The 55279-nt window shown below is 63.2% G+C and carries 57 protein-coding genes and 5 pseudogenes (2 of these 62 only partly in view); 39 read left to right on the forward strand and 23 right to left on the reverse strand.

Features of this window, described 5'->3' with window-relative positions; all coding sequences use genetic code 11:
• The 13 genes and pseudogenes from rpoZ to EN807_RS19975 all read left to right on the forward strand — a co-directional run.
• Positions 1 to 228, forward strand: the 3' portion of a protein-coding gene (gene rpoZ, locus EN807_RS19915) for a DNA-directed RNA polymerase subunit omega (protein WP_135936349.1). It extends 174 nt beyond the left edge of the window; 228 of the gene's 402 nt are visible here — the last part of the coding sequence; the start codon falls outside the window, past its left edge; its stop codon occupies positions 226 to 228.
• Between the two features lie 111 nt (positions 229 to 339).
• Positions 340 to 2568, forward strand: a complete 2229-nt coding sequence (locus tag EN807_RS19920) for a bifunctional (p)ppGpp synthetase/guanosine-3',5'-bis(diphosphate) 3'-pyrophosphohydrolase (protein ID WP_135936350.1) — start codon at positions 340 to 342, stop codon at positions 2566 to 2568.
• Between the two features lie 31 nt (positions 2569 to 2599).
• A complete protein-coding gene (gene pyrE / locus EN807_RS19925; RefSeq protein ID WP_135936351.1) occupies positions 2600 to 3178 on the forward strand; it encodes an orotate phosphoribosyltransferase in 579 nt (192 codons plus the stop codon).
• A gap of 74 nt (positions 3179 to 3252) precedes the next feature.
• Positions 3253 to 3633 carry a VOC family protein gene (locus EN807_RS19930; RefSeq protein WP_135936352.1) on the forward strand — a complete coding sequence of 127 codons (381 nt, stop codon included), beginning with the start codon at positions 3253 to 3255 and terminating at the stop codon, positions 3631 to 3633.
• Between the two features lie 246 nt (positions 3634 to 3879).
• Positions 3880 to 3969, forward strand: a pseudogene (locus EN807_RS36670) (DUF2062 domain-containing protein); the annotation flags it as partial.
• A 44-nt stretch (positions 3970 to 4013) separates the two neighbouring features.
• The gene (gene acpS / locus EN807_RS19940) at positions 4014 to 4427 is read left to right on the forward strand and encodes a holo-ACP synthase (protein ID WP_127313546.1); all 414 of its coding nucleotides are present in this window, start codon (positions 4014 to 4016) and stop codon (positions 4425 to 4427) included.
• Between the two features lie 77 nt (positions 4428 to 4504).
• Positions 4505 to 5254, forward strand: a complete 750-nt coding sequence (lepB, locus tag EN807_RS19945) for a signal peptidase I (protein WP_127313545.1) — start codon at positions 4505 to 4507, stop codon at positions 5252 to 5254.
• A gap of 4 nt (positions 5255 to 5258) precedes the next feature.
• Positions 5259 to 5984, forward strand: a complete 726-nt coding sequence (rnc, locus tag EN807_RS19950; protein ID WP_127313544.1) for a ribonuclease III — start codon at positions 5259 to 5261, stop codon at positions 5982 to 5984.
• Positions 5981 to 6913, forward strand: coding sequence for a GTPase Era (gene era, locus EN807_RS19955; RefSeq protein WP_135936353.1), 933 nt, complete (start codon positions 5981 to 5983; stop codon positions 6911 to 6913). The genes rnc and era overlap by 4 nt, the downstream gene beginning before the upstream one ends.
• Positions 6909 to 7064 (forward strand): annotated as a pseudogene (locus tag EN807_RS36675) (aminoglycoside phosphotransferase); the annotation flags it as partial. The gene era and the pseudogene EN807_RS36675, both read left to right, overlap by 5 nt.
• Before the next feature lie 71 nt (positions 7065 to 7135).
• Positions 7136 to 7912 (forward strand): DNA repair protein RecO, encoded by a 777-nt coding sequence (recO, locus tag EN807_RS19965; protein WP_135936354.1) that lies wholly within the window; start codon positions 7136 to 7138, stop codon positions 7910 to 7912.
• Positions 7909 to 8428 (forward strand): annotated as a pseudogene (locus tag EN807_RS37675) (PaaI family thioesterase). The gene recO and the pseudogene EN807_RS37675 overlap by 4 nt, the downstream one beginning before the upstream one ends.
• A 39-nt stretch (positions 8429 to 8467) precedes the next feature.
• A complete protein-coding gene (locus EN807_RS19975; RefSeq protein WP_135936355.1) occupies positions 8468 to 11209 on the forward strand; it encodes a DUF2339 domain-containing protein in 2742 nt (913 codons plus the stop codon).
• Positions 11210 to 11212: 3 nt separating this feature from the next.
• On the opposite strand, the gene EN807_RS19980 is transcribed toward EN807_RS19975, so the two are convergent.
• Entirely contained in the window at positions 11213 to 11641 is a 429-nt protein-coding gene (locus EN807_RS19980) for a type II toxin-antitoxin system VapC family toxin (RefSeq protein WP_135936356.1), read from the reverse strand.
• On the reverse strand, positions 11631 to 11885 hold the full coding sequence (locus EN807_RS19985) for a type II toxin-antitoxin system VapB family antitoxin (protein WP_065010179.1): 255 nt from the start codon (positions 11883 to 11885) through the stop codon (positions 11631 to 11633). The genes EN807_RS19980 and EN807_RS19985 overlap by 11 nt, the downstream gene beginning before the upstream one ends.
• A 262-nt stretch (positions 11886 to 12147) precedes the next feature.
• Here EN807_RS19985 and EN807_RS19990 point away from each other — a divergent pair, with 262 nt between their 5' ends.
• From EN807_RS19990 to EN807_RS20015, 6 genes are all read left to right on the forward strand, one after another.
• On the forward strand, positions 12148 to 12666 hold the full coding sequence (locus tag EN807_RS19990; protein ID WP_135936357.1) for a sigma-70 family RNA polymerase sigma factor: 519 nt from the start codon (positions 12148 to 12150) through the stop codon (positions 12664 to 12666).
• A complete protein-coding gene (locus EN807_RS19995) occupies positions 12663 to 13454 on the forward strand; it encodes an anti-sigma factor (protein ID WP_135936358.1) in 792 nt (263 codons plus the stop codon). Before EN807_RS19990 ends, EN807_RS19995 begins: the two co-directional genes overlap by 4 nt.
• A 198-nt stretch (positions 13455 to 13652) precedes the next feature.
• A complete protein-coding gene (locus EN807_RS20000) occupies positions 13653 to 14759 on the forward strand; it encodes a peptidase C39 family protein (RefSeq protein ID WP_135936359.1) in 1107 nt (368 codons plus the stop codon).
• Positions 14756 to 16219, forward strand: coding sequence for a RimK family protein (locus tag EN807_RS20005; protein WP_127313536.1), 1464 nt, complete (start codon positions 14756 to 14758; stop codon positions 16217 to 16219). Before EN807_RS20000 ends, EN807_RS20005 begins: the two co-directional genes overlap by 4 nt.
• A gap of 120 nt (positions 16220 to 16339) precedes the next feature.
• A complete protein-coding gene (locus EN807_RS36690; RefSeq protein WP_246684227.1) occupies positions 16340 to 16498 on the forward strand; it encodes a DUF3303 family protein in 159 nt (52 codons plus the stop codon).
• Between the two features lie 128 nt (positions 16499 to 16626).
• Complete coding sequence (locus EN807_RS20015; protein WP_135936360.1) at positions 16627 to 16983, forward strand: hypothetical protein; 357 nt, start codon at positions 16627 to 16629, stop codon at positions 16981 to 16983.
• Between the two features lie 22 nt (positions 16984 to 17005).
• On the opposite strand, the gene EN807_RS20020 is transcribed toward EN807_RS20015, so the two are convergent.
• On the reverse strand, positions 17006 to 17935 hold the full coding sequence (locus EN807_RS20020) for a LysR substrate-binding domain-containing protein (RefSeq protein WP_135936361.1): 930 nt from the start codon (positions 17933 to 17935) through the stop codon (positions 17006 to 17008).
• 111 nt (positions 17936 to 18046) lie between these two features.
• On the opposite strand from EN807_RS20020, the gene EN807_RS20025 reads away from it, so the two are divergent.
• Positions 18047 to 18937: a fatty acid desaturase family protein gene (locus EN807_RS20025; RefSeq protein ID WP_135936362.1), complete on the forward strand. Its 891-nt coding sequence runs from the start codon at positions 18047 to 18049 to the stop codon at positions 18935 to 18937.
• A gap of 129 nt (positions 18938 to 19066) precedes the next feature.
• Here the strand turns inward: EN807_RS20025 and EN807_RS20030 are convergent, their stop codons facing one another.
• Positions 19067 to 19705, reverse strand: a complete 639-nt coding sequence (locus EN807_RS20030) for an HD family hydrolase (protein WP_135936363.1) — start codon at positions 19703 to 19705, stop codon at positions 19067 to 19069.
• Positions 19705 to 20583, reverse strand: coding sequence for a folate-binding protein YgfZ (locus EN807_RS20035; RefSeq protein WP_135936364.1), 879 nt, complete (start codon positions 20581 to 20583; stop codon positions 19705 to 19707). The genes EN807_RS20030 and EN807_RS20035 overlap by 1 nt, the downstream gene beginning before the upstream one ends.
• 83 nt (positions 20584 to 20666) lie before the next feature.
• Between EN807_RS20035 and EN807_RS20040 the strand changes: the two genes are divergently transcribed.
• Positions 20667 to 21998: a dihydroorotase gene (locus EN807_RS20040; protein ID WP_135936365.1), complete on the forward strand. Its 1332-nt coding sequence runs from the start codon at positions 20667 to 20669 to the stop codon at positions 21996 to 21998.
• Positions 21999 to 22122: 124 nt separating this feature from the next.
• Here EN807_RS20040 and EN807_RS20045 read toward each other — a convergent pair whose 3' ends face one another.
• From EN807_RS20045 to EN807_RS20060, 4 genes are all read right to left on the reverse strand, one after another.
• A complete protein-coding gene (locus EN807_RS20045) occupies positions 22123 to 22926 on the reverse strand; it encodes a hypothetical protein (protein ID WP_189522513.1) in 804 nt (267 codons plus the stop codon).
• A 102-nt stretch (positions 22927 to 23028) separates the two neighbouring features.
• Complete coding sequence (locus EN807_RS20050; protein ID WP_077381793.1) at positions 23029 to 23286, reverse strand: hypothetical protein; 258 nt, start codon at positions 23284 to 23286, stop codon at positions 23029 to 23031.
• 314 nt (positions 23287 to 23600) lie between these two features.
• Positions 23601 to 23978, reverse strand: a complete 378-nt coding sequence (locus tag EN807_RS20055; protein ID WP_127313528.1) for a TIGR02301 family protein — start codon at positions 23976 to 23978, stop codon at positions 23601 to 23603.
• A gap of 48 nt (positions 23979 to 24026) precedes the next feature.
• Positions 24027 to 24446: an NUDIX hydrolase gene (locus tag EN807_RS20060; protein WP_127313527.1), complete on the reverse strand. Its 420-nt coding sequence runs from the start codon at positions 24444 to 24446 to the stop codon at positions 24027 to 24029.
• A 122-nt stretch (positions 24447 to 24568) separates the two neighbouring features.
• Here EN807_RS20060 and EN807_RS20065 point away from each other — a divergent pair.
• Positions 24569 to 25328, forward strand: a pseudogene (locus EN807_RS20065) (SOS response-associated peptidase).
• A 62-nt stretch (positions 25329 to 25390) separates the two neighbouring features.
• On the opposite strand, the gene EN807_RS20070 reads toward EN807_RS20065, so the two are convergent.
• Positions 25391 to 25546, reverse strand: coding sequence for a hypothetical protein (locus EN807_RS20070; RefSeq protein ID WP_135936367.1), 156 nt, complete (start codon positions 25544 to 25546; stop codon positions 25391 to 25393).
• 389 nt (positions 25547 to 25935) lie between these two features.
• Between EN807_RS20070 and cysS the strand changes: the two genes are divergently transcribed.
• From cysS to rarD, 8 genes are all read left to right on the forward strand, one after another.
• Positions 25936 to 27402 carry a cysteine--tRNA ligase gene (cysS, locus tag EN807_RS20075; protein ID WP_135936368.1) on the forward strand — a complete coding sequence of 489 codons (1467 nt, stop codon included), beginning with the start codon at positions 25936 to 25938 and terminating at the stop codon, positions 27400 to 27402.
• Complete coding sequence (locus tag EN807_RS20080) at positions 27399 to 27785, forward strand: VOC family protein (protein WP_128342453.1); 387 nt, start codon at positions 27399 to 27401, stop codon at positions 27783 to 27785. Before cysS ends, EN807_RS20080 begins: the two co-directional genes overlap by 4 nt.
• A gap of 4 nt (positions 27786 to 27789) precedes the next feature.
• On the forward strand, positions 27790 to 28281 hold the full coding sequence (locus tag EN807_RS20085) for a GFA family protein (protein ID WP_135936369.1): 492 nt from the start codon (positions 27790 to 27792) through the stop codon (positions 28279 to 28281).
• Complete coding sequence (locus EN807_RS20090) at positions 28278 to 28754, forward strand: GFA family protein (protein ID WP_135936370.1); 477 nt, start codon at positions 28278 to 28280, stop codon at positions 28752 to 28754. The genes EN807_RS20085 and EN807_RS20090 overlap by 4 nt, the downstream gene beginning before the upstream one ends.
• On the forward strand, positions 28751 to 29707 hold the full coding sequence (pip, locus tag EN807_RS20095; RefSeq protein ID WP_135936371.1) for a prolyl aminopeptidase: 957 nt from the start codon (positions 28751 to 28753) through the stop codon (positions 29705 to 29707). Before EN807_RS20090 ends, pip begins: the two co-directional genes overlap by 4 nt.
• Entirely contained in the window at positions 29704 to 31326 is a 1623-nt protein-coding gene (gene cimA, locus EN807_RS20100) for a citramalate synthase (protein WP_246684228.1), read from the forward strand. The genes pip and cimA overlap by 4 nt, the downstream gene beginning before the upstream one ends.
• A gap of 252 nt (positions 31327 to 31578) precedes the next feature.
• Positions 31579 to 31866, forward strand: a complete 288-nt coding sequence (locus EN807_RS20105; protein WP_135936373.1) for a hypothetical protein — start codon at positions 31579 to 31581, stop codon at positions 31864 to 31866.
• A 132-nt stretch (positions 31867 to 31998) separates the two neighbouring features.
• Positions 31999 to 32934 carry an EamA family transporter RarD gene (gene rarD / locus EN807_RS20110; protein ID WP_135936374.1) on the forward strand — a complete coding sequence of 312 codons (936 nt, stop codon included), beginning with the start codon at positions 31999 to 32001 and terminating at the stop codon, positions 32932 to 32934.
• Here the strand turns inward: rarD and EN807_RS37455 are convergent.
• A pseudogene (locus tag EN807_RS37455) lies at positions 32909 to 33912 on the reverse strand (transporter). The gene rarD and the pseudogene EN807_RS37455 sit on opposite strands and share 26 nt — an antisense overlap.
• Before the next feature lie 209 nt (positions 33913 to 34121).
• Here EN807_RS37455 and EN807_RS20120 point away from each other — a divergent pair.
• Positions 34122 to 35474 (forward strand): sorbosone dehydrogenase family protein, encoded by a 1353-nt coding sequence (locus EN807_RS20120; protein WP_135936375.1) that lies wholly within the window; start codon positions 34122 to 34124, stop codon positions 35472 to 35474.
• A gap of 60 nt (positions 35475 to 35534) precedes the next feature.
• Here EN807_RS20120 and EN807_RS20125 read toward each other — a convergent pair whose 3' ends face one another.
• Positions 35535 to 36146 carry a TIGR00730 family Rossman fold protein gene (locus EN807_RS20125; RefSeq protein ID WP_029354434.1) on the reverse strand — a complete coding sequence of 204 codons (612 nt, stop codon included), beginning with the start codon at positions 36144 to 36146 and terminating at the stop codon, positions 35535 to 35537.
• Positions 36147 to 36293: 147 nt separating this feature from the next.
• Between EN807_RS20125 and EN807_RS20130 the strand changes: the two genes are divergently transcribed.
• The 3 genes from EN807_RS20130 to EN807_RS20140 all read left to right on the forward strand — a co-directional run bounded on the left by EN807_RS20130 (position 36294) and on the right by EN807_RS20140 (position 40072).
• Positions 36294 to 37703: a LysM peptidoglycan-binding domain-containing protein gene (locus EN807_RS20130; protein WP_135936376.1), complete on the forward strand. Its 1410-nt coding sequence runs from the start codon at positions 36294 to 36296 to the stop codon at positions 37701 to 37703.
• A gap of 61 nt (positions 37704 to 37764) precedes the next feature.
• On the forward strand, positions 37765 to 38091 hold the full coding sequence (locus EN807_RS20135; RefSeq protein WP_135936377.1) for a metalloregulator ArsR/SmtB family transcription factor: 327 nt from the start codon (positions 37765 to 37767) through the stop codon (positions 38089 to 38091).
• A gap of 94 nt (positions 38092 to 38185) precedes the next feature.
• Positions 38186 to 40072, forward strand: a complete 1887-nt coding sequence (locus EN807_RS20140; RefSeq protein WP_135936378.1) for an ABC transporter ATP-binding protein/permease — start codon at positions 38186 to 38188, stop codon at positions 40070 to 40072.
• A gap of 2 nt (positions 40073 to 40074) precedes the next feature.
• On the opposite strand, the gene EN807_RS20145 is transcribed toward EN807_RS20140, so the two are convergent.
• Positions 40075 to 40947: an SMP-30/gluconolactonase/LRE family protein gene (locus EN807_RS20145; protein WP_135936379.1), complete on the reverse strand. Its 873-nt coding sequence runs from the start codon at positions 40945 to 40947 to the stop codon at positions 40075 to 40077.
• Positions 40948 to 41193: 246 nt separating this feature from the next.
• Here EN807_RS20145 and EN807_RS20150 point away from each other — a divergent pair, with 246 nt between their 5' ends.
• The 3 genes from EN807_RS20150 to EN807_RS20160 all read left to right on the forward strand — a co-directional run bounded on the left by EN807_RS20150 (position 41194) and on the right by EN807_RS20160 (position 43138).
• Positions 41194 to 41892, forward strand: a complete 699-nt coding sequence (locus tag EN807_RS20150; protein WP_135936380.1) for a phosphatidylserine decarboxylase — start codon at positions 41194 to 41196, stop codon at positions 41890 to 41892.
• A gap of 3 nt (positions 41893 to 41895) precedes the next feature.
• The gene (gene pssA / locus EN807_RS20155; protein ID WP_127313512.1) at positions 41896 to 42711 is read left to right on the forward strand and encodes a CDP-diacylglycerol--serine O-phosphatidyltransferase; all 816 of its coding nucleotides are present in this window, start codon (positions 41896 to 41898) and stop codon (positions 42709 to 42711) included.
• 163 nt (positions 42712 to 42874) lie between these two features.
• Complete coding sequence (locus EN807_RS20160) at positions 42875 to 43138, forward strand: hypothetical protein (RefSeq protein WP_135936381.1); 264 nt, start codon at positions 42875 to 42877, stop codon at positions 43136 to 43138.
• 104 nt (positions 43139 to 43242) lie between these two features.
• Here EN807_RS20160 and EN807_RS20165 read toward each other — a convergent pair whose 3' ends face one another.
• Together EN807_RS20165 and EN807_RS20170 are read right to left on the reverse strand one after the other, a co-directional pair.
• Positions 43243 to 45465: an AMP-binding protein gene (locus EN807_RS20165; protein ID WP_135936382.1), complete on the reverse strand. Its 2223-nt coding sequence runs from the start codon at positions 45463 to 45465 to the stop codon at positions 43243 to 43245.
• 180 nt (positions 45466 to 45645) lie between these two features.
• Positions 45646 to 46053, reverse strand: coding sequence for a 4-oxalocrotonate tautomerase family protein (locus EN807_RS20170; RefSeq protein WP_135936383.1), 408 nt, complete (start codon positions 46051 to 46053; stop codon positions 45646 to 45648).
• Positions 46054 to 46166: 113 nt separating this feature from the next.
• Between EN807_RS20170 and EN807_RS20175 the strand changes: the two genes are divergently transcribed.
• Positions 46167 to 47099 (forward strand): LysR substrate-binding domain-containing protein, encoded by a 933-nt coding sequence (locus tag EN807_RS20175; protein ID WP_135936384.1) that lies wholly within the window; start codon positions 46167 to 46169, stop codon positions 47097 to 47099.
• A gap of 75 nt (positions 47100 to 47174) precedes the next feature.
• Here the strand turns inward: EN807_RS20175 and EN807_RS20180 are convergent, their stop codons facing one another.
• Positions 47175 to 48056 (reverse strand): DMT family transporter, encoded by an 882-nt coding sequence (locus tag EN807_RS20180; RefSeq protein WP_135936385.1) that lies wholly within the window; start codon positions 48054 to 48056, stop codon positions 47175 to 47177.
• Between the two features lie 746 nt (positions 48057 to 48802).
• Between EN807_RS20180 and EN807_RS20190 the strand changes: the two genes are divergently transcribed.
• Positions 48803 to 49309 carry an OsmC family protein gene (locus tag EN807_RS20190; RefSeq protein WP_135936386.1) on the forward strand — a complete coding sequence of 169 codons (507 nt, stop codon included), beginning with the start codon at positions 48803 to 48805 and terminating at the stop codon, positions 49307 to 49309.
• Between the two features lie 14 nt (positions 49310 to 49323).
• Here the strand turns inward: EN807_RS20190 and EN807_RS20195 are convergent, their stop codons facing one another.
• The 7 genes from EN807_RS20195 to EN807_RS20225 form a co-directional block, all read right to left on the reverse strand.
• Complete coding sequence (locus EN807_RS20195) at positions 49324 to 49530, reverse strand: hypothetical protein (protein ID WP_065009862.1); 207 nt, start codon at positions 49528 to 49530, stop codon at positions 49324 to 49326.
• Positions 49531 to 49659: 129 nt separating this feature from the next.
• A complete protein-coding gene (locus EN807_RS20200) occupies positions 49660 to 50289 on the reverse strand; it encodes a hypothetical protein (protein ID WP_135936387.1) in 630 nt (209 codons plus the stop codon).
• An 81-nt stretch (positions 50290 to 50370) separates the two neighbouring features.
• Positions 50371 to 51117, reverse strand: a complete 747-nt coding sequence (locus tag EN807_RS20205; RefSeq protein ID WP_135936388.1) for an SDR family NAD(P)-dependent oxidoreductase — start codon at positions 51115 to 51117, stop codon at positions 50371 to 50373.
• Positions 51118 to 51228: 111 nt separating this feature from the next.
• Positions 51229 to 52698: an amidophosphoribosyltransferase gene (purF, locus tag EN807_RS20210; RefSeq protein WP_029354408.1), complete on the reverse strand. Its 1470-nt coding sequence runs from the start codon at positions 52696 to 52698 to the stop codon at positions 51229 to 51231.
• A 78-nt stretch (positions 52699 to 52776) separates the two neighbouring features.
• A complete protein-coding gene (locus EN807_RS20215; RefSeq protein ID WP_029354407.1) occupies positions 52777 to 53445 on the reverse strand; it encodes a CvpA family protein in 669 nt (222 codons plus the stop codon).
• Positions 53446 to 53472: 27 nt separating this feature from the next.
• Positions 53473 to 54876, reverse strand: coding sequence for a DNA repair protein RadA (gene radA, locus EN807_RS20220; protein WP_135936389.1), 1404 nt, complete (start codon positions 54874 to 54876; stop codon positions 53473 to 53475).
• Positions 54876 to 55279, reverse strand: the 3' portion of a protein-coding gene (locus EN807_RS20225) for a hypothetical protein (protein ID WP_135936390.1). Its footprint extends 202 nt past the window's final position; only the last 404 of its 606 coding nucleotides appear in the window; its start codon lies off the right edge, out of view; the stop codon is at positions 54876 to 54878. Before EN807_RS20225 ends, radA begins: the two co-directional genes overlap by 1 nt.

Here is a 55279-nt window from a genome sequence, read left to right on the forward strand (position 1 = left end):
TCGCCCGACGACCTCAAGGAAGACCTGATCCACTCGCTGCAGAAGCATGTCGAGGTCGACGAGCCGGAAGCCGATGGCGAGGCGATCGCCGACCAGACCGGTACCGCCGCTGCGGCAACCGATGCCGACGACACCGAGGAAAACATCACCTTCGACCGCATGACCGAAGAAGATCTCCTGGCCGGCATCGAAGGTCTGGTGCCGCCGGAAAAAAGCGACGACTATTGATCTTCGCAACGGCTGCCGACACTTTCGCGTCGGCGGTTTCGTGGTTATCTATGACATGCGCCGTACGCCAGTGCGGCGCATGATTCGTTTCAGCACTGCGAGATCCCGCCTATGATGCGTCAGTATGAGCTTGTCGAGCGCGTCCAGCGCTACAAGCCTGACGTCAACGAGGCGCTGCTCAACAAGGCCTATGTCTACGCCATGCAGAAGCATGGTCACCAGAAGCGCGCCTCCGGCGATCCCTATTTCTCGCATCCGCTCGAAGTCGCCGCCATCCTCACCGAAATGCACATGGATGAGGCGACCATCGCGGTTGCCCTGCTGCACGACACGATCGAGGATACCACGGCGACCAGGGCCGAGATCGACGAGCTGTTCGGTCCGGAAATGGGCAAGCTGGTCGAAGGCCTGACCAAGCTGAAGAAACTCGACCTCGTCTCAAAAAAGGCCGAGCAGGCTGAAAACCTGCGCAAGCTCTTGCTGGCGATCTCGGAAGACGTTCGCGTGCTGCTGGTCAAGCTTGCCGACCGCTTGCACAACATGCGCACGCTCGACCATGTGCCCGAAGCCAAGCGCCTGCGCATCGCCGAGGAGACGATGGATATCTATGCGCCGCTGGCCGGGCGCATGGGCATGCAAGGCATGCGCGAGGAGCTCGAGGAGATCGCCTTCCGCTTCATCAATCCGGAAGCCTACCGCGCCGTCACCGCGCGGCTCGCCGAAATCTTCGAACGCAACAAGGATGTGCTGTCCGAGATCGAGAGGGCGCTGTCCACGCTGTTCGAGAAATATGCCATCAAGGCCGAGGTCAAGAGCCGCCAGAAGAAGCCGTGGTCTGTGTTCCGCAAGATGGAGGCCAAGGCGCTGTCCTTCGAGCAGCTATCCGACATTTTCGGCTTTCGCGTCGTCGTCGATACCGTCGAGGACTGCTACCGGGCGCTCGGCGCCATCCACACGACATGGTCGATGGTGCCAGGCCGCTTCAAAGACTACATCTCGACGCCGAAGCAGAACGACTACCGTTCCATCCACACCACCATCGTCGGACCGTCGCGCCAGCGCGTCGAGTTGCAGATACGCACCTATCAGATGAACAAGATCGCCGAATATGGCGTTGCCGCGCATTCGATCTACAAGGACAGCGGCGGCAAGATGAACGGCACTGCCCACGCGATCTCGAAGGAGACCAACGCCTATGCCTGGCTGCGGCGCACCATCGAGCAGCTTGCCGAAGGCGACAATCCCGAGGACTTCCTCGAAAACACCAAGCTGGAACTGTTCCAGGACCAGGTGTTCTGCTTCACGCCCAAAGGCATGCTGATCGCGCTGCCGCGCGGCGCCACGCCGATCGACTTCGCCTACGCCGTGCACACCGATGTCGGCGACACCTGCGTCGGCGCCAAGGTCAACGGTCGCATCATGCCGCTGATGACCGAGCTGAAGAATGGCGATGAAGTTGAGATCATCCGCTCCAAGGCGCAGGTGCCCCCGGCGGCGTGGGAGTCGGTCGTCGTCACCGGCAAGGCGCGCTCGGCGATCCGGCGCGCCACCAAGAATGCCATCCGCAAGCAGTATTCGGGTCTCGGTATCCGCATACTGGAACGCGCCTTCGAACGGTCCGGAAAGATCTTTACCAAGGAGAGCCTGAAGTCGGTGCTGCATCGGCTGGCGCGCAAGGACATCGAGGATGTGCTGGCCTCTGTCGGCCGCGGCGAACTTGCCTCCACCGATGTCATGAAGGCGGTGTTTCCCGACTACAAGGACGAGCGCGTTATGCTGGCCGCGCCCAAGCAGCGCGAGGAGGGCTGGTCGAAGATCCGCAACGCCGCCGGCATGCTGTTCCAGATTCCGGGCCGCGCGGCACGCAAGGACAAGGACCAGCCAAAGGACGGCGCCGTGCCGATCCGCGGCGTCCGCGGCGACCTGCCGGTGCGCTTCGCGCCGGAAGGTGCTGTGCCCGGCGACCGCATTGTCGGGATCGTGCAGCCGGGAACCGGCATCACCATCTATCCGATCCAGTCGCCGGCGCTGCAGGCCTTCGACGACCAGCCCGAACGCTGGATCGACGTGCGCTGGGACATAGACGAACGCACGAAGGAACGGTTTCCGGCGCGAGTCTCGGTTACCGCCATCAACGCGCCGGGTTCACTGGCCGACATCGCGCAGGTCGTTGCATCCAACGACGCCAACATCCATACATTGTCGATGGTGCGCACCGCGCCCGATTTCACCGAAATGCTGATCGATCTCGAAGTCTGGGACCTGAAGCACCTGAACCGGCTGCTGTCGCAGCTCAAGGACAATTCGAGCGTCAGCGATGCGCGGCGCGTGAACGGCTAGAACTCACCAGCGTGCTGGAGACAAGGCAGAGATGAACACCGACGAAGTGCTGGGCATTTTCCGTGAAGCCGGTGCCGTTCTCGAAGGGCATTTCATCCTGACGTCGGGCTTGCGAAGCCCGGTCTTCCTGCAGAAGGCGCGGGTCTTCATGCATGCCGACAAGACCGAGCGCCTGTGCAAGGCGCTGGCCGAGAAGATCCGCGCTGCTGTGTCCGGCAGGATCGATTATGTCGTCGGTCCGGCGATCGGCGGGCTGATCCCGGCCTACGAGACCTCGCGCCATCTTGGCGCACCGGCGATCTGGGTCGAGCGGGAAGGGGGCGAGTTCAGGCTCCGCCGCTTCGAGATCGCCAAGGGTTCGCGCGTCGTCATCGTCGAGGACATAGTCACCACCGGCCTGTCGGTCCGCGAGACCGTTGACTGCCTGCGCGCGCTTGACGCCGAGGTCGTTGCCGCTGCCTGCATCATCGACCGCTCGGCCGGCAAGGCCGATGTCGGCGTGCCGCTGATCGCGCTCGCCGAATACGAGGTTCCGGCCTACCCAGCCGACAGGCTGCCGCCCGAGCTCGCCGCCATACCGGCCATCAAACCGGGCAGCCGCAATATCTGATGCATATCGCCCAAAAGTGCGCAGCGGTTTTGGGACAACGACATGCATAAAACAACGTTAACTGAGGCGCAGTCGTGATTGCAGGCATCGATCATTTCGTGCTGACGGTTCGCTCCGTCGAAGACACCTGCGCCTTCTATCAGCGCGTGCTCGGCTTCAAGCGCCTCGACGAGCCGGACCGGCCGACGGCGCTGCTGTTTGGAACGCAAAAGATCAATGTGCATGAAGTCGGGCGCACCTTCGAGCCCAAGGCCAAGGCGCCGACTCCGGGCTCCGCGGATTTCTGCCTGGTCGCCGCTCGTCCGCTCTCGGAGATATGCGCCAGCCTGGCGGCCAACGGCGTTGGCGTTGAAGTCGGGCCGGTCGAGCGGATCGGCGCCCGTGGCCCGATGATGTCGGTCTATTTCCGCGACCCGGACGGCAATCTCGTCGAGGTTAGCGAGTATGGGCTGTAGATAGCTGGAGTTGCTGCCGATTCTGCGGCGAACTCTCCTCCTCAAATCCGTCGCGATCACACTGTGTCCGGAGTGGCGAAACGCCGGTCCCGCAGGCGACAGCAGCGGACGGCATGCAGCTACGGTTGTTCTGCGGCCAGCGTATCGCTATATCAAGGTCGTTGTTGCCTTTCGCGCAAGATGTAGCTGTCGCGCCCGGCCCAGGATGGTCGGAGCGGCAGCTTTGGATATCAGGACAGGAACAGAGTGCTTTTTCGACGCCGCAAGCCTGATGGTTTTCTCGAGCGGATACGTATCTATCTGTGGCCACGCCGCTCTTTCCCGCGCTCGCTGCGCCTGGCGGACAGAGCTGGAACCGCCGGACGGGAAGCTCCCGCCGAATGATCATTGGCATCGGCAGCGACCTGATCGATATCAGACGCATCGAAAAATCGCTGGAGCGCCATGGCCAGCGCTTCATCCAGCGCATCTACACCGAGGTAGAACAGGCCCGCTCCGAAAGCCGCGGCGCCCGCGCCGCCTCATATGCCAAGCGCTTCGCCGCCAAGGAAGCCTGCGCCAAGGCGCTGGGCACCGGTATGGCGCAAGGGGTGTTCTGGCGCGACATGGGCGTCGTCAACCTGGCCAGCGGCAAGCCGACCATAGCGTTGACCGGCGGGGCGGCGGCGCAGCTGGACAAAATCCTGCCTGAAGGCCACAGAGCGGCGATCCACCTCACCATCACCGACGATTTTCCGCTTGCTCAAGCCTTTGTGATCATCGAGGCGTTGCCCGTCGAAGAAGCGCCATATTGATTGCATCTGACCACGGGCATGACGTTGCCCAGCGCGCGCCGAGACTCTATACCAACCAACGCATAATCGAGGACGACATGAGCGTGGCTGAAAAATCTCAGAAGAAATCCGGCGGGCTTGGCGAAACCGTCAGCGTCATCGTCCAGGCGCTTTTGCTCGCTCTGGTCATTCGCACGCTCCTTTTTCAGCCATTCTCTATCCCGTCCGGGTCGATGCGGCCGACCTTGCTCGAAGGCGACTACCTCTTCGTCACCAAATGGTCCTATGGCTTCTCCCGCTATTCCCTGCCGTTCGGGCCGGACATCTTTTCGGGCCGTATCTGGGGTGCCGAGCCGAAGCGCGGCGACGTGGCAGTGTTCAAATTCCCGCCTGACCCCTCGGTCGACTATATCAAGCGCGTCATCGGCCTGCCGGGCGACAAGATCCAGGTCAGGGAGGGCCAGCTCTTCATCAACGGCGTCGGCGTGCCACGCCAGAAGGTCGGGCAGATCGACAATCGCGACATCACTGAGGAGAGCGGGCCGGTCGACGTCTATCGCGAGACATTGCCGAACGGTGTCAGCTATGACACGCTCGACCTGATACCCAACTCGATCGGTGACAACACCCAGGAATTCGACGTGCCGCCCGGCCACTATTTCATGATGGGCGATAACAGAGACAATTCCTCGGACAGCCGCTTCACCGTCGGTTTCGTGCCCGACGACAATCTGGTTGGCCGCGCCAACCTCATTTTCTTCTCGATCGGTGGCAGCGCCAGCCCGCTCGAAATCTGGAAATGGCCGTCGCTGATGCGCGCTTCGCGCCTGCTCCATTTCGTCAATTAGGATCATGGCGGCGACAAAACGGCTGACCATCGACGCGCTCGCCGAAGCGCTCATGCAGCGCACCGGCCACGCCTTTGCCGACCGCCAGCGCCTGCAGCGCGCGCTGACCCATGCCAGCGCCCGCAGCAGCCATGCCGGCATCGACTATGAGCGTTTCGAATTTCTGGGCGACCGCGTCCTCGGCCTGGTCGTCGCCGACATGCTTCTGGCGGCGTATCCGGACGCTGCCGAAGGTGAGCTGTCGGTCCGGCTCAACGCGCTGGTCAATGCCGAGGTGCTGGCGGAGATCGCCGAGGAGATCGGCCTGCCGGAGCTGATCCGTGCCGGCTCGGACGTACGCGGCCTGGACGGGCGCAAGCGCGTCAATCTGCGGGCTGATGCGCTGGAATCGCTGATCGCCGTGCTCTATCTCGACGGCGGGCTGGAGGCGGCCCGCGCCTTCATCCACAAATACTGGCGGCCGCGCTCGCAGGCCATCGGTGCCGCCCGCCGCGATGCCAAGACCGAACTGCAGGAATGGGCGCATCAGGCCGCAGGCGCCGTGCCGGTCTACATAATTGACAGCCGCGAGGGACCGGACCACGATCCGCTATTCACCGTCAGCGTCAAGGTCGGCGCCTTTCCGCCGGCGACCGGCAGCGGGCGCTCCAAGCGCGAGGCCGAGCAAGCCGCCGCTACTGCACTGCTTTTGCGCGAAGGCGTCTGGCTAAACAAGGGGAGCGCGGCATGACCGCCACCGAAGACGTTCCGCCGGCAGCAGAAGCCACCACCACGCACTCTGGCTTCGTCGCGTTGATCGGCGCGCCCAATGCGGGAAAATCGACGCTGGTCAACCAATTGGTGGGCGCCAAGGTGTCGATCGTCACCCACAAGGTGCAGACGACGCGCGCCATCGTGCGCGGCATTGCCATCCACAATAACGCACAGATCGTCTTCGTCGACACGCCGGGCATCTTCAAGCCGAAGCGGCGGTTGGACACGGCGATGGTGACGACCGCCTGGGGCGGCGCCAAGGACGCCGACATCGTGCTGTTGCTGATCGACGCCGAGCGCGGCATCAGGGGCGACGCCGACGCGATCCTCGAACGGCTGAAGGATGTCCGCCAGCCGATGGTGCTGATCCTCAACAAGGTCGACCGGGTCAAGCCCGAGACGCTGCTGGCCCTGTCCGCGGCAGCCAACGAAAAAGTGCCCTTCAAGCGCACTTTCATGGTCTCGGCGTTAACCGGGTCGGGCTGCAAGGACCTGCTCGACTATCTCTTGGAAACCCTGCCTGCCGGCCCCTGGTATTACCCGGAAGACCAGATCTCCGACCTGCCGATGCGTCAGCTGGCGGCCGAGATCACTCGCGAAAAGCTCTATCTCAGGCTGCATCAGGAACTGCCCTATTCCTCCCATATCGAGACCGAGAAATGGGAAGAGAAGAAGGACGGCTCGGTGCGCATCGACCAGACCATCTATGTCGAGCGTGACAGCCAGAAGAAGATCGTGCTCGGCCACAAGGGCGAGACGATCCGTGCCATCGGCCAGGCGGCACGCATGGAGATATCCGGTATCCTCGAACAGAAGGTGCATCTTTTCCTGTTCGTCAAGGTGCGCGAGAACTGGGGCGACGACCCCGAGCGCTACCGCGAGATGGGGCTGGAGTTTCCACATTAACGTCACTATCGACACAGCTCTCGTGAGCCGGTTGGTCGCCACGCAATTTCCCCGATGGAAGGATCTTGCTTTCGGACCGGTTCCATCAGGCGGATGGGACAACAGAACCTTTCGTCTCGGAGACCATATGCTCGTGAGGCTGCCGGGTGCTTGCCGATCACCAGCGCGCGGCCCAAAAACCCAATCTTGATTTCGCCATCGAACCGGTGACAAGCTCCGTTGATGGAGTGGCGCGACGAGGGAATCATTCTCGGCACCCGCAAGCATGGCGAAACCAGCGCCATTCTTGAGGTCATGACTCGTGCGCATGGCCGCCACCTCGGACTTGTGCGCGGCGGCCGCTCGCGCAAGCAGCAGCCCGTTCTGCAGCCCGGAAACCGTGTCGACCTGTTGTGGCGGGCGCGGCTCGACGAGCATCTTGGCACCTTTCAGGCCGAAGCGATCGAGATGAACGCCGCCCGGCTCATGGACAGCGCCGTCGCCATCTATGGGCTGCAAACCATGGCTGCGCATCTGCGCCTGCTGCCCGAGCGCGACGCTCATGGCGGCCTCTACGAGACGTTGGCCGTGATGATCGCCCACCTCGACGATACGGACGCCGCCGGCGAGCTGGTGGCGCGCTTCGAGTTGCTGATTCTCGACGAACTCGGCTTCGGACTCGATCTCAGCCAGTGTGCTGCGACCGGCGCCAGGCAAGACCTTGCCTATGTCTCGCCGAAATCCGGGCGCGCCGTGTCACGCGCCGCAGGCGCGCCATGGCGCGACAAGATGCTGGTGCTCCCCGCATTCCTGCAGCGCGGCTCCGGCCTGCGCGCCGACCCGGCGGCGATCGAGGATGCCTTCCGGCTGACCGGCTTCTTTTTTACCCGCCATGTTTATGAGCCGCGCGAGATCGAGGCGCCCGGTGCCCGCGCCGGCTTCCTCGCAGCCTTGCGCAAGCACCACGCGGCGGACAAGGAGATTGGCGTCGAGACCGCCGCCGGAGAAATCATTACATGAGCGAAGTGGAACTCTATCCCGGCCGGGTCTCGCCGCTCGGCCTCGGCACCATTCCGCCCTGCGACATCTCTAGATATACCGGCCTGGAATTGCTCCAGCGCATCATCGACAACAAATATCCGGCGCCGCCGATTTCGTTCCAGCTCAGTTTCGGCCTGACCGAAGTGTCGGAAGGACGCGCGGTGTTCCGCGGCATGCCGAACGAGCGCTATCTCAATCCGCTGGGGTGGGGTGCATGGTGGCTGGGCCGCGACGCCGCTGGATTCGGCCCTTGCCTGCGCCGTGCAAACACTGCTCGATAAGGGCGAGGCCTATACGACGGCGGAGTTCAAGGTGAACCTGACACGGCCGATCACGCCGACGACCGGCGAGGTGGTGTGCGAGGGCAGGGTGGTGCACAAGGGCCGCACATTGGCGGTTTCGGAAGCAACGCTGAAGGATGCCAACGGCAAGCTGCTGGCTTTTGGCACCGAAACGTGCTCGATCTTTCCGGCCGCCAATCTGGCGGCGCGCTGACTTTGTCAGTAACTACTGGCTCGGTTTGGGGGAACCGCCATGTTCGAAAGCCTGATCGGCCTGGTCGCGATCATCGCGCTGTTCGTCATTATCTTGCGCCAGCAGAGCCGCATCGGCCTGATCGAGCGCGAACTTGGTGCGCTGCGCAGCCTCGTGCTTTCGGGTGTCCATGTGGCCCCACCGCAGGCCAAGCCGGTAGAACAGGTCGCAGACGACAGCATGCCAGCAGACGCGGCAATTGCGGCCGTGACCGACGTTGCGCCGCCATCGGCGGGCGAGGCTGAGGAAAAGCAGTCCACAGAGGGTGAAGCCGGGGAAGTTGCATCCGGACCGTGGGCTGCGGGCGAAGCGGCGACGCCGGCTGGGTCTGCACCTGCGCAACTGGCCGCGACGGCGAAAGCGGCCCAAAAACCTGACATTGAAACGGCGCTCGGCACCCGCTGGGCGGTCTGGGTCGGCGGCATCGCGCTGGCGCTCGGCGGCCTGTTCCTGATCCGCTACACCATCGAGGCCGGCATTTTCGGTCCCGGCGTGCGGCTGAGCATGGCAGCAATGCTCGGGCTGGTGCTGGTCGCCGCCGGCGAGTTCATCCGCCGCACCGGCTTCAGGGTGCCGGTGCAGGGCGTCGCCGGCGCCTATATTCCGGCGATCCTGACGGCGGCTGGTGCTTTCATCCTGTTCGGCACGGTTTATGCCGCGCATGGCATTTACGGCTTCATCGGGCCGGCGCTCGCCTTCACGCTGCTCGGCGCCATCGGTGTGGCGACCATCGCGGCCGCCCTCGTCCACGGTCAGGCGCTGGCCGGCATCGGCCTGCTCGGCGCAGTGGTGACGCCGATGCTCGTCGCTTCGCAGGCGCCGAACCCTTGGGCACTGTTCGGCTACCTGGCGATCGTGCTCGCCGCCACCGGCGTCATCGCCCGCTTGCGCGACTGGAAATTGCTGATGGCGGCAGCCTTCGTCGGCACCGGCCTCTGGACCATTCTTCACATGACTGATGCGCCGGGCACCAACCTGCCTGTCATCCTCTTCATCAATGCGGTGACCCTGGCCGTACTTGCCTTGATCTGGCTCGGCCGTCGCGGTGGCGAAGCAGAGCCCGCCAGGGGCTTCGACTGGCCGTCGATCGCACCTGGCTTCTTCGTCGGCCTTTCGGCCATGGCGCTGTTCGTCGACCCGGCATACACTGCCGGCGATGCTCTGCCGGGAGCAGCTCTTATCGCAGCCCTGGTCGCGGTAGCGCTCCACAGGCCGCTGGCGCTGGCGCTTCTGCACGCCGCAGGGCTGGCGACGGTGCTGGTCTATCTCGGCATCATTCCGCCAACCTCCGTCGCTTCAGATTTTTCAGGTGGCGCTCTCGGCGTCGATGGTCTGCCGGCGACTGTGTCGGACACGCTGATGCTCAGGATCGGCATTTTTCTCGGACTTGTGTTCATCGGAGCCGGCTTCTGGACAGCGCGCAAATTTGCCGCGTCGGCTCACATCCGCGCCGCCTCATGGGCGGCATGGGGCGTTATCGCGCCGCTGGTCATTCTGTTGGCGCTCTGGTTCACCTTCGGCAATCTCGACCGCGATCTTGTCTACGCGGCGGCAGCAGCCCTTCTGGTCGTGGTTTTCGCCGTCGGCGGCGAGTGGATCGCGCGCGGTGAAGAGCCGCCGCTACAGGGTGGTGCGGCCGTCTCCTCCGCACTTGGCGGGGCAGCAGTCGCCGCCTTGCTGATGGTCTATATGGCCTTCGGATCCGGCTGGACCACCATCCTCCTGGGTGCCGCGGCCATTGTGCCGGCGCTGGCCACCCGCTGGCGCGCCTATCCGGTGCTCGGCTGGATTTCGGTCGGCGCGGTCATTGCCGTACTCGGCCGCGTCGCCTTCGATCCGACAATCGTCGGCGCCGAATTCCTGTCGACGACGCCGGTATTCAACTGGCTGCTGCCGGGATACGGCGTGCCGGCGCTGGCCTTCGGCTTTGCCGCCTGGCAGCTCGCCCACACCACAAATGGCCGGCCACGCCTCGCCATGGAAGCGGGCGCAACACTATTTGCGCTGCTCACCGTTGCCATATTGGTGCGCCACGCCATGCATGGCGGCGTCATCGACACGGCTGCTGCGACGCTCGCCGAGCAGGCGATCTACACGCTGATCGCCATCGGTGCCGGCGCCATCCTGGTCGCCATCGACATGCGCTCGCCAAGCTCGGTGCTGCGCTATGGTTCGCTCGCTGCGGGCGTGGTCTCGGTCGCCTTCATAGTCATCCAGCATTTTCTGGCCCTGAACCCGCTGTTTACCGACGAATCCACCGGGCGAATTCCGGTGTTCAACCTGCTGTTCCTCGCTTATCTCTTGCCGGCCGCCGCTGCCGGCGGGCTGGCGCTCTATACACGTGACGTCAGGCCTAAATGGTATGCCTCGATGCTGGCGTTGGTGGCGGCGCTGCTTGCCTTCGCTTACGTGACGCTGTCGGTCCGGCGGCTGTTCAAGGGCGAGTTCATCGGCCTGTGGAGCGGCCTCGGCCAGCTTGAAACCTACACCTATTCCGCGCTGTGGCTGATCATTGGTGTGGCGCTGCTCACCGCCGGCGTCTGGCTCAAGTCGCAGGTGCTGCGCATCGCGTCGGCCGCGCTGATCTCGGTCGCCGTGCTGAAGGTCTTCCTCTTCGACATGTCGGAACTGGAAGGCGTGCTGAGGGCGCTGTCCTTCATTGGCCTCGGCGCGGTGCTGATCGGCATCGGCCTGTTCTACCAGCGGCTGCTGACGCGGGCGGCCAAATCCGAAGCCGGATAGTGTTCAGGCCAGATCGGTCTGCAAGAAATCATTGCCCTTGTAGAGCAGAGGTACCCTGCAGACCTTGGCGCATGCATAGCTGAAGCAGTCGCCGAAATTCAGCTTGGCGGGATGGCCGACATATCGACCGTAGTCGCGCGCGGCTTTGACTGCGAGTTCGCGAATGGCGGCATCCAGTGGAACTTCCACGGCCTTGAGTTCGGCCAAGAAGCCGATGACGATCGTTCGGCATTGATCGATCAGAGCAGGCGGTGTCGGAGCTTGATCGCCGCTTTCAGCCACAGATTTCCTGCGGGCGATTCCGAGGATAGCTTCAAAAGCGGAACTCGGCGAGAAATAGAGCGTCTCGGCAGTTTCAATCCTTCTCAGCAGACGATCCGCATCTGCCTCTCTCAAAATCAGCGCAGTAATGGCGGAAGCATCAAGAAACATCGGGTTCCCCCCAGGCCTCGTCCATGAATTTTTTCATATCGAAGGTGGGGTCGTCGGGACCAAGTGCGCTCGCGGCATCCTGATATTTCTTGATACGCTCGCTCAGCGGAAGCACAGAGTTCGCTCGTTCAAGCTCGCGCTTGAGCGCGATCCGCACGGCTTCCGTCTTCGTGGGGGCCTTGATGGCGGACTGCAACTGACGAGCCAGCGCGTCAACCTCGTCATCACGGATGTAGAGAGACATGTTCGATGTCCTTGCGAGGCGTATATTCTGATTTGAATATTCAGGACATACAGCATTGCATATACACGCTACCCGCCATGTTTTCAACTTGGGACCTGGTCTGCCGAGCACATGGGTTCCTGCCGGGAATAAACCGGTCCGCGCCAGCGTTATTGCATTGCTTGGGTGGCCGGGCGGCGGACCGCTTCGCGCTGGCCGCTTGCGCCGCGCCGTGAAGGCGCGTTCAATCGGATGAACAAGGCGACCTCGAAAACCAGCGGTCATGGACGAAAAGAAGGCTGCAATCCTTGGCGAAATACCACGCCTGCGCCGTTATGCGCGCTCGTTGCTGCGCGACCGCGATTCCGCCGACGATCTCGTTCAGGACTGTCTCGAACGGGCGCTTGTGCGGCTCGACAATTGGCAGACTGGAGAAAGCCCCAGGAGGTGGCTGTTTACGATCATGCATCATTTGTTCATCGATCAGATGCGCAAGGTGAACCGGCGCGGCGAAGCCGCGATGCTGCCGCTGGAAGCGAGCGAGGCGCAGGCAGCACCAGCCGAGCAGGTGGAGAGCATCGCCTCGCGCGAGATTATCGACGCGTTGCAGGCGATCAGCCCCGATCGGCGCGCAGCACTGGTCATGGTCGCCATCGAAGGCTTTTCCTATGCCGAGGCCGCCAACATCCTCGGCGTGCCGGCCGGCACGCTGATGTCGCGCATCGCGCGCGGGCGTGATGAGTTGCGCGGGCTGCTGGATGACGCCGCGCGTCGCCGGGCGATAAGGATCGTCGAGAAATGACCCGGCGCGATTTTTCCGAACGCGACATCCATATGGCCCTCGATGGCGAGTTGCCAGTTGACGAGCGCGTGGCGTACGACGGCTGGCTCGACGCCAATCCTGAAATGAAGGCGAGGAGCGCCCGCTATGTCGCTGACCGCGCAGCACTTCGTGCCGCCTTCGCCGGCGTGCTCGACGAGCCGGTGCCAGCGCGGTTGCAGAAGATCGTGTTCGGCGAGGCGCCGGTCAAGACGGCGGCATTGAGCTCGCGGTGGTGGCTAGCGGCTGCCGCAGCGGCGATGCTGGCCATTGGCGGTGTTGGCGGTTATGTCGCCGGCATCGACCATCTCGGTCTGGAAGACCCCGCCGAGGACCAGCTCGCCGAGCAGGCGATTGCAGCCCATGTCATCTATGCCGCCGAGCAGCGGCATGCGGTGGAAGTGCCCGCCAGCGACAAGGATCATCTGCAGACCTGGCTGTCCAATCGGATCGGCCTGAAGCTGGTCGCACCAGATCTGGCGGCGCAAGGATTCCAGCTCGTCGGCGGCCGGCTGCTGCCCGCTGGCGAGAACAAGGCCGCGATGCTGCTTTATGAGAACGACAAAGGCGAGCGCATCTCGCTGTTCGTCACGGCTGAATCGGCCGAGAAGGCCAAGGGCACCTATGGGTCGGAAGAGAACGGCCCCGAGGCCGTCTACTGGCTGGACGAGGGCTATGGCTGCGCCGTCGTCGGCTCGCTGCCGCGCGCGCAGCTGACTGCGGTGGCGAAGAGCGCCTACAGCCAGCTTCTGGCCGGGCTGGCCAGCTGAACCGCGCCTGTTTTTTTGTGCATGATCCTTTCCGAAAATCGATTTCGATTTTCCGGGGTCATGCACCAGCCGAAACTGTCACAATTGCGCCCGAATCGAGGTGCGATAGCGCTTGACGGATGCTGGCGCTTCGGCTGTGTTGTCGACACTTCTGACCAGGGTCTTTTCCACAACCCAATCGAGGTTTTCCGAGCCCGCATGCCTGCCGAGATTCGCAAGGCCCGCGCGTCCGACGTCGATGACCTCGCCGTCATCGAGAAGGCCGTTTTCTCGAGCGACCGCATTTCCCGCCGCTCCTTTCGCCAGCTGATCGAACGCGAAAGTGCCGAGCTGCTGGTTGCCGAAAGCGACGGCCGCGTCGCCGGCTATGCGGTTGTGCTGTTTCGCAAAGGCAGCGGCGTCGCGCGTCTCTATTCCATCGCCATCGGTCCCTTTTTCGGCGGGCTCGGCATTGGCCGCATGCTGCTGGCATCGGCGGAGGAGACCGCCTTCGAACACAACCGCATGATGCTGCGCCTCGAAGTGCGCGAGGACAACAGCCGAGCCATTCGCATCTACGAGCAGAGCGGCTACCGCAAGATCGGCCGCGAACCGGGCTATTACGAGGACGGCGCCACGGCGCTGCGCTACGAAAAAACTTTGCGCGGCGACATTCCGGTCGCCACCAAGGTGCCGTTCTACCAGCAGACCTGCGAATTCACCTGCGGCCCGTGCTGCCTGATGATGGCAATGGCCAATTTCGAGCCCGGCTTCGTGCCCGACCCGGTCATGGAAATCCGTTTGTGGCGCGAGGCGACCACCGTTTTCATGATGTCGGGGCCTGGCGGCTGTGAGCCGTTCGGCCTCGCCGTTGCCGGCCACGAAAGCGGGCTCTCTGCCGAGATATATGTCTCCTTCCATGGCGCGCTGTTCCTGCAGTCGGTGCGCAGCCAAGACAAGCGCCGGGTGATGGAACTGGCGCAGGTCGACTTTCGCCGGCGCGCGGAACTTTACGGCATCCCGGTGAATTACCGTCCATTCGCCATCGACGATATCCGCACCGCGATCGCCGAGGGGAAACTGGTGTTGGTCCTGATCAGCGGCTTCCTGATGTTCGGCAAGAAGGTTCCGCACTGGGTGCTGGCCATAGGCGACGACGGCGACCATATCCTGATCCACGATCCCTGGGTCGAAGACGAGAGACAGGAGACCATTCTTGATGCCGCCAATATTCCCGTGCCTTACGGCATGTTTATGAACATGGCCGAGTTCGGCCGCGACGGATTGCGTGCCGCCATTACCCTCGGAAAGCGCGACAGACAATGACCTGGGTCATCCTTACCGGCCGGCAGAACGATCTAGATCAGGTGGCGACACCGCACAAGATCATCACCAATCGCGACTATCTTGCCCATCCGGCGCTGTTTCGCGGCCAACGGCCGAAGGTCATCAACCTGTCGAACAATTACGGCTACCAAAGCCGCGGCTACTATGCCTCGCTGCTCGCCGGTTCGCGCGGCCACAAGGTTATCCCGACGGTCGAGACGATGATCGACCTGTCCGAGCGCAAGCTCTACGATCACGCGCTGCCGGAGCTGGAACTCGCGCTCAACAAGTGCCGCAAGGATCTGGGCGGCGCCTTTCCGCAAAAAGTCTGCATCTTCTTCGGCATCGGCCCGTCGAGGATATGGGATCGCTTTGCCAAGCTTTTGTTCGATTGGTTTCGCGCGCCGGCACTGGAAGTCCACATCACGGACAGCTCCGAATGGGCGTCGATCCGCAAGATCGGCTTCCATCCGCTGGCCAGGATGACCGAGGAGGAAGAAAAGCGCTTCCTTCAGTGCCTCGAGACCTACACCAACCGCGAGTGGCGTGACACCAAAGGCCGCACGCCGGCGCGCTACACCTTCGCCACGCTGGTCGATCCGCACGAGGAGTTGCCACCATCGGAGATCTCGTCGCTGCGCTACTGGGCCAAGATCGCCGAAAAGATGGGCGTCGAAATCGAGCCGATCACCAAAAAGGATTTGGCCAAACTCGCCAACTACGACGCGCTGTTCATCCGCGAGACCACTTCGATCTCCAACCACACTTACCGCTTCGCGCGCCGCGCCCAGCAGGAAGGCATGCCTGTCATCGATGATCCGCTGTCGATGATCCGCTGTACCAACAAGGTCTATCTTAACGAGCTGATGACCTACAACAAGGTTCCGGTGCCACCGACGGTGATGATCGCCGGCACCTCGGATCTCGAGGTCGCGGCGCAGACGCTGGGCTTTCCGCTGGTGCTGAAAATCCCGGACTCGTCGTTTTCACGCGGCGTCAAGAAATGCGCCACCTTCGAGGAGCTGAAGACGCTAGCCACCGAATGGCTGGAGGATTCCGATCTCTTGATCGCGCAGAAATTCATTCCGACCGAATATGACTGGCGCGTCGGCGTGCTCGGCGGCCAGCCTCTGTTTGCCGTGCACTATCTGATGGCCAAAAAGCACTGGCAGATCGTCAACCACAAGGCCAACGGCAAGCCCGACCAGGGCGGCATCAAGACCTTTACCTTGAAAGAGGCGCCGGCCCATGTCGTCGAGACGGCGGTGAGGGCCGCGTGCTGTATCGGCGATGGCCTCTACGGGGTGGACCTAAAGGAAACCAAGGACGGTGTCTTCGTCATCGAGGTCAACGACAATCCCAACCTCGACCATGGCTGGGAGGATTCCGGCGAAAAAGATGAGGTCTGGGTGCGGCTGACGCAGTGGTTCCTGGAGCGGCTCGACCGGCCGGGGCGATAATCATCCGAGTGGGGGACAGAGATGCTGTTTTTTGTGACCGAGGATTTTCGCGGGTGTGACCGCAAGGAGATCTAAAGTCGCTTCCGCGACCGGGGCCGCCTGAAGCCGGACGCGGTTCTCGTGCACCACAGCCGGATCGCGGCGGATAGGAGCCGCTGCTTCCTGCTGGTGGAGGCCGATGACGTCACGCTCCTGCAGCGGTGGGTCCTCGAATGGGCGGATCTGGTCGAATTCGAGATCGTTCCCGTGGCGACGAACAAGGACATGGTGGAGAATTGAGCGGACACCTCTAAGCCCAGTCTCGGCTTTGCCGTTTTGATCAATTTGCAGCGAACTGCCTAACCGTCGTTAAAGCACTTCATGTTAACCCGGACTATATTGCGTGTTGCTCGGGGTATTTTGACAAGATGATAAAGCTGTTTCAGTCGGGAAGTTGCGGTCAAATACTCTATTTCTGCCTGTTAATTTTTCTTCTCGGCTTCGATTTTGTCAAAGGCCCCATAGAGCATTTTCTGGTCGGAGCAAAAGAAGGCATACAGAAACAAATCTATTCGGCCGACGGCACAAGGATTGCCGAGAGCCAGAGATCCTTTGTCGAAGGGTTGAGAACTCAAGGCATACAAGGCGGCGCATCGCAGCCGGATCCCGTGCAGGAGCATGCTTCGGGCATGTTGACCCAGGCACTCGCCATGGAGGCAAAAGCTCCGCCATCGGCACGATCTACATCTCCATACTTGTTGCGATGGGCTTTGCCACTCTCGTAGCGATGATATTGGCCGGGGCCATTCAATCGGGATGTGATCCGGTCCCGAGCGTCGGCGATGCCACCGCGCGCCGGCATTCCTCGATCAGCCAGTCACGAAACGATGCCACCACGTCGCGCCTTGCACGGCGCTCCGGGATCGTCAGGCAATAGGGCTGGCGCAGTGTGATCACCCTTGCGACCGGCCTGATCAGCCTGCCGTCTTCCAGCGCCTCGGCGCAATAGATCCCTTGCGCCAGCGCGACGCCGAGACCGGAAATGGCAAGGTCGAGCGCTGCCCGCGACGAGTTCGCCGACAGGCCGCGCTGGGTAGCGAGGCCGAGTTCGATACCAGCCGCCTCGAACCAGTTTCGCCAGGACGGAAAGGACGCCCCCGTCGGGCCCCAGTCTGTGTGTATCAGCGGCAGGCCGGCGAGGGCGTCTGACCTGACCGCACCGGCAAGCCCGGGCGCGCAAACGGGATAGACGGCGTCCCTGACGATGTCTTGCGTGGGGTGATCGCGATAGTGCGGACCGTAGGAGAGCCTGAGATCGATCAGCTCGCGGTCGAACGGCACCGGGTCGTCGTCACCCCTGAGCGATATGTCGACCGCACCACGACTTGCGACGAAGCCGGCCAGGCGTTGTGAAAGCCAGCCCATTGCCATCGATGGCGGCACAGATACCACCAACCGGGGGCGGAACGAATCGCCAGCAAGCTCACGCGACACGTTGCCGATCTCCTGGAAGGCCATGGTCAATCGGGGCAGCATCTCGACGCCGGCCTCAGTCAGCACTACGCGACGGTTGACCCGATGGAATAGCTTACGGCCTACCTGGTCCTCGATGGCGCGGATAAGCTGACTGACCGCAGCCGCGGAAACCGAAAGCTCCTCGGCCGCGCCGGCAAAGCTGCCAAGCCGCGCCGCCGCCTCGAAAGCCTGCAGTCCGCGCAAGGATGGGAGTGCAACCATATCCACCAATAGGTAAGTTAAACTTATCTATCTGGCAAGAATCCTCGTTTTGCGAAAGCTATTTCCTCGAATAGGGTACTTTCGATTGGCAAGCATGAGAAACGGAACACCATGAACCATCGCGACGTGATCGCATCGCTGACGCAGCAGCAGCGCGATCGGCTGACCGCCAAGTCGGATCGCCTCGGGCTGCTTCAACTCGCCGTCCATTGGGGCGCGATCGTGGTCATCGGTGCGCTGATCATCGCCAAGGTGCCGTTCTGGCAACTGCTCATGCTGCCGCAAGGTATCCTGATCGTTTTCCTGTTCACGCTTCTTCACGAGACGGTTCATCGCACGGCTTTCGAAACACAGCGGCTGAACGATTTCGTGGCGCGCGTCTGCAGTCTGGCGATCGCGTTGCCGGCTGACTGGTTCCGCTATTTCCACTTCGCCCATCACCGCTTCACCCAGGATCCGGAGAACGACCCGGAACTCGCCTTCCCGAAACCCGAAACCTGGCGGCAGTATATCGTCCACGTCTCCGGCATTCCGACTTGGTGGGGCCACTTCAGGACGCTCTACGCCAACGCGATCGGTGGCTGCCGGGACAGCTACGTGCCGCCGAAAGGCCGGCCCAAGGTGCGCGCCGAGGCCCGCGCCATGATTGCCTTCTATGCCGTCGTGCTGGTGCTGGCCGTCTCGTTCCGGGCAACGACGCTGCTCTATGTCTGGATCGTGCCGGCGCTTTTGGGACAGCCGTTCCTGCGCCTCTATCTCCTGGCCGAACATGGCCGTTGTCCGCTTGTTGCCAACATGCTGGAAAACACCCGGACCACGCTGACCAACTGGTTTGTCCGCAACCTCGCCTGGAACATGCCCTTCCACGCCGAGCATCATGCCTATCCGGGTGTGCCGTTCCATCAACTGCCGGCGTTTCACGCCTTGATAGAGCGTCACCTCAAGGAGATCGAAGCCGGTTACGTGCGCTTCCACGAGAAATATGTCGATACATTGCGCTGATGACGACAGCCGAGCCGGTGACTGGCTCGGCCCCTGTCGCGCTCGGCCTGATTGCCCGATCGCCGCAAAAGACTTCAGCAGGCGAGCGATATCCGCCTTCGCCGTGTCAGAGCGGCGGTGGTGTTCCTTTTACGTCGCCAAGCGTTCCGTAACCGTTGACTGACGTTTTGTTTCGATTGCCGCATATCGTTTGAGGAACGCGTTTTGCGCCCAGGTCACCGAACGTGGGGTGAAATCGAAGCGTTCGGCATTGAAGCCGCGCGGCCGGCCGAAGAATTCGGTCGCCTCGGCGGTCGAAAAGCCGGCAAGCAGCGTCGCCTCGAAATAGGCGGCGATCTGGTCGGCGCGCTTGATCTCCTTGCGCAGGCCCGCACTAGGTTCGACCGGCAGCGAAAAGCGCAGATGGATGGCGCGCTGCAGCCTCAGCTCGCACTCCTTGTAGCTGCCGCCCATCACCGATTTGAATGGTGAGATCATGTCGCCGATGACATATTCCGGCGCGTCGTGCAGCAAAGCCGCCAGCCGCGCGTCGGCTGGGGCGTCTGGCACCAGCTCGCCGAAAAGCGCCTCGACCAGCAGCGAATGCTGGGCGACGGAAAAGGCGTGGTCGCCGCTGGTCTGGCCGTTCCAGCGGGCGACGCGGGCAAGCCCATGGGCGATGTCCGAAATCTCGATATCGAGCGGCGAAGGGTCAAGCAGATCGAGCCGCCGGCCCGACAGCATGCGCTGCCAGGCGCGCGGCGGCGCGCCGGCACGGTCGGCCGCCATCAGGCCTCCTCCGCGCCGACGGAATCCTGCGGGCCAACGGTTTCCAGGGGAAAAGTGAACTTCGCCCAGGCAGGAATGGTGAGCGACACAGTGACGTCACCCGCCATGATCGGCTGGCCGGCGTCGAGCGCTGCCTTGACGCGGTCGATACGGGCTATGGCCAGGCCTGCCGTGCTGGCGGAAGTGCCAAGCGTGCCGACCGGTCGCCCGGAAACTGTCAGTTCGGCGCCAGAAGCGGGCAGGGGCTGTTCGGCCGAAACGATCAGCACCCGCCGTCTGGCGGTGCCGCGATGCTGCATGCGCGAGACCACCTCCTGGCCGACATAGCAGCCCTTCCTGAAGCCGACGCCGCCGGTTTCGTCGAGCAGCACATCATGGGGGAAGGCCTCGCCGAGCGGATAGTCGCTGCCGCTTTCAGCAATGCCGTGGGCGATGCGCAGAGCCTGCCATGCGGCCGGGTCGCCGCCCTCGGCCGTGCCGCCATAACAGCGCGTCACGGACGCGTCGCGGAACCGCGCATCGGCAACCGGCGTTGAGCCAAACTGCGAAGTGGTTGAATCACTTCCCCACGCGACGGTGACAAGCCCCTGATCTACCTTGGCGATCTCGACCTTGGCGCGCAATTTGTAAAGCATCAGCCGGCGCATGAAATCGTCTGATATATCGGCTCGGCATTCGAGGCGGAAGGAATTCTCGCCAGCGCGGGAGATCAGGAAGTCGAACAGGATCTTGCCTTGCGGCGTCAGCAAGGCGCCAGGTTTTGCTTCGCCCGCAGCCAGTGCTTCGAGGTCGGTGGTCAGAATGTTCTGCAAAAAAATCTCGGCATCCGGGCCTGACACGGAAATGAGGGCGCGGTGTTTCAACTGGGCAAAGGGCATGGGCGAAAAAAGAACCTGATCTTGCAAAACAGTCGGCCATTACGTAAGCCGCTGACACTCCCCCCGCAAGAGACCGGATCAGCATGGCGACGACCTACAACCTCATCCTGACAGGCGGCACGGTGGTCAACCACGATGGCGAGGGCCGGCGCGACATCGGCATCAACGGCGGGCGCATCGCCGCCATCGGCGATCTCGGCCAGGCATCAGCCGGCGAGACGGTCGACTGTCGTGGCCTGCACATCCTGCCCGGCGTCGTCGACAGCCAGGTGCATTTCCGCGAGCCGGGGCTGGAGCACAAGGAAGATTTGGAGACAGGCTCGCGGGCAGCGGTGCTGGGCGGCGTCACCGCCGTCTTCGAGATGCCCAACACCAACCCGCTGACCACCAGCGAAGCAGCCCTTGCCGACAAGGTTCGGCGCGCCACCGGCCGCATGCATTGCGACTTTGCCTTCTGGGTCGGCGGCACCCGCGACAATGCCGGGGATGCCGGCGAACTGGAGCGGCTACCCGGTGCTGCCGGTATAAAAGTATTCATGGGCTCGTCCACCGGCGACCTTTTGGTCGAGGACGATGAGGGCGTCGCCTCGATTCTGAGGAATACGCGCCGTCGGGCCGCCTTTCATTCCGAGGACGAGTTCCGGTTGCGCGAGCGGCTGAGTGAGCGCATCGAGGGCGATCCGTCCTCGCATCCGGTGTGGCGCGACGAGATCGCCGCCTTGCGCTGCACCGAGCGCCTGGTGCGCATCGCGCGCCAGGTTCGCGCCCGCATCCACGTGCTGCACATCTCGACTGCCGAGGAAATTGCCTTCCTCGAACAGCATAAGGATGTCGCGACCTGTGAGGTGACGCCGCATCATCTGACGCTGAGCGCGGATGATTATGCGCGGCTTGGCACGCTGATCCAGATGAACCCGCCGGTGCGCGCATCGCGCCACCACGACGGTATCTGGCACGGCATTGCACAAGGCATTGTCGATGTGCTGGGTTCCGACCACGCCCCGCACACGCTGGCGGAGAAGGCAAAACTCTATCCGGCCTCGCCGTCCGGCATGACCGGCGTGCAGACACTGGTGCCGATCATGCTGGATCACGTCAATGCCGGCCGGCTGACGTTGCAACGTTTCGTCGACCTGTCCAGCCACGGCCCGCAGCGTATCTTCGGCATGGCCAGGAAAGGCCGCATCGCCGCCGGCTATGACGCCGATTTCACCATAGTCGATCTGAAGCGCCGCGAAACCATCACCAATGCGCAAGCCGGCTCCAAGGCCGGCTGGACGCCCTATGACGGCAGAGAAGTAACCGGGTGGCCGGTCGGAACAGTCGTGCGCGGCCGCCGCGTGATGTGGGAGGGCGAGATCGTCACGCCAGGGCAGGGCAAGGCTGTGGAGTTTTCCGAGGCGCTGCCGGTCTAGAGCGGCGGACCTTCAAATCGATCGGACCGCCGGTCTATCTGTTTCTTTGAGCATCGGCTTTCCCAAAGCGGGGACCCACTCCGATGCTCTAAGCGAACTTGAGGGTAGGAAAGGGCAATGCCGCTCAATCCCCGGCGACGAAGAATGTCCACTGTCCGTCCGGCGTGATGCCGACGCGGTAGAAGATGTAGGCGCCGAACTGCTTCATGCTGTCATAGTCGCCGGCGGTGACGATCTTGAACAGCTCGACCCGCTGCCTGGCGTCGAGCTTGTCCAGCGGCAGCGCGAAGAAATATGGCCAGACATAGAGCTCCTGCGGCGTGCCGGCATCGACATGGACATAGCCGGCACTGAGCACCTCTTCCAGGATGGCGAGGATCTCCTGGCCTTCCGTGTCGCCCGAAAGACCTTTCAGGAAGGTGATCGGGTCGCCTTCGATCTCGCTCAGCGACAATTGGGTCATCGTATCGCCCTGGCCGATCAACGGCCGGAGCTTTTCGATGTCGCCGCTCTTGCAGGCCTCGAGGATCAAATCGTGCATGCGCCTGACCGGCTCCGGCAGCTTGCTGAGATCGTAGATGACCTCGGGCAAGGGTTCGTCCGGATCGGCTTGCGGATTGGCCATGCCACCATCGTCTTCTGGCCCCTCGGGTTCGACCTGTTCCCGCTCGTCGGGGGAGCTCGGCTGGTTGGTCGCAGGCGGTGTCGTGCCGAGCGGATCGGGCATCGGCACTGCGGTTCCGGGCGGCGACATGTCGTCATCGGCGGGCGGCGTGACCGGCGAGGGCAGGTCCTCGCGCTTGATTTCACTCAGCGCATAAGCAGGGCTGCTTGCGAGGCAAAAAGCCAGAGGGACCGCGGCGCAAAAAGCGACGAGCCGGATGCTGAGGGCCAAGCCAAGCGGCTGGCCTGACGTCGAAAAATTCACCGCCTGCCTCTCCATGATTCCGTCCAGATGCCTAGGCCCGCCCAGGTGCCCGGGGCATGACTGCCCTAGCGGCACGCCGTCGTCAAAGAGCCTGATGCCGGTTCAGTGCCGCAGCCGTCCTGGTTCGAAGGCCCCGGCTATCACCTTTTCACGCATGCGGTCGAGCAGGGCAAGGGCCGAGGTCTCGCCATTGGCGCGCAGCATTTCACCGAACGCCGTTTCAAGGGCCGCCTCGGCGATGATTTCCGGCTCGATTCCAGCCGAAAGCCCTTCCGCCCAGGCCTCGCTGTGGCTTTCCACGGCGGTCAGGCGCTTTTCTTCCCTGACCAGCGCGTCGATGTCGTTGACGCCATGTTCCATTGCGATGTCCACCCTTTTCAAGCGGCGATCCGGCAGATACGGATCAGGCTTGGGCTGTCCCTTTTTACACGCAGGTTAAGTAAGTACTTGTAAATACGACATTTCTAGGGTCGTTTCGACAAGGGCTCGTCACGTTTTGCAAACCTGCGTTCGATCCGATTCAAACTTAACCGATTAGGCCGGCGAGCGGGATGAAAACCTTCAGTTTGAGTTAATTCCGCATCCGCGCCGTAACGTTTCGTTAATACCGTTGCAAAAGTGCAACACAAGGATTGCACTAAGACGCCCCCGGATACGAGCGGCGAGGTGTCAGGTCAGTTGCCGTAGCGCGAGGCGATGTCGCGCGAGAGCGTTTCGCCTTCCTTCATATAGCGGCTGATGGCTTCGGTCGCCGAGGCGGTACACTGCGTGTAGGTGCCGCCGAAGGAGCGGTAGCCGCGGTTGAAGCTGGCGATGAAGCGGGCGCGCCGCTCCGGGTCAGGATTTTCCGAAGCAATCAGCTTCTCCATCTCGACCCGCCACTGGTCGCCCTTCTCGCCGCACAGATTACGCAGGAAATGCAGCGATCCAAGCACCTCCGCCAGCCGCATCAGCCCCGGCTCGAACGGCGACTCGGCGGCCAGAGCCGGCCGCGCTCCGATTGCCGTACTGGCGGCGAGGCAAGCTGCAAGGAAAAGCGATGCGCGGATCATAAGTCTATGTGGCCAAACAATCTGTCGCCTGCAAGGCGATTTTGGAGGTTACGCCCCTGCATTTCTAAGCAATTCTTCGGCAACGGCAAACACCGAAGCGGCAAGCGGCAGAGCCGTCATTTCGCTGAGCGTATAGAAGGCGGCGTTCTCGGCGTCGTCGCTGGCCACGGGCTCGCCGCCGGCATAGGTGGCGCCGAACACCGTCAGCAGATAGTCGACCGGGTGCCCGTCGCTGTGGCCGTCGATGTGGATTTCCCGAAGTGCGCGGTAGTTGTGCGCATGCAACCCGGTTTCCTCCAGCAATTCGCGTTGCGCGGCTTGTTCCAGCGTTTCGCCGGCCTCGACCTTGCCGCCTGGAAACGCGTAAAATCCTTGCGAAGGCTGCCGCGCCCGCTTGACCAGCAGCACCGTGTCGCCGCGGACAATGGCGACCGAGACAGCCGGGAGTATCTTGCGCATCTCGTCCATGGATCTCCGATCGTCATTCGCTGCAGCCGGTTGTGGACCGGTCGGCGTGAAGAAGCATTATCGGTTGCGCAACGCCGGTTCCATCGCCACCTTCGCTCCGACCGTTTCAACGAGTTTAGCTTATGTGCGGACGCTTTGCCTTGACCGCCACGCCGGACCAGACTGCCGCTTTTCTCGGTCTGGCGGAGCTGGAGGATTTTCCGGCCCGCTACAACATCGCGCCGACGCAGCCGGTCCTGATGGCGATTGCAGGCTTGCCGCAGGCGCCGGGCTCAAATCTGTCCGACCGGCAGTCGATGCTGGTGCGTTGGGGGCTGATCCCGGCCTGGGTGAAGGACACGCGTGAGTTTCCGCTGCTGTTCAATGCGCGCTCGGAGGGAGCAACGGAAAAGGCCTCGTTTCGCACCGCCATGCGCCATCGCCGCGCTTTGGTGCCGGCTTCCGGCTTCTACGAATGGCGTCAATCAGGCGGCAAGAGGGGGCAGCCCTATTGGGTGCGGCCGAGGCATGGCGGGCTTGTCGCCTTCGCCGGGCTGATCGAGACCTATGCCGAGCCGGGCGGTTCCGAAATGGACACCGGCGCCATCCTGACCGTCAACGCCAATACCGACATCGCCCATATCCATGACCGGATGCCGGTAGTGATAGATCCGCAGGTTTTGCCCGCTGGCTGGATTGCCGCACGCTGGAGCCGCGCGACGTGGCGGACCTGCTCAGACCGGCAAGCCCGATTTCTTCGAGGCTGTCCCGGTTTCCGACCTCGTCAACAAGGTCGCCAACACCGGACCGGAGATTCAGGAAAGGGGCGTGGTGGGGCCGGAGCCAGAGAAAGCCAGGCGCCAGAAGCCTGGCGCGGACGACAGTCAGATGACCTTGTTCTAGCAGCTATTTTCCTGGCACATTCGGCGCCTCATTGCCGGCGCATGGCGTCGGCTGACGTCACATCAGGCAGCGCGCGGCGATGTGATCTCTTGCGCCGGCTTTTTCTTCTTCGCGGTATGGAGAAGGGCGGCGACGATCGCGGCCGGGCCGATCGCCCGGTATTGGCTGGCGAGCGCCGGTTGCTTCGCGCTGCTGGAGTCCTGCTTGGTTCGGAGCATTTTTCTCTTCCCTGGTAACGTCTTCGTGTCCGCGTTTGCTGGTCGAATCCGACCAAATCGTGACATCTGGTGATCTAGCCGGCGAATGTTTCATGACTGTGCCGAGATGTTTAATAAAATATTTCACTGCGTCATTACCTGTGATCCGGCGACTCTTTTGCCGAAAGTTGCGACTTGACGGCAACACTGGGTGAGGCGATAAAGCCGCTCATGAGAACGTCTTTCGCCATTTGTGGCATTTGCATTATTGGCTAGCTTCGCGCTGGTCCGGACGTTTTCGCCTATCTTCCTTCTAGAGTGGACAAACGCCCCGGCCAGCAGGCTGGTGCCTGATTTGCGTCTCAGCGCAAGTGGCTCCAACCAAAAGGTAACGCACCGGGAAGGCACGAATGTCTGACGCATCGAAGGGCCTGCGCCTCTACAACACGCTGACGCGGACCAAGGAGGATTTCTTCCCGATCGATCCGCGCAATGTGCGCATGTATGTCTGCGGCCCGACGGTCTACGACTTTGCCCATATCGGCAACGCGCGGCCGGTGATCGTCTTCGACGTGCTGTTCCGTCTGCTGCGCCATCTCTACGGGCAAGCGCACGTCACTTATGTGCGCAACATCACGGATGTCGACGACAAGATCAATGACCGCGCACTGCGCGATTTCGGCGGCGAAATTGCCTCGGGAAAGCTGTCGCTGAACGAGGCGATCGGGCGGGTTACCGAAAAAACCGCCGACCAGTTCCACAAGGATGTGGCGACGCTCGGCTGCCTGGAGCCGACGGTCGAGCCGCGCGCCACTGAATTCGTCGAGCCGCGCGCCGATGGCAAAGTCGACATGATCTCCTTGATTCAACGGTTGATCGAACGCCGCCATGCTTATGTTGCGGCAGGCGAAGTTCTGTTCGACACGGCCTCGATGCCGGACTACGGCCAATTGTCGAAGCGCAATCTCGACGAACAGCAGGCCGGCGCTCGCGTCGCCGTCGATCCCCACAAGAAGAACCCTGGCGATTTTGTGCTGTGGAAGCTGTCCTCGCCGGAAGAGCCGGGCTGGGACAGCCCGTGGGGCAGAGGTCGGCCGGGCTGGCACATCGAGTGCTCGGCGATGTCGGCCGCCTATCTCGGCGAGGTCTTCGACATCCATGGCGGCGGGCTCGACCTGATCTTCCCGCACCACGAAAACGAAATCGCCCAGTCGCGCTGCGCCCACGGCACTGACGTGATGGCCAAGGTATGGATGCACAACGGCTTCCTGCAGGTCGAGGGGCAGAAGATGTCCAAGAGCCTGGGCAACTTCTACTCGATCAACGAGTTGCTGGAGACGGAGACTTTTGGCGGCCGCAAATGGCCGGGCGAGGTGCTCAGGCTGGCGATGCTGATGACGCATTATCGCGAGCCGATCGACTTTTCCGTGCGCAAGCTGGAAGAGGCGGAAAATACGCTGCGTAAATGGAAGCGGGCGGCGGATCTGGCACCGGCGGCGGCAAAGCAATTGCCGGTGGAAGTGGTGGAAGCCCTATCGGACGATCTCGCAACCTATTCCGCGTTCCAGGTGCTGACGCAATTGGCCGGCGAGGCTGTGGATTTTAATGGTGGCGGCAACGCTGCCGCAGCGGGCAACGATGCTGCCGCTTCGTTGAAGGCGGCACTGTTGTTCCTCGGCTTCGACGTCGCGCCAGCCAAGGTTGATGAAGATGCCATCGCCAAGGCGATCACCAAACGCCTGACCCTCATCGCCGCCGGAAATTGGGCCGACGCCGACCGCATCCGCGACGAATTGCTGGCGCAAGGTATCCAGTTGAAGGACGGCAAGGACTCCGTCACCAGCGCCCGCATCACCACCTGGGAGGTAAAAAGATGATCGATCATCTTGGCATCACCGTTTCCGATTTCGACGCGTCGAAGGCGTTCTATGACAAGGCGATGGCGCCGCTCGGTGCCGCGCTCCTCTACATGGTGCCGCAGGAATACACCGGCGGCGCCAAGGTCGGCGGCTATGGCCGGGACCGGCCGGTGTTCTGGCTGCATCAAGGCAAGGACAAGCCGAAGGACCGTCAGCACGTCGCCTTCACTGCGCGCAGCCGCGCCGAGGTCGATGCCTTCTACGCAGCCGCCATCGCCGCCGGCGGTAAGGACAATGGCGGCCCAGGCCTGCGTCCGCACTATCATGCGAACTACTATGGCGCCTTTGTCTTCGACCCCGACGGCAACAATATCGAAGCCGTCTGCCATGCCGCGGAGTGAAGCAATGAGCCTGGACAACAGACCAGTCTACACAGGCGGTTGCCAGTGCGGCGCGGTGCGCTTCCGTGTCGAAGGCGCGCTGGGTGACGCCTCCGTCTGTCATTGCCGCATGTGCCAGAAGGCAAGCGGCAATTTCTACCTGCCGCTGGTGTCGGTGCGTGGCGCAAAACTCGATTGGACACGCGGCGAGCCCAAACGCTTCCGCTCGTCCAACGCCGCATTGCGCGGTTTCTGCGCCGATTGCGGCACGCCGCTGACTTTCGAGGCGCCCGACGGTATCGCGCTCGCCATCGCCGCCTTCGACGCTCCGCAGGAGATCGCGCCGACCATCCAGTGGGGTACCGAAGCAAAGCTCCCCTATGTCGACCGCATCCACGAATTGCCCGGCGAGGACACGATGGCTGATATCTCGTCAGCCTCCTATCTCACCGATCTCGTCTCTTACCAGCATCCCGACCACGACACCGAACAATGGCCGCCGGAGGAAAGATCATGACCGAAACCGTTCGAACCGGCGGCTGCCAGTGCGGCGCCGTGCGTTTCCGCATCCGTGGGGCGCTTGGGCGCCCGTCCATCTGCCATTGCCGTATGTGCCAGAAGCAGTTTGGTTCCTTCTTCGGCGCACTGGTGACGGTGCCCAAGGACGGCGTCGAATGGGTCCGCGAGGAGCCGAGCTACTTTCAGTCATCGGTCAATATCGATCGCGGGTTCTGCGCCCGATGCGGCACGCCGCTGACCTACAGGCAGCCCGGCGGACTTGAGATCGCCATCGGCGCTTTTGACGACCGCTCAGACCTCGCACCGCAGATCCAGATCAACTACGCCGCCCGGCTGCCCTGGGTGGAGAAGATCTTCGACGCGCCGGTCCATGACGATCCTGACTACTACACCCGGCAGGAATCGATCATCTCCTTCCAGCATCCGGACCATGAGACGGCCAACTGGCCGCAGCAGGGCCTGAAATTATGAGCAGTGAACTCCGCACCCTCTATCCGGAGATCGAGGCTTTCGAATCAGGCATGCTCGACGTCGGCGACGGCCATCAGGTCTATTGGGAGCGGTCCGGCACCAGGGGTGCCAAGCCGGCCGTGTTCCTGCATGGCGGACCGGGCGGCACCATTTCCCCGAAGCACCGGCGGCTGTTCGATCCGAAGCTCTACGATGTCATCCTGTTCGACCAGCGAGGCTGCGGACAATCGACGCCCAATGCCTCGCTCGAGGCCAACACCACCTGGCACCTGATCGCCGACATCGAGCGCCTGCGCGACATGTGCGGCTTCGACAAATGGCTAGTGTTTGGCGGCTCGTGGGGCTCGACACTGGCGTTGGCCTACGCCGAGACGCACCCCCGACGCGTCAGCGAACTGGTCGTGCGCGGCATTTACACGCTGACGCGCGCGGAGCTCGAATGGTATTACCAGTTCGGCGTCTCGGAAATGTTCCCCGACAAATGGGAGCGCTTCCTGGGGCCGATCCCCGAAGCCGAGCGCGGCGACATGATGGCCGCCTATCGCAAGCGGCTGGTCGGCGGCGACCGCAAGGCACAGGTCGAGGCCGCCCGCGCCTGGAGCCTGTGGGAGGGCGAGACGATCACGCTGTTGCCCGATCCGGAGACCAGCAGCCCGTTTGGCGAAGACGACTACGCCGTAGCATTCGCCCGCATCGAGAATCATTATTTCGTCCACGCCGGCTGGCTGGAGGAAGGGCAGTTGTTGCGCGACGCGTACAAGCTCAAGGACATCCCCGGCACGATCGTCCATGGCCGCTACGACATGCCGTGCCCGGCGCGCTACGCCTGGGCGCTGCACAAGGCGTGGCCAAAAGCGGATTTCCATCTGATCGAGGGCGCCGGCCATGCGTATTCGGAGCCGGGCATCCTCGACCGGCTGATCCGGGCGACGGACCGGTTTGCGGGGAAATGATCATGGGCCGCGAGCGCCTCTATCTCTTCGACACCACACTGCGTGATGGCCAGCAGACGCCGGGCATCGACTTTTCCGTCGAGGACAAGATCGCCATCGCCGGGCTGCTCGACGAGTTCGGCATGGACTATGTCGAGGGCGGCTATCCCGGCGCCAACCCGACCGACACCGCCTTCTTCGCCGAGCCCCGCACGACCAGTGCCAAATTCGTCGCCTTCGGCATGACCAAGCGGGCTGGGGTGTCGGCTTCGAACGATCCAGGCCTTGCCGCATTGGTCCAGTCGAAGTCGGACGCCATCTGCTTTGTCGCCAAGAGCTGGGACTACCATGTCCGCATCGCGCTGGGCTGCACCAACGAGGAAAACCTTGAGGCGATCAGGGCCTCGGTCGAGGCGGCCGTTGCTGCCGGGAAGGAGGCACTGGTCGACTGCGAACACTTCTTCGACGGCTTCAAGGCCAATCTCGATTATGCGCTGGCTTGCGCCAGGAGCGCTTACGAGGCCGGCGCGCGCTGGGTGGTGCTGTGCGACACCAATGGCGGCACGCAGCCGTCGGAAGTGCGCGCCATCATCGAGAAGGTCATCGCCTCAGGCATTCCCGGAGACCATCTCGGCATCCATGCCCATGACGACACCGGCCAGGCGGTGGCGAATTCGCTGGCCGCCGTCGAGGCCGGCGTGCGCCAGATCCAGGGCACGCTGAACGGCATCGGCGAGCGCTGCGGCAACGCCAATCTGATCTCGATCGTGCCGACCCTGGCGCTGAAGCCGGCCTTTTCCAACCGCTTCGAGACAGGTATTTCGGCCGAAGCGTTGGCTGGGATATCGCGCCTTTCCCGCGCCTTTGACGAATTGCTGAACCGCGCGCCGGAAGCGCAGGCGCCCTATGTCGGCGCTTCCGCCTTCGCCACCAAGGCCGGCATCCATGCCTCGGCGCTGGCCAAGGAGCCGGCCACCTACGAGCATGTGCCGCCGGAAGCAGTTGGAAACCGCCGCCGCGTCATGGTCTCGGACCAGGGCGGCAGGGCCAATTTCCTCGCCGAGCTGAAACGACGCGGCATCGACATGCCCCGGGACGACCACCGACTCGACGCCCTGATATCAGTCGTCAAGGAACGCGAGGCCGAGGGCTATGCCTATGAAGGCGCCGATGCCAGCTTCGAGCTGCTGGCGCGCAAGATGCTGCACGGCCTGCCGGAATTCTTCAGCGTCACCTCGTTCCGCTGCATGGTCGAGCGCCGCTTCGACGCCAACGGCCAGCTGAAGACGGTCTCGGAGGCGATCGTCAAGGTGCTGGTCGACGGCGAGGAGAAGATGTCGGTGGCCGAAGGGCACGGCCCGGTCAATGCGCTCGACATCGCGCTGCGCAAGGATCTCGGAAAATTCCAGAACGAGATCGCCGACCTCGAACTTGCCGACTTCAAGGTGCGTATCCTCAATGGTGGCACCGAGGCGATCACCCGCGTGCTGATCGAATCGCATGACTCCACCGGCGCCCGCTGGTGGACGGTCGGCGTCTCCGAAAACATCATCGACGCCTCGTTCCAGGCGTTGATGGATTCGATCGTCTACAAGCTGATGAAGAACCGTGATATGGCCGGGCTGGTGGCGGCGGAGTGACGAAATGGGCTTCTCGATAAGTTGGATTGCGTTCCACAGTCTCCCGCTCGCAAAGGCGGCATTGGCTTTTGGCTTGGCCCAGACCGGACAGTCGGACGAGGTTTTTGATTTTGCCTATAATGGTGCCGTTGTCGGCCAGAATTGGTCAGTCGTCATTTTTAACGACGTGGACATGGACCTAGTGGACGAGAAGCGCATGGCTGGCCTTTCGACTGGCAGGGATGTGGTCGCGTTCACAATATCGATACGGCCATGCTGCAATGGGCCGAGCAGTGGCGCGATGGGCACGAAGTCTGGAGCATACGACATACCAGCGCCGACGGCGCACGCAATCTTGAAGCGACGGGAAACCTTCCATCCTGTTTCGAAGAGATCCGCCGCGCGCGTTTCGCCGACCAGAATCGCGAGGACGCAGGTGCCGCCGCGATAGACTTTATCGCAGACATTCCGCTCCAGGTAGCAGAATGCGTGACAGGCTTTCGTCACGACACCACCGAAGCGGAATTCATGGAGCTGGTGCCTGCACCCGAAGCCAAGTGACACGCGAGCTTCGCGTCTTTCAAATAAATGTGGTGGGAAACGCCGGGCCTGTTGAACCATCAGCGAAAGTCCATTGATCCATCAGAACTTTGCGATGGTCTTGGCCCGGCGGCTGGCGCATAGCGTTGGGCCATGCCCACGCAAGCAATCCAGCTCGAAGCAGACTCAAAGGCCCGGCGTGGCTTTCTGTTGGCCCTGGGCGCCTATCTCCTGTGGGGGTTGCTGCCCTTCTATATGAAGGCGGTTGCGCATCTGCCGCTGGCCGAAGTCATTGCGCACCGCATCGTCTGGTCGGTGCCGATTGCCGCCGCCGTTTTGGTCTGGGCCGGCCGCACCGCGGACTTCAAGGCCGCAATCCGTTCGCCGCGCATCATTTCGATGGCGGCGCTGACGGCGGCGCTGATTTCGGTTAACTGGGGCATCTATGTCTGGGCGATCGCGGTCGACCGTACCATCGAGACCGCGCTTGGCTATTACATCAACCCGCTTGTCAGCGTCGTTGTCGGTGCGCTGCTGCTTGGCGAGCGGCTCGACAGGCTGCAAATCGCGGCGGTGGTGCTGGCGGCCATCGCGGTCGCGGTGCTGACGATCGACGCCGGCAAGCTGCCCTGGGTGTCGCTGGTGCTGGCGTTTTCCTTTGCTGCCTATGCTTTCTTCCGCAAGACGCTGCCGATCGGTCCGAGCCAGGGTTTTCTGCTCGAAGTGCTGCTGCTGTCGGTGCCGGCGCTCGGCTACATCATCTACCTCGTAGCCAGCGGACAGGATCATTTCGTGTCCAGCTCCCTGAGCGACACCGCACTGCTGATCGGCTGCGGCCCGGTCACCGCCATACCGCTGCTGCTGTTTGCCTTCGGGGCCAAGCTGTTGCGTCTCTCCACCATCGGCATCATGCAGTATATCGCGCCGACCATTGTGTTCCTGATCGCCGTGCTGATTTTCGGCGAACCCTTCGGCAGCACCCAGGCCATCGCCTTCGGCCTGATCTGGACGGCGCTGGCGATCTACTCCTGGTCGATGTTTTCTTCGGCGCGCAAGGCCGGCGCTACATCCCGCGCGCCAGCCGCCTGACGAACAGATAGACGACCGCCGCGACAACCAGCGATATCGCCGACGCCACCCAGAAGCCCGCTGGCGTGTCGACCAGCGGCAGCCCGCCGACATTCATGCCGAACAGGCCGGAGATGATCGTCATCGGCAACAGCACCGCGGTCATCACCGACAGCATGTAGAGTAACTGGTTCGACTGCGTCGTTAGCTTGGCCATCAGCTCGTCCTGCAGGAGCCGGGCACGTGCCTGCAATTGCTCGCCGTCATGATGCAATGTATGGGCGCGGTGCGAAAGCCGTGCCGCCATGTCGTTGATTGTATCAGGCAAATCGCCGCGGTGCGAATGGGTCGAGATGGCGGAACAGGCTGGTCAGCGTCGCCATCTGCCGATGGATCAACCACCAGTTGCCGGCGCGCATCGACCAGCGCCTGCCGCTCATTGTGCCATGCGTCGCAGACGATGCGGTCCTCGATGCCGTCGAGCGTGTCGCCAAGGCCACCGAGTTCCGTCGTCATGCCGTCGAGCGACTGGCCCATGACAGCCTCGATCAGTTCGGCCGGAGAGCGGAACTTGCGCGATCCGTTGTCGATCGTCTTGCGGATATTGTCGACCGATTGCAGCGGTTGCTTGCGGCCGCCGATCAGCATCGTGTCGTTAAGGGCGAAGCGGAAATGGCCGAGCCCGCGCGCCTCCGCCGAATAGTCGTGGCGCAGGTCCGGCAGGTCGCCGTAGAGCCAGTCGCCATCGAAGTCGATGTGGCAGCCATGGCCGGCCGTCAGGAAGGCATCGCGCACCGGTGGCGGCAAAGCCGGCTCGGTGGCGATCTCGTGGCGGGCGCGCATGTCGGAAAGCTGGTAGCTGCGCCAGGTCCAGTGTGTGGCGCCCGGGTCTTTGGTTCGCGCACCTTCGGCGGTGAAGTGATAGATGAAGAACAGCCCGTGCTCGTCGGGCAGATAAGGCGATAGGTCGGTGCCTTCCGGGTTGAGAGTGATGTTCATGGTCGCGTCGCCAGTGTCTCGAATACGCCGCCGCGCGGCGGCGACCAGACTGTGATCACTAGCACGGGCGAACCGGTTTCGTGTGACGGTTTTGACTGTCATCCGAGGCGCGCCTACGACGCCGCTGTTTGGGAGGCAATCTGGAATAATACGCCGTTGACTTGCGTTTACGCAAAGAGCACCGCGTAAATCCATGTGGAGGACGTCCGATGCATGCCGGCTTCGCACGAAGCGTAGTCATAGCGGTATTGGGAGCCGTCATGGCGAGCTGCGCTGGCCTTTCGGCGCAGAAAACGGGGGCAATAACCGGCTATGGCCCCAACCCCACTTTACCGAAACCAAGACCGACGCTGATCCCGACCGTCAACATCGCGGAGGCGAAAGGCTGGCAGAAAGGTGGCATGCCAACCCCGGCGGCCGGGCTGACGGTGAACGCCTTCGCCACCGGCCTCGACCATCCGCGCTGGCTGCACGTGCTTCCGAACGGCGACGTGCTGATCGCCGAAACCAATGCTCCTGCCAAGGATGACGAAGGCTTCAGCCTTAGAAAGGTCTTCATGGACCTTGCTATGAAGCGCGCCGGAGCCGCGACCAAAAGCGCCAACCGAATCACGCTCCTGCGCGACACCAATGGCGACGGCATTGCCGATGTGCGCAGGACGTTCGCGGAAGGCCTCAATTCACCCTTCGGTATGACGCTGTCCAAAGGCAAGCTCTATGTCGCAAATACCGACGCGCTCGTCGCTTTCCCCTACTCCAATGGCCAGACCCGAGTCACAACGCCGCCGGAAAAGATCGTTGACTTGCCGGCCGGAGATCTCAACCATCATTGGACCAAGGACGTGATCGCAAGTCCGGATGGACGCAAGCTCTATGTCACCGTCGGCTCCAACAGCAACGTTGGAGAAAACGGCATGGCTGCGGAGAGGAACCGCGCCGCCGTCCTTGAAGTGGACCGGTCGACCCGCCGCACCCGGGTCTTCGCGTCAGGACTGCGCAACCCGAACGGGCTGTCTTGGAACCCTGATACTGGCGAGCTTTGGGTCGCCGTGAATGAGCGGGACGAGATCGGCGACGATCTCGTCCCGGATTACATGACCTCGGTTCGTGACGGCGCTTTTTACGGCTGGCCCTACAGCTATTTCGGGCAGAACATCGACGAACGCGTCAAGCCGCAGCGCCCCGATCTCGTGGCGAGGGCGGTCAAGCCCGATTATGCGCTGGGTTCCCATACCGCCTCGCTGGGACTGACCTTCTCCAAAGGCACGTCGCTGGGCCCGGCCTACGGCAACGGCGCCTTCGTCGGCCAGCACGGCTCGTGGAACAGAAGCGTGTTCAGCGGTTACAAGGTGATCTTCGTGCCGTTCCGCGGTGGTAAACCGAGCGGCCTCCCAAAAGATGTGCTCGCTGGCTTTATCGGGCGTGATAGCAAGGCGATGGGCCGTCCGGTCGGCGTTGCGATCGATCGGACCGGCGCACTGCTCGTCGCCGACGATGTCGGCAATGCCATCTGGCGGGTCCGCCGGGCAAGTCGCCGACTTGCGGGGGGAGTAGGGGAGTAGGATCGCGCTTCATGAGCGCGGCTTTCACTACCTACTGCCCTACTGCCCTGCCTTACTCCCCTAAAGCTTGTCGATTACCGACTGCACACCTTCGGTCGGTGCGTCGACCGATGATCCGGCGACTATGATGGCGGCGACGATGGCTTCCGGATCGTCGACCACCAGCGGCTTGACCCGCTGCGCGGTGTGGATGAAGCCTTCGGCCATCATATGGTCGAGCAGCGCCAGCATCGGATCCCAGAATCCCCCGACGTTGCCGAAGACGATCGGTTTGCGATGATGGCCGAGCTGGCCCCACGTCATGATCTCGATGATTTCCTCGACCGTGCCGATGCCGCCCGGCAGCGCCACAAACGCGTCGGATTTCTCGAACATCGTATGTTTACGCTCGTGCATGTTGTCGGTGATCACGAGCTCGTCGAGCCGGTTAAGCGCGGTTTCGGTGGCCTCCCTGTTGATCAGGAAGCGCGGAATGATGCCCGTCACTTTGCCGCCGGCCCGCAACGCCCCTTCGGCAACGGCTCCCATGATGCCCCTGGTGCCGCCGCCATAGATCAGACGCAGGCCGGACTTGGCGATCGAACGCCCAAGGAGGTGTCCGGCCTTGGCATAGGTTTCATCGCGGCCTGGAGACGAGCCGCAATAGACGCAGATGGATCGAATCGTGTTCATGAGATGATTGGTGATTGGGTCTTTATTCGCGGTCAAGCCCGGGCGGGCTTTTTCTTGCTGGCCTCCTTTTTCTTGTCGGCCCCCTTTTTCTTGTCGGTTTGGGCAAAACAGGCTAGACCGGCATTAGGTGGCTAAGGGCAGGGAAATATGACAATTAATCCAGTAAAGGCGCTTTTGTTCGCCGTCGGCGGCTCCGTCGCCGCGGCGGGAACCGCCTATGTATCGGGCGCGCTCGACCCGTATCTCAATGGCGCGCCACCGGCGGAAGTGGCATCGCTGACGCCGCCGGCGGAGAAGCCGGCCAAGCCGGGGACCGATGGATCGGTTTCGCCCGCGCCGGCCACAGATGCGATGGCACCGGCAGCGCCGGCCACGGCCGATGCGATCGCGCCGACCTTCGATATTGTTCGGGTCGAGATCAAGGGCTCTATCGTCGTCGCCGGCAATGCCGCACCCAACGCCAAGGTCGAGATTCTCAATGGTTCGACGGTTCTCGGCTCGACGGTCGCCGGCGCCGATGGTGCTTTTGCCATCGTTCTCGACGATCCGCTGAAACCCGGCGATTACACGATCGCGCTGCGCTCAATGACCGGCAATGTCGTGACCCCCTCGGCGCAGACAGCCGTCGTCTCGATTCCCCAGAGTCCTGCTGGCCAGGTGCTGGCGATGATCGAGGAGCCGGGCAAGCCGTCAGAACTGCTCACCGTTCCTACACCCGAGAAGAAGCCTGAAGCGCCTGTTGGCGACAAGGCGGCCGCCCCGGCTGCCGGGGACTCCGCTGCCGGGGACCCCGCTGCCGCAGCACCGGCCACAGGTGCACCGGCTGCCACGGCGCCGGCCACTGCCGAAGTCGCCCCCGCGCCGACTTCGGACATGCCTGTCGCACCGGCGACACCGGCTGCAGGGCCAAAGATCGTCGTCGAAGCCATCGAGATCGACGGCAACAAGATCTTCGTCGCCGGGCTCGCCGATCCCGGCCGCAAGGTGCGCGCTTATGCCAACGATATCTTGCTCGGCGACGCGAAAACTTCGCCCGACGGCCACTTCCTGGTCGAGGCGACGCGCAGCATTCCCGTTGGCACCTACACCATCCATGTCGACGCACTCGATGCCGACGGGGTCAAGGTGGTGGCCCGCGCCGCCGTGCCGTTCGAGCGCGAGCCGGGCGAGTCGGTCGCCGCCGTGGCGCCCGCCGAGCAGAAGCCTGCCACGCCATCCCCCGCCGCTGGCGCGCCTGCTGCACCCGTAGCCGAAGCGCCCGCAGTTGCCGCCACATCGGCTGAAATTCCCGAGGCCGCGGCGCCGAAGCTCGAACACGCCGACAGCGCCGTTATTATCCGCCGCCACGATACGCTGTGGCAGATCTCGCGGCGCGTCTATGGCCAAGGCATGCGCTATTCGACCATCTACCTCGCCAATCAGGATCAGATCAGGAATCCCGACCGCATCTGGCCGGGGCAGGTGTTCAAGGTCCCGGAGAAATCGCAGGAAGGCGAAGCCGCCAACCTCAAGGCGATGGGCGATCAGATGACGACAGCCCCGACAAAGGCCGATTAGAATCCTTTTCTTCTTTCGCCCTCTTGCGGAAAGTTCGTTCATCGTTTATCGCCGATAAACGATGAATGCTCCCTTGACCGAGAAGACTTCCGGCTTCGCCGACAGCCAGTCCGTGGCCGCGAAGCTCGCCGCGCTTTCGCATCCGGCCCGGATCGAGATCCTCAGGCACCTTTCGGCCAGCCGCTCCTGCTGCTGCCGGGAGGTTGTCGACCATCTCGACCTGGCGCAGTCCACGGTTTCGCAGCATCTGAGGATATTGGTCGACGCCGGGCTCGTCCGCTACGAGCCGGACCGGCAACGCTCGCGCTATGAAGTCGACAGCGATGCGCTCGCCGATGTTTCCGCATCGCTGGCCGCGCTCGTCAATTCGTGCTGCTCCGGCCGCTAGATCATGATCCCGAATCGAAGGACCGCGTCAGCGAAAAGCCGGTTTTCTGAAAAGATGACGGTCAAGCAGTAAGATATAAGAAAAGGCGATAAAAATGGCCGAAAAAACCGTCTCCGCCGATTCTGGCTCGACCTTCAAGACATTGCGCAACCTTTGGCCCTATATGTGGCCGGCCGACCGTGCCGACCTCCGGGCGCGGGTGGTGTGGGCGACCGTGCTTCTGGTCGTTGCCAAGCTGACACTGGTTGCCGGTCCCTATTTCTTCAAATGGGCGACCGATGCGCTGGCCGGGGATGCCAAGTCGGTGCCGCCGTTGCCGGTCTTCCTGCTGGCGCCAGTCATGCTGGTCATCGCCTACAATGTCGTGCGGCTGGTGCAACTCGGTTTCAACCAGCTGCGCGACGCGCTGTTTGCCCGCGTCGGACAATATGCGGTGCGCCAGCTCGCCTTCCGCACTTTCATTCACATGCATCAACTGTCGCTGCGCTTCCATCTCGAGCGCCGCACCGGCGGCCTGTCGCGCATCATCGAGCGCGGCACCAAGGGCATCGAGACGATCGTCCGCTTCACCGTGCTCAACACCTTGCCGACCATCCTCGAATTCGCGCTGACGGCCGGCATCTTCGCCGTCACCTATGGCTGGAAATACGTGGCTGTGGTGGCGGTGACGGTCTGGCTCTACATCTGGTTCACCATCAGGGCGAGCGACTGGCGCATCGTCATTCGCCGCGACATGAACGACAGCGACACCGACGCCAGCACCAAGGCGATCGACTCGCTGCTCAATTTCGAGACGGTCAAATATTTTAACAACGAGAGCATGGAAGCCGAGCGCTTCGACCGTTCGATGGCGCGCTACGAGACCGCCGCCACGAGGATCTGGACCTCCCTCGGCTGGCTTAACTTCGGCCAGGGCGTCATCTTCGGTCTCGGCACGGTTATCGTCATGTGCCTTTCGGCGCTGGAGGTGCAGGCTGGTACGCAGACGGTTGGCGACTTCGTCTTCATCAACGCCATGCTGATCCAGCTTTCGGTGCCACTCAACTTCATCGGCTTCATCTATCGCGAAATCCGCCAAGGCCTCACCGACATCGAGCAGATGTTCGATCTGCTCGATGTGCCGCAGGAGATAGTCGACAAGCCGGGTGCCAAGCCGCTGGTAGTCGGCGCCGGTAAGGTCGAGTTCCGCGACGTGCAGTTTTCCTACGATCTCAACCGCAAGATCCTGAAAGGCATCAGCTTCGAAGTGCCGGCCGGCAAGACGGTTGCCATTGTCGGGCCATCGGGCGCCGGCAAGTCGACCATTTCGCGGCTCCTGTTCCGCTTTTATGACATCCAGGGTGGCAAGATCCTGATCGATGGCCAGGAGATTCGCGACGTAACACAGGAGAGCCTGCGCGCGGTGATCGGCATGGTGCCGCAGGACACCGTGCTGTTCAACGATACCATCGCTTACAACATCCGCTACGGCCGCGTCGATGCCAGCGAGGAGGACGTCCGCAAGGCAGCCGAACTCGCTCAGATCGGGCCGTTCATCGAGCGGCTTCCCGACGGCTACGGTTCGATGGTCGGCGAGCGCGGGCTGAAACTGTCCGGCGGCGAGAAGCAGCGCGTGGCGATCGCCCGCACCATTTTGAAGGCGCCGCCGATCCTGATGCTCGACGAGGCGACCTCGGCGCTGGACAGCCATACCGAACAGGAGATCCAGGCGGCGCTCGACCTTGTCAGTAAGGGCCGCACGACCATCGTCATCGCCCATCGGCTGTCGACGGTGATTTCGGCCGACGAGATCATCGTGCTGCAGGACGGCCAGATCGCCGAGCGCGGCACGCATGCCGCCTTGATGCGCAAGGCTGGTCTGTACGCGTCGATGTGGGACCGTCAGCGCGAGGCAACCGAGGCCGAGGAGCGGCTGCGCATCGCTCGCGAGCGCGACGAGTTCGGCGTCGTTGTCCGCCGCCGCCCCTCGGAGGTGTGGTAGCCTTACGGCCAGCCGGCGCCCGGTGCGGAAACCTCGATGCTGAGCACCTGGCCGGTGCGGACATCGCTGATCATGTGTTCGAAGCCGCGCCATTCGGCGGCGGCGATGAACAGCGTCTTGCCGTCGGCGGCGCCGAGCATGCAGGCAAAACAGCCGCGATCCGCATCGACGCTCTCGAGCATTACGCCGCCTTCGCGTACCCGCACGCAGTGCCGGTTGGGGACGTCAGCATACCAGATGGCGCCCTCGGAATCGAGACAGATGCCGTCGGGAAAGCCGTTGCCGAGGTCGGCCCATCGCCGCCGGTTGGCAAGGCTGCCATCCGCGGCGAGGTCGAACGCGGTCAGCCTGTTGGCGTGCGATTCAGCGACGATCAATGTTTTGTTGTCAGGCGTCACCGCCATCCCATTGGCAAAGGCGATCTTGTCCGCCACCTGCCGCACCGATCCGTCCGGCGCAATCAGCACGATGGCGCCGGGGCCGAAATGCTGGCCAGGAGCCGGGGCCGGCCCACCGCCATTGACGTAGATGTTGCCGCGCCCATCGACGACAATCTCATTCCAAGGGTTCCCTGAGAGGTGTCGCAGATCGGCGTGGGTAACCAGCGTACCGTCTGCTTCTTGCCGCAGCACCAGCCCTTCACGCCCGCAGACGACAAGCAAGCGACCGTCCGGCAGCCAGTCGATCGAATAGGGCAGGGTGGCCGGCACGGTGAGCATGACTTGACTGTTGCCGTCGGCATCGACGGCGATGATCTGGCCGGTTCCCCAGTTGCAGAACCACAGCCTGCCGTCATGCCAGCGCGGCGACTCGCCGAACGCCAGACCGTTCATCACGACTCGCGCTTCCTTGGCTGCTGATTTCAGTGACGGCATTTGTTGTCTCCAGCTTTCGTTCGGCAAGCGCTTTGATAGGCATCGTATCTCCAAGGACGAGCCAGGACGGGTCGCCCCGACAACGGTCACTTTTATTTCGGACAGGCTCATTGGGCCCCTCCAATGCCCGCAACCGATTAATGTTGACGACAACGAGCCGAGCCGGCCTTTCCCCATTGTTGCGTTGCGGCCACAGGGTGTTTCCGCTATTGAGGCCGGACCTGAAACTAGGGCTGTTCCCATCCCATGGACCTCGTCGACACGATCAAGAAAACGTTCGTTCCGATCCATCGCGAAGGCTATCCGTTTATCGCCGCCTTCGCAGCGGTGACGCTTTTCCTCGGCTATTTCTCTTCGATCCTGTTCTGGATCTGCCTGATCCTGACGGCCTGGTGCGTCTACTTCTTCCGCGACCCGGAGCGCGTCACGCCTGTCGACGACCGGCTGGTGGTGAGCCCGGCCGACGGCATCATCACGGCGGTCGGTCCGGCAGTGCCGCCGCGCGAACTTGGCCTCGGCGGCGGCGAGATGACCCGCATCTCGGTGTTCATGGACGTCTTTTCCTGCCACGTGAACCGGGCTCCGGTGCGCGGCCGCATCACAAGGATCGAGCATCGGCCGGGCGAATTCCTCAACGCCGCACTTGATAAGGCGAGTGCCGACAACGAGCGCAACGGACTGGTCATCGAAAGCCCCAACGGCACGGTGGCCGCGGTGCAGATCGCAGGCCTGGTCGCGCGGCGCATCGTCTGCTGGGCCGAGACCGGCGGCACGATCGGCATCGGCGAGCGCTTCGGGCTGATCCGCTTCGGCTCGCGCGTCGACGTATTCCTGCCCTCGACTGCGACGCCGCGTGTCGCCGTTGGTCAGACCGCGGTCGGCGGTGAAACCATACTGGCCGAATTCGGCGGCATTGCCGCAACGCCGCTCGTGCGGGTGTCTTGAGCCGTGGGCGCGCCGTTCAAGAAATTCGAGGCGCATGGGGGCGGCGGTCCGCGCATCCATGAAATCCCGATGCGAATGGTGCTGCCCAACCTTGTCACCGTGCTCGCCATCTGCGCCGGCCTGTCCGGCATCCGCTTCGGCTTCGAAGGCCGCTTCGAGCCGGCGGTGGTGATGGTGTTGCTCGCCGCCTTCCTCGACGGCATTGATGGCCGCCTGGCGCGGATGCTGAAGGCGACGTCCAAATTCGGCGCGCAGATGGATTCGCTGGCCGACATCGTCAATTTCGGCGTCGCACCCGCGCTGGTGCTCTATGCCTTCCTGCTCGACCAGGCCGGATCGCCGGGCTGGATTGCCGCGCTCCTGTTCACCATCGCCTGCGGACTGAGGCTCGCTCGCTTCAACGTGCTCGACGAAGAAACAGATCGCCCGCAGTGGCAGACCGAGTATTTCGTCGGCGTGCCGGCGCCGGCGGGTGCCGTGCTGGTGATGCTGCCGCTTTATCTGTACTTCCTGCGGCTTGGCGTGGAGCCGTCCCGCCCTGCCGCCTTCATCGCCGCCGGTTTCACCGTTCTGGTCGCCTTCCTGCTGGTCAGCCGGCTGCCGGTCTATTCCGGCAAGAGCCTGAAAGTCCCGGGCGACAAGGTGCTGCTGATCATCCTCGGCGTCGTTCTCTACATCCTGCTGTTGATGACCTACCCCTGGTACACGCTGACGGCGTCTGTTGCCGGCTATCTCCTCTTCCTGCCATTCAGCGTGCGCGCCTATTCCAGGCGCGCCAAGCGCGAAGGCGAAAAGGTGCCGCCTTCAGACATCGGCTGACAGACCTGTCGCCAACTCACTCCGACGATCACCTGGCGCGGGAACCTGCCGGGCATCTTGACCGTTCTGTCTCAGCGGGCGAGGCATGCGACTTCGCAAACGCCTCGCCACCGGTTTCTCACGCTGCTGCCAGGCGCAGGAGCTTAAGAAGAAGTGAGGAGAAATGGCTGTTGTCCTCATCGGTGCGTTGCTCATTGTCGGTGGCGTTGTGTACATGGCCGGCGCAGCCCTAAGGCGCGGGCGGCTCAGCGATCCGGCGCCTGTTCGCGCGGCGCCGGATCGCTCGACGCCAAATCTCGCAACGCCAGGCCCGACACTTGAGCCGCGGCGACGCGGCCTCGGTTTCCTCGGCCTGTCGCAGAACTGGCCGGGCCTGCTGATGATAGCTGTCGGGTTCATCCTGCTGTTGTCGGTGGTGGTCCTCTAGAGCATTTGCGGCCAAACGTCTTCGTTTGGCGTCCAACAAAATGCGTTAAAACAAAGAGTTAGAGCGCGGTTTCGGTTCCACCGAAACGCAAAGCGCTTTAAGCGTCAAGCTGCCGCGCTGAGCCCCAGTCGGTCAATCGCCAGTTTACGGGTCGCGACATAGTCGGTCTTGCCTGAACCCAGCACCGGGATTTCCTCGACCTTGACGATGTCGTTCGGCACCATCAGATCGGCGGCACCGGCTTGTCTGCCGAATTTGCGCAATTCATCGGGGTCGGCCTCATCAGCGGTGGTGACCAGCACGATGCGCTCGCCGCGGCGCCTGTCCGGCACCGCCACCACGGCGTGGTGCTCTTCCGGCCATAGCGACTGTACCAGCATCTCGACTGCGCCCAGCGACACCATCTCGCCGGCGATCTTGGCGAAGCGCTTGGCCCGGCCGCGAATGGTGATGAAGCCTTCGCGGTCGACCGAAACGATGTCGCCGGTATCGTGCCAGCCGTCGAGCGGTTGCAATTCGCCGGGCCGATCTGATGTCATGTAGCCCATCATCAAATTCGGCCCGTCGAGCCACAACCGTCCGGCCCCGCTAATGCCCTCGACCGGCTCGAGCTTCATGCGCATGGCCGGCAACAGCCGCCCGACCGTGCCGTCGCGGCCGTGGATGGCGGTGTTGACGGCAACGACGGGCGCTGCTTCGGTCAGCCCGAAACCCTCGATGATCTCGGCCTGGAAGCGCTCCCGGTGGATGCGGCGCGTCTCCGGTTTCACCGCCTCGGCGCCGGCGACGATGAAGCGCAGGCTGGAGAAATCGCCGTCCTTGGCGGTGCGCGCATAATTGGCGAGGAACGTGTCGGTTCCGAACATGACCGTCGGCCTTGCTTTGCGTGCGACCTCGGGGATCAGCTTGTAGTGCAGCGGGGAGGGGTAGAGGAACAGTTTTACGCCGGTGACCAGCGGCAGGATGGTGCCGCCGGTGAGCCCGAACGAGTGGAACACCGGCAGCACGTTGAGCAGGATGTCGGCCGGCGAAACGGTGATGCGGGCCTCGGCCTGCATGGCGTTGGCGAGAAGATTTCTGTGCGACAGCACCACCGCCTTCGGCGTGCCTTCCGAGCCTGAGGTGAATAGGATCACTGCTGGCTTGGCCGCATTCTGCCGCTGCAGCGGCCAGCGCCACAGCAAGGCGGCAGCGAGCTTGTCCAGCACGGTTACGCTGGCCCGCACGTCCTCCAGCCATAACAGTTTGGCGCCGCCTCCTTCCACCGCCGCGACGATATCAGCGAGGTTGGCCTTGTCGATAAAGGCTCGCGACGAGACCACGGTGCGGACTTCCGCCGTGCGCACGGCGGCGGTGACGCTGGCCCGGCCTGCGGTGTAGTTGATCATCGCCGCCACCCGGCTCGCCGACAACAGGCCAATGAGCGACAGCACGACACCGTTGGCATTGGGCAGCAGCACTCCAACCGCTTCGCCCGGCGCCGTCACCGCCTCGAAGCGGCGGCCCAGTACCCGCGCGCCGATGAACAGCTTTCTGTAGTTCAACGTGCCGCTGACCACGTCTTCGACGATAGGATGCGAGGCGCCGACTCGGTCGGCGGCGTCGCGCATGGCGAGGAACAGGCCGCGATTAAGATCGCTGCCGAAAAGCCGGGCTTCCGCGAAACGGTCGAACAGCGCATTGGTGTTCGAGGACTGATCAGGGTTTCGCGCCACCAGCTCGGCGATGGTCATCGGCTCGAGCACGCTGATCGACAGGCGCGGAAACCAGCGCCGCGGCGCCTTGTCCGCCGGCGTCAGCGACACCGGCAGAGTGCGCGCGCCGGCGACAAAGATCGGCACGATGCGGGCATCGGCCTGCATGGCGATGCGGGTAACGGCGCGAAACAGGCGAAATGTCTTGATATCCGGCTCGACCGCGTCCGGCAAATAGACGGCAAGGCGGCCCTTGCCCTTCAGCACCCGCACCAGCCGGCGGCTGACGAAGATATGCTCGGCGTTGAAGGCGATGGTGCGGCCAAGCTCGCGCCACGGTTCGAGCCAGGGTGACTTGGCGGAGGCCTGGTCGAGAATGTGCAGCGTATCTTCCGGCAGCAGTGACAGCATCAGCGCCGGTTCGAGGCGCGACTGGTGCGAAATGACGTAGATGACCGGGGCGGCTGCGTTGCGGGCGATGTTGATGCGGCCGTCGGCAATCCGATAGGCGAGCTTGAACGGTACATAAAGTAGCGCCTGCGTGAAGCGCAGGCCGAGGCGGAATTTTTCCACCACGCCGATCAGCAGCCAGGCCGCGACGAGCCCCGCAAGCAGCGCCAGTGTCAGGATCATGCCGCGTCTCTCCCAACAGATTTTCACGTCGCGGCTCTTCCTGACCGCTTCGATGAGAACCTAGACGAAGTGGGGTCAACGTCAATGCTGCTCGGACAGGCCGGCTGCAAGCTGCCGGCCTGTCACGCTTCACCGTCGCCAAAATTACTTGCGGATGAGCGTGGAACTGAACGGCGCTGCTCACGCCGCTTTCAACCTCCCGCTGATGAAACGGAATTCCTGTGTCTTGCCGCCGTAGCCATAGGCGGCGGCCGGCACTTCGTGCACGAAAGCGTAGCTTTCTTCGTGCATCTCACCCAGCAAGCGGCCAAATGCGGCGAAGATCGCCTTGAGATAGGCTTCCAGCTCAAGCTTGGTGTTGGTGCCGTCGACCACCTTGATGTCGAGCCAGAAACTGTTGGCGCCATGCTCGGCCAGCGACTTGCCGCCGGCGAACCAGTGCTCGGGGTCATGATAGGATATGGCGACCGCGGTGATGGTCGCATCCTTGCGCAGATGCGTAGCGGTCAGTTCGGTCACCTGCTTGGCGATAGCGGCGGACAAAGCGGCATCGGGCTTGCCTGTGACGCTGACATTGATGATCGGCATAAATTTCTTTCCTCGGGTTACGCGGCATCTCTTCGCCGTGAGAAATCTTTGCCATCGCTCTTCCATTATGAAAATCGAATTGTTTAAGGAGGACACTTTGATAATATCGAATTATGCCGATACTCGACCCTGACCTCCTCAAAACCTTTCTCGCCTTCGTCGATGGCGGCTCGCTGGCGCAGGCGGCGTCAATTGTCGGCCGCTCAGCGTCGGCGGTGACCACGCAGATGCAGCGGCTTGAGGATATTGTCGGCGAACCGCTTCTGGTGCCGCAGGGGCGGGGCCGCGGCCTGACGCCGGCCGGGGAGAATCTGGTCGGCCATGCCCGGCGCATCCTTGCTGTGCATCGCGAAGCGTGGCTGGCCCTCAAGGGCGTGCGAGCCGATGGGCGCGTGGCCATAGGCACGACACAAGATTTCGCCGACAGCGGCCTCCCGGAGCTACTCAGGGCCTTTGCCGCGAGCTATCCGCGCGTCAGGATCGAACTGCGCGTCGGCCGCTCCGCCGAATTGGCCGAGGCACTGCAAACCGGCATCCTCGATCTGATGATCGCCATGCGACAGGCACCGGCGCCGGACGAGGTCGGCTTGTTCAGGGAGCCGATGCTCTGGCTCTGTTCGCAAAAGGGATTGGCCGCCCGCCAGGACGAGGTACCGCTGGCACTGCTCGATCCGCATTGCAGCTTTCGCGACGCGGCGATCGCAGTACTCGACACGGCCGGCCGCCGCTACCGCGTCGCCGCCGGCAGTGCCAGCCTGGCCGGGCTGCGCACGGCGGTGAATGCCGGCATTGCTCTGACGCTGCGGACGGCGCGCTTTGCCCATTCCGGCATCGTCGAAGCACCGCGCGACTTTGGGCTGCCGCAGGTTCCCATCGCCGAGTTCGCCATCCGGCTGCGCCAGGATGCCGAGCCGCCGGCACAGGAGCTGGCTGCGCTGTTCAGCGGCAACCTTGCCTTGGCGCAGGCTGATTTCGGAAAAGAAAAAGCCGACCTTGCGGTCGGCTATAGGTTAGACGGGCCGAGGGGTTTGGGGGACTTGGGATGACCCGTCGGCCTCAACAATGCCTGAACCCGATGATGGTTCCATGACTTTATAAATTTATTTCAGGGGCAGATTTTCTCAGGCAGAACGCTGCCTCGCCGCCTGCCAGTCGCGCCCGGCATGGGCGAAGACCGCGCAGAGCACGATTGCGCCGCCGATCATGCTGGCGGCAGGCGGGACCTCGGCCAGGAACACGAAGGCGAACAGGATCGCGAACGGTACCTCAGCCGAGCCCAGCAGGCCGGATTCGGCGGCCGGGATGAGCCTCGCGCCCTCCGTCCACAGAATAGAGGCCAGCGCGAACGACATGCCGAAGGCGACGAGCAGCGCTGCGTCTCTGGCTGAGACCGCCAATGGATCGGTGACGAACCAGCCGAGCACGAACAAAAGGAATGCCGACACTGCCCCGGCCCACACCACAGGCGTGTCGCGGAAAGCGCGCACCATGATCATGTAGAGCGCGCTGCCGATTGTCATCAGCAGCGCCAGCCCGTCGCCGAACAGATGGCCGGTGCCGAAACCGGACCAGACCATGATGGCCACGCCGCAGAGCGACACGGCGGCGGCGGCAAGCGTCTGCAGCCGGAAGCGCTCACGAACCAGCACGAAGGCAAGCAGCGCGGTGACAAAGGGTGCGGTGGCGTAGATGATCGCGACATTGGCGACGAAGGTGAATTTAAACGCCGAGATGAAGGCGATGCTGGCGAGCGCGCCCTCGACCGCCAACAGCCAGCCGCGCCAGCCGAGGCGCAGGCTTTCACGCCCACCGGAGCGGCGACGCCGCCAAAGCACATAGAGGCTGATCAGGATCGAGCCGACGAAGCCGCGCCAGCAGGTGATGGTCAGCGGGTCGGCATGGATCGACTTGGTCAACACGCCGGTGAGGCCGAACACCGCCGCCGACGCCGAAACCAGGATGATGCCAAGGGTGCGCTCGGCGGTGTCGGTGGTACCTGGCATGCTTAGGGATCCCGTCATATCGCCAGACTATGCTGCCTTGTCCTGACACCGTACCGTCAGCAGGGGTTGCCGGATCCTACAGCCGCTTGCGGAAATGTTCGTTGCCGATGATCAGCAGGCCGGCTGCGACAATCAGGGCGGCGGCGTACGCTACACGGGCGAAACCCTGCGCGGCGCTACGCCAGCGGTGAGCTTGCGTTAGGGCAGGCCTGGCGGCTGGGATATTCCGTCCTGCCGAACAGGACTCAGTTGCGCAACTCGATTCATCTCATCAACCCGATGCGTCAGTTCGATACGAAGTGACCATCACACGGCTCCCTGCGGCACGCCGTGAATATCCCTGTTGACCCGGCCCCTAGGTCAGCCCCGATAGAAAGGCGGCCAACAGCAACAAGGTGATTCATGAGCTCTTCCACCCAGTTCCTGAACGCTTCCGAAGCCGCCGGCCGGGTCGGTGTGTCGGCCATTATCGCGCAGGCGCGTGTCATCCTCTGCCCGCCAATCACAGCCCGCCAACGTACGTCGCCCTGGACCCCGGCACTCCCGGCTACGAGGCCGTCGCCACGTGCCTGGCGTCATCGCGTGGGCGCCCCCAGGTTGCATGAAAGTCATCAGGTCTGACGACGCAGCAATGTCTGGACAGCTTGTCACTCCGATCCAAATGTCGTGAAATCGAGGTTTAGGCCGTACCGGTTCCATTCGAGTATCGGGACGAGCGATGAAAATGACGGTCGAAAGGATTCGAGATGGACGCCACCGGACTGAAGGCCATGCAGGCGCCGCTCAAGGAGGCCTATCGCGATGAAGCATCGCGCGCGCTGATCACGCTTCGGGCCAAGGGCTCAATCGACGACCAGTCGATCGCCTGCAAGGTCGAGACGGGCAGGGCGCTCGCCGTTGCCGGCCTCCATCCCGCTACTGGCGGTTCGGGGCTCGAATTGTGCTCGGGCGACATGCTGCTGGAGGCGCTGGTCGCTTGCGCCGGCGTGACGCTGAAGGCAGTGGCGACGGCGCTGGAGTTCAAGCTCGGCGCCGCCACCGTGGAGGCCGAAGGCGATCTCGATTTTCGCGGCACCTTGGGTGTGGCAAGAGATGCGCCGGTCGGCTTCCGCGCCATCCGGCTGAATTTCGGCCTCGACACCGACGAGCCACAAGAGCGCGTCGACGCGTTGCTCAAGCTGACCGAACGGTACTGCGTGGTGTTTCAGACCATCAATACGAGGCCGGAACTGACGGTCAGCGCTCAGCGCTGAACGTGCGCCACCGGCTACTCACTTTCGCCCTCGTCGGCGAACGGCGAGGCGCTCGGCACACACTGCACCGACCAGCCGGCCGGGGTCGGCTGCTTCTGATATTCGGTGATGGCGGAGGTGCACTGTTCGCGGGTGTCGAACGTGCTGGGCAGCACCACCATGCCGCCTTGCGGACCGGCGATAACCAGATACCAGACCAACGCTACGCTCGAAGCCGCCATGGGATTTCCTCGTTTGTTGTGGGAGTCGGACGATCCTATCAACTCCGGGCGATCGACGAAAGCGCGGCCAGGCGCGGTGGTTCCCCACGGCATCACAGCCGTGCGATATCCTGTGTTTGTTGGAACAGCTCAGTTCACGGCAAAGCAGTAGAACAGGCCGTCGCCGCCGGTGCTCCTCAGCGCGTCCTGACTGCACCCGCCGCGTGAAGCGTGCGAGGAATTCCACGATTTGGCGGCGGCCGAATCGTCCAGGCCAGTGCGGTCGTGATGGCCCGTCATTGCCGCACCTTCTGCTCCGCTGAGCGTCCAGTCGCCGCAGGTTTGGTCGGCGATTTTCGTGCCGTCGGGCTTGGAGCCGGTCAGCACGTCGTGCCGGTTGGGCTTGTCGCCGCGGCCGTTGACCATTTCGCCCTTTTCGTCGAGCGCCGTCTGCTTGGTGATGGCGTTGGCATCGCTATGCAGCGAAGCGACATCGTCGGCGATCTTGACGCCCTTGGCGTTGAACCACGGTCCCTTGCCGATCCGGTCGCGCGCATCGGTGTCGCTGGTCGAGAGGTAGGCGCGCCATGTCTTGCCGCTGATGCCGGCGGCTTCAGCCAGCGACCCGCAATGCGCATCGGCACCCGCAAGGCCGCCGAGATCGGCGCCCTTGCCGGAGCCGACGCTGGTGACGAAGAAGCTCATTGTCGCATCCTGCGAGGATGCGACGCCGATGGCTGCCAACGATGCAGCGGCGGTGACGAGAAGCAGTTTGCGCATGGTGGTCCTCCGTTTGCGAACATCAGGCATTCCAACAAGGTCGGTGGCGGTGCAATTCTTCCGCCAAATCGCGCGATGCGTCTACTCCGGCTGCCGGTAGGCAACAAAGCGGTTGTGCTTGGCCTGGAAGATCAGGCCGGTTTCCCTAAGCGCAGGGCTGGCCAGCGGCAGGATGCGTTTGGCGATCTCCTGGGGATGCGGCAGCGTTTCCGGATCCTCGCCGGGCACCGCCTGCGCCCGCATCGCGGTGCGGGTGGCGCCGGGATCGGCGGCGTTGACCCTGAGGGCCAAGCTCTCCGTCTCATGCGCCCAGGAACGCATCATGGTCTCGACCGCCGCCTTCGACGCCGCATAGGGTGCCCAGAAGGCTCGCGCCGAATGGGCGGCGTTGGAGGAAAGCACGATGGCGCGGCCGGCATCGGAGAGCCTGAGCAACGGATCGACCGAGCGGATCAGTCGCCATGTCGAGGTGACGTTGATGGTCATCACCTTTTCGAAGGTCTTGGCCTCGACATGACCGATCGGCGAGATGACGCCGAGCACCGCCGCATTGGCGACCAGGACGTCGAGCTTGCCCCAGCGCTCGTGGATGGCGCCGCCCAGCCGGTCGATGCCGGCCATGTCGGCGAGGTCGAGCGGCACAAGCGTGGCTTGTCCGCCCGTTGCCTTGATCTGGTCGTCGAGTTCCTCCAGTCCGCCGACGGTGCGGGCAACCGCGATGACATGCGCTCCGGCGGCGGCAAGTTCCAGGGCGATGAAGTAGCCGATGCCGCGCGAGGCACCGGTGACGACCGCGACGCGGCCGGAAAGGTCGAGGGCAGGGGTCACCGGGCAGCTCCGAAGGTTAGCGCTCTATGATGTCCGGCAGGACAGAGGGGCGCGACACAGCGATCGCGACGAAATTTGCAAACCGGCGAAATTCGCGGGTTCCAGCAAGACCTACGCCCCGCCCGCCGCCAGCAGCGACAGCGTGCGCACATTGTCCGAACCTTCGAAGTCGGCGAGCCGGGTCGGATATTGCCCGGTGAAGCAGGCGTCGCAGAATTGCGGCTGCTCATTGTCGCGACCGGCCTCGCCGACGGCGCGGTAAAGCCCGTCGATCGACAGGAATCCAAGCGAATCGACGCGGATAAACTCGGCCATCTCTTCCACCGACATGCGCGACGCCAGCAGCTTCGACTTTTCCGGCGTGTCGACGCCGTAGAAGCAGGAGGCGCGCGTCGGCGGCGAGGCGATGCGCATGTGCACTTCCTTGGCGCCGGCATCGCGCACCATCTGCACGATCTTCTGGCTGGTGGTGCCGCGCACGATCGAATCGTCGACCAGCACCACGCGCTTGCCTTCGATCATGCGGCGGTTGGCGTTGTGCTTGAGCTTGACACCCATGTGGCGGATCGAATCGCCAGGCTGGATGAAGGTGCGGCCAACATAGTGATTGCGGATAATGCCGAGCTCGAACGGGATGCCCGCGGCCTGCGAAAAGCCGATCGCCGCCGGGGTGCCGCTGTCCGGCACCGGCACGACGATGTCGGCATCTACTGGGCTTTCCAGCGCCAGCTCCGCGCCGATGCGCTTGCGCACCTCGTAGACGTTGCGGCCTTCGACGGATGAATCCGGGCGTGCGAAATAAACATATTCGAAGATGCAGAAGCGGGTCTTCTGCGGCTCGAACGGAAACAGGCTCTCGATGCCCTTTGTGGTGACGACGACCATCTCGCCGGGCTTCAGGTCGCGCACGAAACGGGCGCCGATGATGTCGAGCGCGCAGGTTTCGGAAGCCAGGATCCAGGCGCCGTCGAGATCGCCGAGCACCAGCGGGCGGATGCCGAGCGGGTCACGGCAACCGATCATCTTCTTGGAAGTCATCGCCACCAGGGAGAAGGCGCCTTCGACCTGTCGCACCGCATCGATGAAGCGCGAGTTGAGATCGCGTTCCCTGCTGGTGGCGACCAGATGCAGCAGCGTCTCGGTGTCGGAGGTCGACGAGAAGATCGCGCCTTGTTTCTGCAGCGCGCGCTGCACCGTCATGGCGTTGGTGAGGTTGCCGTTGTGGGCGACGGCGAAGCCGCCATCGGCGAGCTCGGCGAAAAACGGCTGGATGTTGCGCTGGCCGGCGCCGCCTGTGGTGGCGTAGCGCGTGTGGCCGATCGCGCGGTTGCCTTGCAGGCTGTCGATGACGCGCTGCTTGGTGAAGGTGTCGCCGATCAGGCCGACATGATGTTCGACATGGAACTGGGTGCCGTCATAGGAAACGATACCGGCCGCTTCCTGGCCGCGATGCTGCAACGCATGCAGGCCGAGCGTGACGATAGCCGCGGCGTCCTGCCGGCCAAAAATACCGAACACACCGCATTCGTCATGGAAATGATCGTCAGCTTCGGCGGAAAGCACGTCGTCTGCGTCTGCCATCTTCAGCTCCGCTAAAGTCGCTATATAGTGTGATGACTGCCCGAGAGCAACGTAGAGTTTGCGGCTTTCACATGATCGTCAGTTTGCCGGCGCCGGATTGGCCGGTGCATTGTCGGCCGGTGGCGCGTCGGTCGCGCTCCCATCGAGCGCCGGAGCATCGTCGCCGGCTGCCGGTGCGTCCGCCGCCGGCGCGTCGGCCGCCGGAGGAGTCTCGGCTCCGGTCTCGGGCGCCGGCTGATTCGGATTGAGCCTGTTGAGGATCGCGTTCTCCGGATCCTCGGGCAGAAGGCTTTCGAGCTTGGCGCCGATCGATTCGAGCAGCGGCCGCGACTTGGCGTTGGCGACCCAGCCCGGAGCCTTCGGGCCGGCCAGCCAGTTGAAGAACAGCAGGGCCACCGCGACGACCAGGATGCCGCGCGCCGCGCCATAGAGGAAACCGAGCGTGCGGTCGAGCGCGCCGACCCTGGAATCGATGATCCAGTCGGCGAGTTTCATGGTGATGACGGAGACGACAATCAGCGCGACGATGAAGACGATGCCGGCGGCCACCACCATGGCAATCTTCTCATTGTCGACATAGGGCTGAACGTAAGGCAGGACCGGTTGGTAGAAGAAGAACGCCGCAGCCGCCGCCGCTATCCAGGAGACGACGGAGAGGATCTCGCGCGAAAAGCCGCGAACCATGGCGAGCATCGCCGAGACCAAGGTGAAGCCGACGAGAATTCCGTCAAGCAGCGTAATCGGCATGTCTTTTGCCCCACTTCATGAGCCGCGTCACTCTTGCTCGTCGGCGCGGCTGCGCCGTGAGCCGGCTATGCGCGCCACGAGATCGGCAAGCTCGGTGGGCTGGAAAGCGCCGGCCCCTATCCCCCCGGCAAGTTCCTCGCTGCCTAAGGGCAGAACCGCGCTTCCAAAACCCAGCTTTTCGGCTTCCTTCAGGCGCTGCTGCGCGTGCGCAACCGGCCTCACGGCGCCCGAAAGGCTGATTTCGCCGAAATAGACGCAATCGGCGGGAAGGGCAAGACCGGTAAGCGAGGAAACCAGTGCGGCCGCTACCGCCAGATCGGCAGCCGGCTCCGAGATACGGTAGCCGCCGGCGACGTTGAGATAGACGTCATGGGTGCCAAAGCGGACGCCGCAATGGGCTTCGAGAACGGCGAGGATCATCGACAGCCGGGCCCCGTCCCAACCGACGACGGCGCGGCGCGGCGTGCCCAGCGACGACGGCGCCACCAGCGCCTGGATCTCGACCAGCACCGGCCTTGTGCCTTCCATGCCGGCGAAAACCGCGGCGCCCGGCGCCTTCGCATGGCGTTCGCCTAGAAAAAGTTCGGACGGATTTGCGACCTCGCGCAGGCCCATATCAGACATTTCGAAGACGCCGATCTCGTCGGTCGGTCCGAAGCGGTTCTTGACCGTGCGCAGGATGCGGTAGTGATGGCCGCCTTCGCCCTCGAAATAAAGCACCGCGTCGACCATGTGCTCGACAACGCGCGGCCCGGCGATCTGGCCTTCCTTGGTGACGTGGCCGACCAGCACGAACGCCGCTCCTGTGGATTTCGCATAGCGGATCATCGCCTGGGCGGCGGCGCGCACCTGGGTGACCGTGCCGGGCGCCGAATCGGCCAGGTCGGTCCACAAGGTCTGGATCGAATCGAGGATCACCAAGTCCGGCCGCCTGCCGTCGGCGATGGTGGCGAGGATGTCCTCGACATTGGTTTCGGCGGCAAGCTCCACCGGGGTCGAGGCGACGCCGAGCCGCTGCGCGCGCAGCCGGATCTGGGCGACGGCCTCCTCGCCCGAGACATAGACGATGCGGTGGCCTTTTGCCGCGAGTGCGGCGGCGGCCTGGGTCAATAGCGTCGACTTGCCGATGCCGGGATCACCGCCGACCAGTAAGGCCGAGCCGCGCACGAAGCCGCCGCCGGTGGCGCGGTCGAGTTCGCCGATGCCGGAGACGATACGCGGCGCATCCTCGATATCGCCGGATAAAGTCGTGAGCACCACGGCGCGGCCCTTGCGGGCATTGCGAGAGTTGGCCGGACCCGAGCCGATGCCGCCGGCGGTGCCTTCCTCGACCAGCGTGTTCCACTCGCCGCAGGCATCGCATTTGCCGGCCCAGCGCTGATGCACCGAACCGCAATTCTGGCAGATGAACTGGACGCGCGATTTGGCCATCAGTTTATTGATTGCAAGAGATATTTGGGACGATCCCAATAGATCGGCAGAGCCTCCTCAATTGTATCGAAGTGAATGCGGCGCTGTCCGTTTCTCTGAGCCCAATTGTCATATGCCGACCAACACGCATAGATGAATAAATTGACCACGAAGTCGTTCTCTCGCCTGACTTCATCGTGCAGCGTCTCCAGCAAACTCATAAGGGCAGTCGAGAGGCGACGATCATTGAGCCAGTGCATCAAAAGGAATGCGCACCCGATCGCTGCCAGAGAGGTATCGTGCCGGGATTCGTCCAACGAAAGGGCCAGAATGCTCACCAGATCGTCGATGTCAGCGCTCGCTCCCAATTTCCAAACTCGATAAAGACCAGTCACAGCCGCGCTTCGAGAATAGTCGACAACTT

The sequence above is a fragment of the Mesorhizobium sp. M5C.F.Ca.ET.164.01.1.1 genome (assembly GCF_004792125.1).
GTDB lineage: Bacteria > Pseudomonadota > Alphaproteobacteria > Rhizobiales > Rhizobiaceae > Mesorhizobium > Mesorhizobium wenxiniae.

Bases quoted from the DNA above. Each gene is read 5' to 3' on its own strand.
- EN807_RS20180 (WP_135936385.1), bottom strand. From the start codon at position 48,056: ATGCCAGGTACCACCGACACCGCCGAGCGCACCCTTGGCATCATCCTG.
- EN807_RS19995 (WP_135936358.1), top strand. From the start codon at position 12,663: ATGACCCGGCGCGATTTTTCCGAACGCGACATCCATATGGCCCTCGAT.
- pip (WP_135936371.1), top strand. From the start codon at position 28,751: ATGAGCAGTGAACTCCGCACCCTCTATCCGGAGATCGAGGCTTTCGAA.
- EN807_RS20055 (WP_127313528.1), bottom strand. From the start codon at position 23,978: ATGATCCGCGCATCGCTTTTCCTTGCAGCTTGCCTCGCCGCCAGTACG.
- EN807_RS20195 (WP_065009862.1), bottom strand. From the start codon at position 49,530: ATGGCGGCTTCGAGCGTAGCGTTGGTCTGGTATCTGGTTATCGCCGGT.
- EN807_RS20140 (WP_135936378.1), top strand. From the start codon at position 38,186: ATGGCCGAAAAAACCGTCTCCGCCGATTCTGGCTCGACCTTCAAGACA.
- EN807_RS20105 (WP_135936373.1), top strand. From the start codon at position 31,579: ATGCTGCAATGGGCCGAGCAGTGGCGCGATGGGCACGAAGTCTGGAGC.
- purF (WP_029354408.1), bottom strand. From the start codon at position 52,698: ATGGCAGACGCAGACGACGTGCTTTCCGCCGAAGCTGACGATCATTTC.
- EN807_RS20080 (WP_128342453.1), top strand. From the start codon at position 27,399: ATGATCGATCATCTTGGCATCACCGTTTCCGATTTCGACGCGTCGAAG.
- recO (WP_135936354.1), top strand. From the start codon at position 7,136: ATGGAGTGGCGCGACGAGGGAATCATTCTCGGCACCCGCAAGCATGGC.
- EN807_RS20015 (WP_135936360.1), top strand. From the start codon at position 16,627: ATGATAAAGCTGTTTCAGTCGGGAAGTTGCGGTCAAATACTCTATTTC.
- cimA (WP_246684228.1), top strand. From the start codon at position 29,704: ATGATCATGGGCCGCGAGCGCCTCTATCTCTTCGACACCACACTGCGT.
- EN807_RS20000 (WP_135936359.1), top strand. From the start codon at position 13,653: ATGCCTGCCGAGATTCGCAAGGCCCGCGCGTCCGACGTCGATGACCTC.
- EN807_RS19980 (WP_135936356.1), bottom strand. From the start codon at position 11,641: ATGTTTCTTGATGCTTCCGCCATTACTGCGCTGATTTTGAGAGAGGCA.
- rnc (WP_127313544.1), top strand. From the start codon at position 5,259: ATGGCGGCGACAAAACGGCTGACCATCGACGCGCTCGCCGAAGCGCTC.
- EN807_RS20125 (WP_029354434.1), bottom strand. From the start codon at position 36,146: ATGAACACGATTCGATCCATCTGCGTCTATTGCGGCTCGTCTCCAGGC.
- EN807_RS20020 (WP_135936361.1), bottom strand. From the start codon at position 17,935: ATGGTTGCACTCCCATCCTTGCGCGGACTGCAGGCTTTCGAGGCGGCG.
- EN807_RS20040 (WP_135936365.1), top strand. From the start codon at position 20,667: ATGGCGACGACCTACAACCTCATCCTGACAGGCGGCACGGTGGTCAAC.
- EN807_RS20175 (WP_135936384.1), top strand. From the start codon at position 46,167: ATGCCGATACTCGACCCTGACCTCCTCAAAACCTTTCTCGCCTTCGTC.
- EN807_RS20085 (WP_135936369.1), top strand. From the start codon at position 27,790: ATGAGCCTGGACAACAGACCAGTCTACACAGGCGGTTGCCAGTGCGGC.
- EN807_RS20150 (WP_135936380.1), top strand. From the start codon at position 41,194: ATGGACCTCGTCGACACGATCAAGAAAACGTTCGTTCCGATCCATCGC.
- EN807_RS20050 (WP_077381793.1), bottom strand. From the start codon at position 23,286: ATGGAACATGGCGTCAACGACATCGACGCGCTGGTCAGGGAAGAAAAG.
- acpS (WP_127313546.1), top strand. From the start codon at position 4,014: ATGATCATTGGCATCGGCAGCGACCTGATCGATATCAGACGCATCGAA.
- EN807_RS20035 (WP_135936364.1), bottom strand. From the start codon at position 20,583: ATGCCCTTTGCCCAGTTGAAACACCGCGCCCTCATTTCCGTGTCAGGC.
- era (WP_135936353.1), top strand. From the start codon at position 5,981: ATGACCGCCACCGAAGACGTTCCGCCGGCAGCAGAAGCCACCACCACG.
- rarD (WP_135936374.1), top strand. From the start codon at position 31,999: ATGCCCACGCAAGCAATCCAGCTCGAAGCAGACTCAAAGGCCCGGCGT.
- EN807_RS19975 (WP_135936355.1), top strand. From the start codon at position 8,468: ATGTTCGAAAGCCTGATCGGCCTGGTCGCGATCATCGCGCTGTTCGTC.
- EN807_RS20190 (WP_135936386.1), top strand. From the start codon at position 48,803: ATGGACGCCACCGGACTGAAGGCCATGCAGGCGCCGCTCAAGGAGGCC.
- pyrE (WP_135936351.1), top strand. From the start codon at position 2,600: ATGAACACCGACGAAGTGCTGGGCATTTTCCGTGAAGCCGGTGCCGTT.
- lepB (WP_127313545.1), top strand. From the start codon at position 4,505: ATGAGCGTGGCTGAAAAATCTCAGAAGAAATCCGGCGGGCTTGGCGAA.
- EN807_RS20145 (WP_135936379.1), bottom strand. From the start codon at position 40,947: ATGCCGTCACTGAAATCAGCAGCCAAGGAAGCGCGAGTCGTGATGAAC.
- EN807_RS20025 (WP_135936362.1), top strand. From the start codon at position 18,047: ATGAACCATCGCGACGTGATCGCATCGCTGACGCAGCAGCAGCGCGAT.
- EN807_RS19985 (WP_065010179.1), bottom strand. From the start codon at position 11,885: ATGTCTCTCTACATCCGTGATGACGAGGTTGACGCGCTGGCTCGTCAG.
- EN807_RS20120 (WP_135936375.1), top strand. From the start codon at position 34,122: ATGCATGCCGGCTTCGCACGAAGCGTAGTCATAGCGGTATTGGGAGCC.
- EN807_RS20160 (WP_135936381.1), top strand. From the start codon at position 42,875: ATGGCTGTTGTCCTCATCGGTGCGTTGCTCATTGTCGGTGGCGTTGTG.
- EN807_RS20060 (WP_127313527.1), bottom strand. From the start codon at position 24,446: ATGGACGAGATGCGCAAGATACTCCCGGCTGTCTCGGTCGCCATTGTC.
- EN807_RS20070 (WP_135936367.1), bottom strand. From the start codon at position 25,546: ATGCTCCGAACCAAGCAGGACTCCAGCAGCGCGAAGCAACCGGCGCTC.
- EN807_RS20130 (WP_135936376.1), top strand. From the start codon at position 36,294: ATGACAATTAATCCAGTAAAGGCGCTTTTGTTCGCCGTCGGCGGCTCC.
- EN807_RS20005 (WP_127313536.1), top strand. From the start codon at position 14,756: ATGACCTGGGTCATCCTTACCGGCCGGCAGAACGATCTAGATCAGGTG.
- EN807_RS20030 (WP_135936363.1), bottom strand. From the start codon at position 19,705: ATGGCGGCCGACCGTGCCGGCGCGCCGCCGCGCGCCTGGCAGCGCATG.
- EN807_RS20200 (WP_135936387.1), bottom strand. From the start codon at position 50,289: ATGCGCAAACTGCTTCTCGTCACCGCCGCTGCATCGTTGGCAGCCATC.
- EN807_RS19920 (WP_135936350.1), top strand. From the start codon at position 340: ATGATGCGTCAGTATGAGCTTGTCGAGCGCGTCCAGCGCTACAAGCCT.
- radA (WP_135936389.1), bottom strand. From the start codon at position 54,876: ATGGCCAAATCGCGCGTCCAGTTCATCTGCCAGAATTGCGGTTCGGTG.
- EN807_RS19990 (WP_135936357.1), top strand. From the start codon at position 12,148: ATGGACGAAAAGAAGGCTGCAATCCTTGGCGAAATACCACGCCTGCGC.
- EN807_RS20090 (WP_135936370.1), top strand. From the start codon at position 28,278: ATGACCGAAACCGTTCGAACCGGCGGCTGCCAGTGCGGCGCCGTGCGT.
- EN807_RS20135 (WP_135936377.1), top strand. From the start codon at position 37,765: ATGAATGCTCCCTTGACCGAGAAGACTTCCGGCTTCGCCGACAGCCAG.
- EN807_RS20165 (WP_135936382.1), bottom strand. From the start codon at position 45,465: ATGATCCTGACACTGGCGCTGCTTGCGGGGCTCGTCGCGGCCTGGCTG.
- EN807_RS20170 (WP_135936383.1), bottom strand. From the start codon at position 46,053: ATGCCGATCATCAATGTCAGCGTCACAGGCAAGCCCGATGCCGCTTTG.
- EN807_RS20215 (WP_029354407.1), bottom strand. From the start codon at position 53,445: ATGCCGATTACGCTGCTTGACGGAATTCTCGTCGGCTTCACCTTGGTC.
- cysS (WP_135936368.1), top strand. From the start codon at position 25,936: ATGTCTGACGCATCGAAGGGCCTGCGCCTCTACAACACGCTGACGCGG.